The sequence below is a fragment of the Allobosea sp. FG18 genome, from assembly GCF_057809495.1.
Genome location: NZ_JBMDKB010000014.1, coordinates 1 through 56,506 on the forward strand (window position 1 = coordinate 1; position 56,506 = coordinate 56,506).

The 56,506-nt window shown below is 66.9% G+C and carries 50 protein-coding genes (1 of these 50 cut by a window edge); 21 read left to right on the forward strand and 29 right to left on the reverse strand.

The genetic code is table 11. The annotated features are described in order from the left end of the window. The first annotated feature begins 39 nt into the window (after positions 1–39). Complete coding sequence (locus ACODTJ_RS16030; protein ID WP_454657750.1) at positions 40–834, forward strand: DUF2076 domain-containing protein; 795 nt, start codon at positions 40–42, stop codon at positions 832–834. A 94-nt stretch (positions 835–928) separates the two neighbouring features. Here ACODTJ_RS16030 and ACODTJ_RS16035 read toward each other — a convergent pair whose 3' ends face one another. Together ACODTJ_RS16035 and ACODTJ_RS16040 are read right to left on the reverse strand one after the other, a co-directional pair. Beyond that, positions 929–1,747: a L,D-transpeptidase gene (locus tag ACODTJ_RS16035; protein WP_454657751.1), complete on the reverse strand. Its 819-nt coding sequence runs from the start codon at positions 1,745–1,747 to the stop codon at positions 929–931. A gap of 171 nt (positions 1,748–1,918) precedes the next feature. Beyond that, entirely contained in the window at positions 1,919–3,349 is a 1,431-nt protein-coding gene (locus ACODTJ_RS16040) for a lipopolysaccharide biosynthesis protein (protein ID WP_454657752.1), read from the reverse strand. Between the two features lie 223 nt (positions 3,350–3,572). On the opposite strand from ACODTJ_RS16040, the gene ACODTJ_RS16045 reads away from it, so the two are divergent. Together ACODTJ_RS16045 and ACODTJ_RS16050 are read left to right on the forward strand one after the other, a co-directional pair. Next, complete coding sequence (locus ACODTJ_RS16045; RefSeq protein WP_454657753.1) at positions 3,573–4,061, forward strand: GNAT family N-acetyltransferase; 489 nt, start codon at positions 3,573–3,575, stop codon at positions 4,059–4,061. After that, positions 4,058–4,900, forward strand: coding sequence for a DMT family transporter (locus ACODTJ_RS16050; RefSeq protein ID WP_488849411.1), 843 nt, complete (start codon positions 4,058–4,060; stop codon positions 4,898–4,900). Before ACODTJ_RS16045 ends, ACODTJ_RS16050 begins: the two co-directional genes overlap by 4 nt. Here ACODTJ_RS16050 and ACODTJ_RS16055 read toward each other — a convergent pair. From ACODTJ_RS16055 to ACODTJ_RS16065, 3 genes are all read right to left on the reverse strand, one after another. Next, positions 4,887–5,315, reverse strand: a complete 429-nt coding sequence (locus ACODTJ_RS16055) for a DUF1801 domain-containing protein (protein ID WP_454657755.1) — start codon at positions 5,313–5,315, stop codon at positions 4,887–4,889. The two genes, ACODTJ_RS16050 and ACODTJ_RS16055, sit on opposite strands and share 14 nt — an antisense overlap. A gap of 62 nt (positions 5,316–5,377) precedes the next feature. After that, entirely contained in the window at positions 5,378–5,860 is a 483-nt protein-coding gene (locus ACODTJ_RS16060) for a PaaI family thioesterase (protein WP_454657756.1), read from the reverse strand. Positions 5,861–5,929: 69 nt separating this feature from the next. Then, the gene (locus ACODTJ_RS16065; protein WP_454657757.1) at positions 5,930–6,385 is read right to left on the reverse strand and encodes a MarR family winged helix-turn-helix transcriptional regulator; all 456 of its coding nucleotides are present in this window, start codon (positions 6,383–6,385) and stop codon (positions 5,930–5,932) included. A gap of 229 nt (positions 6,386–6,614) precedes the next feature. On the opposite strand from ACODTJ_RS16065, the gene groES reads away from it, so the two are divergent. From groES to ACODTJ_RS16090, 5 genes are all read left to right on the forward strand, one after another. Then, entirely contained in the window at positions 6,615–6,902 is a 288-nt protein-coding gene (gene groES / locus ACODTJ_RS16070) for a co-chaperone GroES (protein ID WP_047576256.1), read from the forward strand. Between the two features lie 54 nt (positions 6,903–6,956). Next, positions 6,957–8,594 (forward strand): chaperonin GroEL, encoded by a 1,638-nt coding sequence (groL, locus tag ACODTJ_RS16075; protein ID WP_454657758.1) that lies wholly within the window; start codon positions 6,957–6,959, stop codon positions 8,592–8,594. A gap of 219 nt (positions 8,595–8,813) precedes the next feature. Next, complete coding sequence (gene phnD / locus ACODTJ_RS16080) at positions 8,814–9,728, forward strand: phosphate/phosphite/phosphonate ABC transporter substrate-binding protein (protein WP_454657759.1); 915 nt, start codon at positions 8,814–8,816, stop codon at positions 9,726–9,728. Positions 9,729–9,903: 175 nt separating this feature from the next. After that, positions 9,904–11,016 (forward strand): branched-chain amino acid ABC transporter substrate-binding protein, encoded by a 1,113-nt coding sequence (locus tag ACODTJ_RS16085; RefSeq protein WP_454657760.1) that lies wholly within the window; start codon positions 9,904–9,906, stop codon positions 11,014–11,016. 376 nt (positions 11,017–11,392) lie between these two features. Beyond that, entirely contained in the window at positions 11,393–13,486 is a 2,094-nt protein-coding gene (locus ACODTJ_RS16090) for an ABC transporter ATP-binding protein/permease (RefSeq protein ID WP_454657761.1), read from the forward strand. A gap of 98 nt (positions 13,487–13,584) precedes the next feature. On the opposite strand, the gene ACODTJ_RS16095 is transcribed toward ACODTJ_RS16090, so the two are convergent. The 9 genes from ACODTJ_RS16095 to ACODTJ_RS16135 form a co-directional block, all read right to left on the reverse strand. Then, positions 13,585–14,073 carry an META domain-containing protein gene (locus ACODTJ_RS16095; RefSeq protein WP_454657762.1) on the reverse strand — a complete coding sequence of 163 codons (489 nt, stop codon included), beginning with the start codon at positions 14,071–14,073 and terminating at the stop codon, positions 13,585–13,587. 134 nt (positions 14,074–14,207) lie between these two features. Then, entirely contained in the window at positions 14,208–15,185 is a 978-nt protein-coding gene (gene hisG / locus ACODTJ_RS16100) for an ATP phosphoribosyltransferase (RefSeq protein ID WP_454659023.1), read from the reverse strand. 5 nt (positions 15,186–15,190) lie between these two features. Next, complete coding sequence (locus ACODTJ_RS16105; protein ID WP_454657763.1) at positions 15,191–16,303, reverse strand: ATP phosphoribosyltransferase regulatory subunit; 1,113 nt, start codon at positions 16,301–16,303, stop codon at positions 15,191–15,193. A gap of 315 nt (positions 16,304–16,618) precedes the next feature. After that, entirely contained in the window at positions 16,619–18,193 is a 1,575-nt protein-coding gene (gene hisS / locus ACODTJ_RS16110) for a histidine--tRNA ligase (protein WP_454657764.1), read from the reverse strand. Positions 18,194–18,264: 71 nt separating this feature from the next. Then, positions 18,265–19,638, reverse strand: coding sequence for a glycolate oxidase subunit GlcF (glcF, locus tag ACODTJ_RS16115; RefSeq protein WP_454657765.1), 1,374 nt, complete (start codon positions 19,636–19,638; stop codon positions 18,265–18,267). Between the two features lie 4 nt (positions 19,639–19,642). Further along, complete coding sequence (locus ACODTJ_RS16120) at positions 19,643–20,278, reverse strand: DUF2585 domain-containing protein (protein ID WP_454657766.1); 636 nt, start codon at positions 20,276–20,278, stop codon at positions 19,643–19,645. Further along, complete coding sequence (locus ACODTJ_RS16125) at positions 20,278–21,465, reverse strand: FAD-binding protein (protein WP_454657767.1); 1,188 nt, start codon at positions 21,463–21,465, stop codon at positions 20,278–20,280. Before ACODTJ_RS16125 ends, ACODTJ_RS16120 begins: the two co-directional genes overlap by 1 nt. A gap of 69 nt (positions 21,466–21,534) precedes the next feature. After that, positions 21,535–21,819 (reverse strand): GIY-YIG nuclease family protein, encoded by a 285-nt coding sequence (locus ACODTJ_RS16130; RefSeq protein WP_454657768.1) that lies wholly within the window; start codon positions 21,817–21,819, stop codon positions 21,535–21,537. 58 nt (positions 21,820–21,877) lie between these two features. Beyond that, positions 21,878–23,314, reverse strand: coding sequence for an FAD-linked oxidase C-terminal domain-containing protein (locus ACODTJ_RS16135; protein ID WP_454657769.1), 1,437 nt, complete (start codon positions 23,312–23,314; stop codon positions 21,878–21,880). A 137-nt stretch (positions 23,315–23,451) separates the two neighbouring features. Between ACODTJ_RS16135 and ACODTJ_RS16140 the strand changes: the two genes are divergently transcribed. Next, a complete protein-coding gene (locus ACODTJ_RS16140) occupies positions 23,452–24,357 on the forward strand; it encodes a LysR family transcriptional regulator (protein WP_488849419.1) in 906 nt (301 codons plus the stop codon). A 60-nt stretch (positions 24,358–24,417) separates the two neighbouring features. Continuing rightward, a complete protein-coding gene (locus tag ACODTJ_RS16145; protein ID WP_454657771.1) occupies positions 24,418–25,353 on the forward strand; it encodes an SMP-30/gluconolactonase/LRE family protein in 936 nt (311 codons plus the stop codon). Here ACODTJ_RS16145 and ACODTJ_RS16150 read toward each other — a convergent pair. The 4 genes from ACODTJ_RS16150 to mscL form a co-directional block, all read right to left on the reverse strand. Beyond that, complete coding sequence (locus tag ACODTJ_RS16150; RefSeq protein WP_454657772.1) at positions 25,337–26,719, reverse strand: protoporphyrinogen/coproporphyrinogen oxidase; 1,383 nt, start codon at positions 26,717–26,719, stop codon at positions 25,337–25,339. The genes ACODTJ_RS16145 and ACODTJ_RS16150 overlap by 17 nt on opposite strands. Before the next feature lie 135 nt (positions 26,720–26,854). Beyond that, the gene (locus tag ACODTJ_RS16155) at positions 26,855–27,916 is read right to left on the reverse strand and encodes an AbrB family transcriptional regulator (protein ID WP_454657773.1); all 1,062 of its coding nucleotides are present in this window, start codon (positions 27,914–27,916) and stop codon (positions 26,855–26,857) included. A 119-nt stretch (positions 27,917–28,035) separates the two neighbouring features. Beyond that, positions 28,036–29,229 (reverse strand): pyridoxal phosphate-dependent aminotransferase, encoded by a 1,194-nt coding sequence (locus ACODTJ_RS16160; RefSeq protein WP_454657774.1) that lies wholly within the window; start codon positions 29,227–29,229, stop codon positions 28,036–28,038. Positions 29,230–29,353: 124 nt separating this feature from the next. Beyond that, positions 29,354–29,773 (reverse strand): large conductance mechanosensitive channel protein MscL, encoded by a 420-nt coding sequence (gene mscL, locus ACODTJ_RS16165; protein WP_454657775.1) that lies wholly within the window; start codon positions 29,771–29,773, stop codon positions 29,354–29,356. Positions 29,774–30,045: 272 nt separating this feature from the next. Between mscL and ACODTJ_RS16170 the strand changes: the two genes are divergently transcribed. Next, on the forward strand, positions 30,046–33,618 hold the full coding sequence (locus tag ACODTJ_RS16170; RefSeq protein ID WP_454657776.1) for a hybrid sensor histidine kinase/response regulator: 3,573 nt from the start codon (positions 30,046–30,048) through the stop codon (positions 33,616–33,618). 3 nt (positions 33,619–33,621) lie between these two features. Here ACODTJ_RS16170 and ACODTJ_RS16175 read toward each other — a convergent pair whose 3' ends face one another. Further along, positions 33,622–34,182 (reverse strand): thioesterase family protein, encoded by a 561-nt coding sequence (locus tag ACODTJ_RS16175; protein ID WP_454657777.1) that lies wholly within the window; start codon positions 34,180–34,182, stop codon positions 33,622–33,624. A 104-nt stretch (positions 34,183–34,286) separates the two neighbouring features. Between ACODTJ_RS16175 and ACODTJ_RS16180 the strand changes: the two genes are divergently transcribed. The 4 genes from ACODTJ_RS16180 (at position 34,287) to ACODTJ_RS16195 (ending at position 37,100) form a co-directional block, all read left to right on the forward strand. Beyond that, entirely contained in the window at positions 34,287–34,799 is a 513-nt protein-coding gene (locus tag ACODTJ_RS16180) for a tyrosine phosphatase family protein (RefSeq protein WP_454657778.1), read from the forward strand. Positions 34,800–35,213: 414 nt separating this feature from the next. Then, positions 35,214–35,678: an Lrp/AsnC family transcriptional regulator gene (locus ACODTJ_RS16185; RefSeq protein ID WP_488849485.1), complete on the forward strand. Its 465-nt coding sequence runs from the start codon at positions 35,214–35,216 to the stop codon at positions 35,676–35,678. 76 nt (positions 35,679–35,754) lie between these two features. Further along, complete coding sequence (locus ACODTJ_RS16190; protein WP_454657779.1) at positions 35,755–36,012, forward strand: exodeoxyribonuclease VII small subunit; 258 nt, start codon at positions 35,755–35,757, stop codon at positions 36,010–36,012. Positions 36,013–36,179: 167 nt separating this feature from the next. Beyond that, positions 36,180–37,100 (forward strand): pirin family protein, encoded by a 921-nt coding sequence (locus tag ACODTJ_RS16195; protein ID WP_488849424.1) that lies wholly within the window; start codon positions 36,180–36,182, stop codon positions 37,098–37,100. A 10-nt stretch (positions 37,101–37,110) separates the two neighbouring features. On the opposite strand, the gene ACODTJ_RS16200 is transcribed toward ACODTJ_RS16195, so the two are convergent. Beyond that, entirely contained in the window at positions 37,111–38,340 is a 1,230-nt protein-coding gene (locus tag ACODTJ_RS16200; protein WP_454657781.1) for an MFS transporter, read from the reverse strand. 181 nt (positions 38,341–38,521) lie between these two features. Here ACODTJ_RS16200 and dxs point away from each other — a divergent pair, with 181 nt between their 5' ends. Further along, entirely contained in the window at positions 38,522–40,432 is a 1,911-nt protein-coding gene (gene dxs / locus ACODTJ_RS16205) for a 1-deoxy-D-xylulose-5-phosphate synthase (RefSeq protein WP_454657782.1), read from the forward strand. A 10-nt stretch (positions 40,433–40,442) separates the two neighbouring features. Next, entirely contained in the window at positions 40,443–41,165 is a 723-nt protein-coding gene (locus ACODTJ_RS16210) for a TlyA family RNA methyltransferase (RefSeq protein ID WP_454657783.1), read from the forward strand. Positions 41,166–41,195: 30 nt separating this feature from the next. Here the strand turns inward: ACODTJ_RS16210 and ACODTJ_RS16215 are convergent, their stop codons facing one another. Then, positions 41,196–41,696, reverse strand: coding sequence for a hypothetical protein (locus ACODTJ_RS16215; RefSeq protein WP_454657784.1), 501 nt, complete (start codon positions 41,694–41,696; stop codon positions 41,196–41,198). Positions 41,697–41,783: 87 nt separating this feature from the next. On the opposite strand from ACODTJ_RS16215, the gene ACODTJ_RS16220 reads away from it, so the two are divergent. Both ACODTJ_RS16220 and ACODTJ_RS16225 read left to right on the forward strand, forming a co-directional pair. Next, positions 41,784–42,551 (forward strand): SOS response-associated peptidase, encoded by a 768-nt coding sequence (locus ACODTJ_RS16220; protein ID WP_454657785.1) that lies wholly within the window; start codon positions 41,784–41,786, stop codon positions 42,549–42,551. A gap of 52 nt (positions 42,552–42,603) precedes the next feature. Next, the gene (locus ACODTJ_RS16225; RefSeq protein WP_454657786.1) at positions 42,604–44,199 is read left to right on the forward strand and encodes a gamma-glutamyltransferase family protein; all 1,596 of its coding nucleotides are present in this window, start codon (positions 42,604–42,606) and stop codon (positions 44,197–44,199) included. 135 nt (positions 44,200–44,334) lie between these two features. Here the strand turns inward: ACODTJ_RS16225 and ACODTJ_RS16230 are convergent, their stop codons facing one another. The 5 genes from ACODTJ_RS16230 to ACODTJ_RS16250 form a co-directional block, all read right to left on the reverse strand. Next, positions 44,335–45,111: an ABC transporter permease gene (locus tag ACODTJ_RS16230; protein WP_257732576.1), complete on the reverse strand. Its 777-nt coding sequence runs from the start codon at positions 45,109–45,111 to the stop codon at positions 44,335–44,337. A 25-nt stretch (positions 45,112–45,136) separates the two neighbouring features. Then, positions 45,137–45,931, reverse strand: a complete 795-nt coding sequence (locus ACODTJ_RS16235) for an ABC transporter ATP-binding protein (RefSeq protein WP_454657787.1) — start codon at positions 45,929–45,931, stop codon at positions 45,137–45,139. 145 nt (positions 45,932–46,076) lie between these two features. Further along, complete coding sequence (locus tag ACODTJ_RS16240) at positions 46,077–47,150, reverse strand: ABC transporter substrate-binding protein (RefSeq protein ID WP_454657788.1); 1,074 nt, start codon at positions 47,148–47,150, stop codon at positions 46,077–46,079. A gap of 169 nt (positions 47,151–47,319) precedes the next feature. Next, positions 47,320–48,732, reverse strand: coding sequence for an FAD-binding oxidoreductase (locus tag ACODTJ_RS16245; RefSeq protein ID WP_454657789.1), 1,413 nt, complete (start codon positions 48,730–48,732; stop codon positions 47,320–47,322). Positions 48,733–48,746: 14 nt separating this feature from the next. Beyond that, entirely contained in the window at positions 48,747–49,985 is a 1,239-nt protein-coding gene (locus tag ACODTJ_RS16250; RefSeq protein WP_454657790.1) for a class I SAM-dependent RNA methyltransferase, read from the reverse strand. 142 nt (positions 49,986–50,127) lie between these two features. Here ACODTJ_RS16250 and ACODTJ_RS16255 point away from each other — a divergent pair, with 142 nt between their 5' ends. Continuing rightward, positions 50,128–51,192 carry a cysteine synthase A gene (locus ACODTJ_RS16255; protein ID WP_454657791.1) on the forward strand — a complete coding sequence of 355 codons (1,065 nt, stop codon included), beginning with the start codon at positions 50,128–50,130 and terminating at the stop codon, positions 51,190–51,192. Positions 51,193–51,438: 246 nt separating this feature from the next. Here ACODTJ_RS16255 and ACODTJ_RS16260 read toward each other — a convergent pair whose 3' ends face one another. Beyond that, complete coding sequence (locus ACODTJ_RS16260; protein ID WP_454657792.1) at positions 51,439–52,785, reverse strand: dicarboxylate/amino acid:cation symporter; 1,347 nt, start codon at positions 52,783–52,785, stop codon at positions 51,439–51,441. 289 nt (positions 52,786–53,074) lie between these two features. Here ACODTJ_RS16260 and ACODTJ_RS16265 point away from each other — a divergent pair, with 289 nt between their 5' ends. Further along, positions 53,075–54,118, forward strand: coding sequence for a magnesium and cobalt transport protein CorA (locus ACODTJ_RS16265; RefSeq protein ID WP_454657793.1), 1,044 nt, complete (start codon positions 53,075–53,077; stop codon positions 54,116–54,118). Here ACODTJ_RS16265 and ACODTJ_RS16270 read toward each other — a convergent pair whose 3' ends face one another. Further along, complete coding sequence (locus ACODTJ_RS16270) at positions 54,119–55,897, reverse strand: SLC13 family permease (RefSeq protein ID WP_488849431.1); 1,779 nt, start codon at positions 55,895–55,897, stop codon at positions 54,119–54,121. It abuts the gene before it with no gap. A 33-nt stretch (positions 55,898–55,930) separates the two neighbouring features. Next, positions 55,931–56,506 carry the 3' portion of a magnesium transporter CorA family protein gene (locus ACODTJ_RS16275; protein ID WP_454657795.1) on the reverse strand. It continues 414 nt past the right edge of the window, so the window shows 576 of its 990 coding nt (coding positions 415–990); its start codon lies off the right edge, out of view; its stop codon occupies positions 55,931–55,933.

Below are 56,506 nucleotides of genomic sequence, written 5' to 3' on the forward strand. Positions count from 1 at the left end.
CCCCCCCCCCCCCCCCCCCCCAAACGAGAGGAGATGACGATGACGCCGCAAGAACGCGACGTGATCGCCGGGATTTTCGACCGCCTTCGGCAGGCGGCCAACCAGCCCCGCGACCCCGAGGCTGAGAATTTCATCGCGGAACGCCTGCGCGAGCAGCCCTACGCACCCTATGCCATGGCCCAGGCGGTCTACGTGCAGGAGCAGGCGCTCGCCAACCTGAACCAGCAGGTCGAGAGCCTGCAGGCGCAGTTGCGCGCGGCACAGACGCGCGCCAGCGAGGCAGCCCAGCCGCAGGCTGGCGGTTTCCTGTCCGGCATCTTCGGCGGCGGATCGGTGCCGCGTACCGGCTCGGTTCCGCCCGTGCCGCCGCGCGCCGACGCTTCCGCACCGTCCGGTGCCTGGAACACCCAGCCGCAGTCGCAAGCTGCCGCTCAGGCCATGCCGATGCAGGCACAAGGCCAGCCCGGCCCGTGGAGCAACCAGCCGCAGCAGCCATCGCGCGGCGGCGGCTTCATGGCGAGCGCGCTGACCACCGCGGCCGGCGTCGCCGGCGGCATGATGCTCGGCAACGTGCTGACCAACGCCTTCGGCGGCGGCAGCAAGCCCGCAGCCCAGACCGCGAGCGACACCGGCGCGAGCTCCGGCTCGACACCGGCTGCGCCGCAGCAGGCGGCGGACCAGAGCGCCAGCGCCCAACCCGCGGCCGACCAGACTGCACAGGACAGCGGCTACGGCCAGGGCTATGACGGCGAGGCCAATTACCAGAACGCGAGCCATGACGACGCCGACCCCGGCTTCGACGATGGCGGCGGGGACGACGATAGCTGGGTCTGAGGACGCCCCCTCGCCCTTGACTGGCTGAGACATGAAAACGGCGGCCCGCGATGCGAGGCCGCCGTTTTTCATTCGCCGCGGATGAGGCTTGGCCTCAGATCACCAGCACCTTCGCACCGACGCGAACGCGCTCGTAGAGATCGGTGACGTCGTCATTGGTCATGCGGATGCAGCCCGAGGACACCGCCTGCCCGATCGTGTTCGGCTCATTGGTGCCGTGGATGCGGTAGAGCGTCGATCCCAGATACATGGCGCGCGCGCCCATCGGGTTGTCGGGGCCTCCGCTCATGAAGCGCGGCAGATCGGGCCGGCGCTTCAGCATCTCGGCCGGCGGCGTCCAGCTCGGCCATTCCGCCTTGCGGGTGATCGTCTTCATGCCAGCCCAGGAGAAGCCGGGCCGGCCGACGCCGATGCCGTAGCGCATCGCCCGGCCACCCGGCTGCACCAGGAAGAGGAAGCGCTGCGGCGTGTCGATGATGATCGTGCCCGGCTTGTGCGGACCGTCATAGGCGACTTCCTGCTTGCGGAAGCGCGGGTCGACGATGTGCTGGATGCCCTGCTGCGGCTCGACAGGCTCGCCGAGCGCGGCCATGCGGCGGCCGGCGCGCGGCTGGCGCGCCGCCTCGAACGGGTCGGTCTCGTAGCCGCCTTGCGGCTGCATGCGCTGGCCATAGGCATAGCCGCCGGGGCGGTTATAGACCGCGCCGCCACGGCCTGCCGGCGTCGGATCGCGACCGGTCATCAGCATCTCGATGAAACCACCGCCATAATTGCCGCGCCCGCCGCCGGACGCCATCGGGTCGTTCGGCGCGGCATAGCCGTAATTCTGGCGATAGCCCTGCGCGAGGGCCGGCCCGGCCAGGGCCAGAGCTCCGGCCGCGGCGAGGAGCGGAAGGAATATCTTGCGACGCATGACTCAGGCACTCTCGACATCGACTGCCGGAAAGCCTGCGGCGCGCCCTCAAAGGAATGGTGAATCGTTGACTCTCAGGCGCTGAAATCGGCCTTAAACTGCATAATTCGCGGAATTAACCTTAGCGAGCGGTCAAGCGACAGGGTGAAGGAAACCTTGTCGGCTCCAGCCTCACCGGCGCACGGAGCGCCGGGCGAGCCAGCGCAGCTTCAGGCCGGTACGCCAGCGGCCGACATCGCAGGCCAGGATCACCGCCGCATACACCAACCCGCCGAGCCCGATCTGGAGCGACAGCTCCAGCGCCGCCGGAAGCGTGCCGCGCAGCGGCCAGATCGCGAGCCCCATCACGGCACCGGCGACGAGGATGCAAGCGATTTCGCGCAGCGGCGGCAAGGCCGGAAGCGCGCGCAACGCCACCACCGCCGTGACCAGCAGCGCCGTCAGATAGGCCGCGCTCTGCGCGACCGCGACCGTCGCCGGCTCAAGTGCGCCCGGCAGCGCGAAGATGATGGCGAGATCGACGATGAGCCCCGCCAGGGCGGCGAGCGCGGCGATGAGCGTGCGTTTCGCCAGCAGAAAGACCGGCGCGAGCGCAGCCTGGAACAGTGCAATAGCGGCGAAACCCGGCAGGAGCAGTGCCATATGCCCTGCGAAATGGCCGCGGAAACCTTGCGGGACGAAGAGACGTTCAAAGGATGGCAGGATCAGCCAGAAGCCGAGTGCCACCGGCAGCACGCAGGCGACCACGACGACCATGTTGCGGGCGATGCGCTTCTGCGCCGCGACGCGTCCGCGCGTCTCGTCGAGGCGGATGACTTCGCGCAGCAGCACGATCTCCAGCATCGAGGCCAGCACGGGGAAGAGCCGCAGGCCGATATCCGAGGCCAGCGAGAAATAGCCAGCCTCGGCAAAGCCGTGGCTCTCGGCGAGAATCGCGCGGTTGAGGAGCGGGATCGTCGCATAGACCGCATTGCCCGCGACCAGCGGCAGGGCGTAGCGCGCGAAATTGCGCATCAAATCGCTCCGCAGCGCGCCCGATACCGGTCTCGCATCGGCCAGCCGGCCGCGATTGGCGAGAACAGCAGCAACCGCGCTGAGCACGCCGCCGAGCAGGACAATGGCCGGATCACGGGTCCACCAGGCGCCGCCGACCATCAAGATCAGAGCCGCAACGCTCCGGACGAGGACGAGCCGGGCATAGGCCGCATCGAGGAAGCGGGCGCGGGCGATGGCCGCGTGATAGTCGAACCAGCCGGCAGCGATGCCGCCCGCGACCGAGACCATCAGCAGCGCCGCCGGCAACCTGGCATCGACGCCTGCGAGCATCGCGGCGGCGAGAAGCGCGCAAAGCGACAGGCTGACGCCGGCAAAGAGCAGGTCGAGCGTCGCCCGGATGCCGGGATCACTCTCGCGACTCTGGAGCGAATAGAAGCGGACGACCGAGAGCTTCAGCCAGTCGAGCAGCGCCGTGTTGACGAGCACGACAGTGGCGGCGCCGATGGCGTAGAGCCCGAAAGCCTCCGGGCCGAGGAACAGGGCGACGAGCAGCCCGAGGACGAAGTTCAGCCCGGCATTGACGAGGAAGGGCAGAAGAACGGTCATCGTGCCTTCGCCAATCCGTCCGATCCACATGAGGCCAGGATGGAAGCGCCCGACTCAAGCCAAGCGCGCGCCCTCCGGGATCGGGGTAGCCGGACACGGCGGGTTTTCCAAGGGGGCGGTCGCGGCACCCGGTCCTCCGTCGCCTGTGCCCTGCCGCCACGGCATTACCCGATGCCGTTTCCGCATCTGTACGACGGCAGAATTTGACCCTAAGGCAAGTACCATGACCCCGCCCATCCGGCTTGCCCGCGACGACGATTCCGGCCCCCTCTCCGCCCTCATTGCGGCGAGTTTCGCCGAGTATCCGGGCTGCGTCTTCGTCGAGGACGAGTTGCCCGAATTGCGCCGGCCGGCTTCCTATTTCGCAGCCAAGGGCGGCGTGCTCTGGATCGTGGATGGGCCGGACGGGCGTATCGCCGGCTCGCTTGGTGTCACCCCGGTGCCCGAGCAGAACGCCGTCGAGCTCGCCAAGGTCTATGTCGACCCCGCCTTCCGCGGCGCTGGACTGGCGCAGGCACTGTTCGCCAAGGCGCTGGACTTCGCGGAACAGGGCGGCTTCGGCGAGATGGTGCTGTGGTCGGATACCCGTTTCGCGCGTGGCCATCGCTTCTACGAGAAGCTCGGCTTCGCGCGCTGGCCGGGCGAGCGCTATCTGGGCGATGTCTCGGAAAGCTGGGAGTATCATTTCCGCAAGTCGCTTCGCGGCTCATGACCCTCTCCGTAGCCCTCCGGGCCGCACTCGGCATCGCCCTGCTCACCGCCATGGACGGGGTGATCAAGGGCCAGATGCAGCAGCACCCCTTCATCGTGGCGCTGTTCATGCGCTTCCTGATGGGCGGCATCTGCGCGCTCATCGTGCTCGCCATCGCCCGGCCGCCGCGACCGACGCAGGCCAGCCTCGTCGGCAATCTCGCGCGGGTCCCGCTGGTCGTGGTCACCGCCGGCAGCTTCTTCTATTCGGTCTCGGTGCTGCCGCTGGCGGAGGCCTTGACCCTCTCCTTCCTCGCACCGGTCTTCGTCGCGCTGCTCGGCGGGCTGCTGCTCAAGGAGAAGATCGACAGGCGCATCCTGCAGGCCCTCGGCTTCGGGATCGCCGGCATGCTGGTGATGGTCTGGCCGCGGCTGCAGGGCCATGTCAGCGGCGCCGGGCTCGGCGTCGCGGCCGCGCTGTTCTCGGCGGTCAGCTATGCCTTCAACCTGATCCTACTCCGGCGCATCGCGGTCAGGGAGCATCCGACCGTCATCGTCGCCTTCCAGAATGTCGGGCCGGCGGTGTGTCTCGCCATCCCGGCAGCGCTTGCCTTCGTGCCGATGACACTGGCGGATCTCGCGGCCTATCTCTTCGCGGGAGCATTGGGCGTTGCAGGCCACCTCACGCTGACCTCGGCCTATGCGCGCGCCGCTGCCTCGCGCCTGGCCCCGATCGAGTACACGGCGCTGATCTGGGCGAGCCTGCTCGGCTTCTTCGTGTTCGGCGAGGTGCCGCTCTACACGACCTATCTCGGCGCATTGCTGATCGTCGCGGGCGCCATCGCCGTCAGCCGGCGCTGATTTCGCCCTTGAGGTGATAGGTCAGCGCGAGCGCGATGCAGTGGTCGAGGGCCTCGGCCGGCACAGGCTCGCCCAGACGGAAGACCAGTGCCCGCTCGCCGTCCACCTGCAAGAGGTCGGGATAGAGCTGCCGGAAGGTGTCCGCCAAGCTGGTCTGGCAATGAACGAAGAGCGCGTAGGCCTCAGGCTCGTTCCGCAGCGGACCGAGGCGGATCGTCGTGCCGATCCGCGGCCTGACGGGATGATAGGCCGGCTCGTTCCATTTCAGGGTTTCGGCGAGAGCGCCAATTGCGGGCGTCGCGGCTGCAACGCCGAAGATGCGCTGGCGCAGATCGAGCAGCGGACCGCGCAGTGGTGCCGGAAAGGACTGATACCGCGCCTCGACATCCGGGGCATGGAACGGAACGACGGGCATCGGGCAGCTCCTAGGAGACCATTCTCCAATAGCGCGACGGCAGGAGGCAGCCCAGTGGCCGCTCAGCCCTCTGCGCGCTTGCCCGGCAGCACCAGGCAGGTCTCGGTGCCATGCGCGAGCAGCTTGCCGCGCGCATCGACCAGCTTGCCCTCCGTCGTGACCACCGTATTGCCGCGATGGATGAGCTTGCCCTCGCAGCGCACCGGGCCGCTATCCGGCATGACCGGGCGGACATAGTTCAGCTTCATCTCCAGCGTGGTGTAGCCCTCGCCCGGCTTCAGCGTGGCATGGGCGGCGCAGGCCATGGCGGAATCGAGGATCGTCGCCGTCCAGCCGCCATGGATCGTGCCGAGCGGGTTGAAGAAGCGCGGCGATGGCGTCCCGACGAAGACCACTCTGCCCTCATCGGCCTCGACCAGCTCGAAATCCATGGCGTCGGCGAAGGGCGGCGCCGGATTGGTGCCGGCGATGATCCCGCGCAAGAAGCTCAAGCCATCACCCGCGACGAGTTCCTCGCGAGACACCACCCCAACCGCGCGCTTCATGCCGATCTCCATTCGTGTATCTGCACGATAGAGATATGAACGAGCGGTGGTCAACCAGCCTTCGTGACTTCAGCGCTCGCCGCGCGCGGCCCGGCGCAAGGCCTTGAGGCCGTCGCGGGTCTCACGCCAGCGCTCCTCGCCGAAGCCGCCCTCGATCTTGTCCTGCGCCATCCGCCAGTACGGGATCGCGGCCTCGATCGCAGCCCTGCCCTTCTCCGTCACCGCATAGACCGAGGCCCGGCCGCGACACTCCACCGGTTCGACCATGCCCTCGGCCGCGAGAAGCTGGAGGTTGCGCGTCAGCGAGGTTCGCTCCAGCGCGAAGCGTTCAGCCAACTCCGTGACCGATTTCCATTGCCCGGTTGAGAGCGCCGAGAGCAGCACGAACTGCGTGATCTTGAGACCGCTCGGGCGCATCGCCTCGTCATAGGCCCGCGTCACGGCGCGTGCGGTCATGCGGACGTGCAGCGCCACGCAGGAGCGGGCGATGGCGTCGAGGCGCGGGTCGGGCGAGGGCGTCGTCATTCCGCCATGTTAGCGTGTTCAAGCGCTGCTGCCAGCAGGCCTGAAGCGACCTGCAACACCGCATCCGCCGCCGTTCACTTTATCGCCGGGTGCTTCCTTGACTCTCCGTACCCCCGCGCCTATCTCCGCTGGCATCTGTTAGCACTCTCACTTGGTGACTGCTAACAGCCTCCCCCGGGAGCCCTTCAGCGGCCCCCGAAACGAATAAGACCGAGAGGAAGACAGAACCATGAAGTTCCGTCCTTTGCATGACCGCGTCGTGGTCCGCCGCCTCGACAGCGAGGAAAAGACCAAGGGTGGCATCATCATCCCCGAGACCGCCAAGGAAAAGCCCCAGGAGGGCGAGGTCATCGCCGTCGGTTCCGGCGCGCGTGACGAAGCCGGCAAGCTCGTCGCTCTCGACGTCAAGAAGGGCGACCGCGTCCTGTTCGGCAAGTGGTCGGGCACCGAGGTCAAGATCGATGGCCAGGATCTCCTGATCATGAAGGAATCCGACATCATGGGCGTCGTCGGCTGATAGCCGCCTGACCGCTTTCCTACCTTCCCAATTCCAGTCCAAGGAGTAGCTCTCATGGCTGCCAAAGACGTCAAATTCGGCACTGAAGCCCGCGACAAGATGCTGCGCGGCGTGGATGTCCTCGCCAATGCCGTGAAGGTCACGCTGGGTCCGAAGGGCCGCAACGTCGTGATCGAGAAGTCGTTCGGCGCTCCGCGCATCACCAAGGACGGCGTCACCGTCGCCAAGGAGATCGAGCTTTCCGACAAGTTCGAGAACATGGGCGCCCAGATGGTCCGCGAAGTCGCTTCGCGCCAGAACGACCATGCCGGCGACGGCACCACCACCGCCACCGTTCTCGCCCAGGCGATCGTCCGTGAAGGCGCCAAGTCGGTTGCGGCCGGCATGAACCCGATGGACCTGAAGCGCGGCATCGATCTGGCCGTCGAGGCCATCGTCGCCGACCTCAAGAAGAACTCGAAGAAGGTCACCTCGAACGCGGAAGTCGCGCAGGTCGGCACCATCTCGGCCAACGGCGACTCGTCGGTCGGCGAGATGATCTCGAAGGCCATGCAGAAGGTCGGCAACGAGGGTGTCATCACCGTCGAGGAAGCCAAGACCGCCGACACCGAGCTCGACGTCGTCGAGGGCATGCAGTTCGACCGCGGCTACCTCTCGCCGTACTTCATCACCAACTCCGAGAAGATGATCGCGGAGCTGGACGACCCCTACATCCTCGTCTTCGAGAAGAAGCTGTCCTCGCTGCAGGCGATGCTGCCGATCCTCGAGGCCGTCGTTCAGACCGGCAAGCCGCTCCTCATCATCGCCGAGGACGTCGAGGGCGAGGCTCTGGCCACGCTCGTCGTCAACAAGCTCCGTGGCGGCCTGAAGGTCGCGGCCGTCAAGGCTCCGGGCTTCGGTGATCGCCGCAAGGCCATGCTCGAGGACATCTCGATCCTGACCGCCGGCCAGATGATCTCGGAAGACCTCGGCATCAAGCTCGAGACCGTGACGCTCAACATGCTCGGCCGCGCCAAGCGCGTGCGCATCGAGAAGGAGAACACCACGATCATCGACGGCGCCGGCAAGAAGAAGGACATCGAGGCTCGCGTCGGTCAGATCAAGGCCCAGATCGAGGAGACCTCCTCGGACTACGACCGTGAGAAGCTCCAGGAGCGCCTGGCCAAGCTCGCCGGCGGCGTCGCGGTCATCCGCGTCGGCGGCGCGACCGAGGTCGAGGTCAAGGAGAAGAAGGACCGCGTCGACGACGCCCTGAACGCCACCCGCGCTGCGGTGGAAGAAGGCATCCTTCCGGGCGGTGGCGTTGCGCTCCTGCGCGCCCTGTCCTCGGTCAAGGGCATCAAGACCCAGAACGACGACCAGAAGACCGGCGTCGAGATCGTCCGCAAGGCGATCGCCGCTCCGGCCCGTCAGATCGTCGACAACGCCGGCGATGACGGCGCGGTCGTGGTCGGCAAGCTGCTCGAGTCGAAGGAATACACCTTCGGCTACAACGCCCAGACCGGCGAGTACGGCGATCTGGTCAAGGCCGGCATCATCGACCCGACCAAGGTCGTCCGCACGGCGATCCAGGACGCGGCTTCGATCGCTGGCCTGCTGATCACCACCGAGGCGATGGTCGCTGACCTGCCGAAGAAGGACGCCCCGATGCCCCCGATGGGCGGCGGCGGCATGGGCGGCATGGACTTCTGAGGAAGTCCAGACGCCCAAAGCGTCTGAATTCCGAAACAGGGCAAGCCCGGTTTCGGGGGCGGCATGGACTTCTGATCCAGCCTCCTACCAAGCCTACGAAAGGCCCGGCGCAAGCCGGGCCTTTTCTCGTTTCACGGCACTGTCATCCGCCCGCCATCCAGCCGTCGTCACCGCAGCTCATTGAGGCGCGATCTCGTTCCCCGTCGCGCGGAGACAGTCATGCCGACACGCCGTTCCGTTCTCGCCGGCCTCGCCGCCGGCAGCATCGCCCCCGCCTTCGCGCAGGCTTCGGACTGGCGGCGGAGCATCAAGGAGGTTCGCTTCGGCGTCTCCTCCGCCGAGAACGAGGCCGGCGCCATCGCCCGCACCCAGCCGATGGTCGATTACCTCACGCAGCGGCTCGGCGTGCCCGTGCGCTTCTTCCGGGTTTCGGACTATGCCGGCCTCGTCGAAGCAATGCGGGCCGACCAGGTCGATTTCGCCCGCTTCGGACCGGCGGTCTACGCGCTCGGGCGCCGCGTGCTCGGCGACAAGCTCCAGCCGCTGCTGCGCGACGTCGATAACCACGGGCAGGAAGGCTATTATTCCGTGTTGCTGGTGCGGTCGGAGAGCCCCTACCGGAGCCTTGCGGATCTCAAGGGCAAGGTGATGGCCTTCGCCGACCCGAACTCGACCTCCGGCTACGCCTTCCCCTCCTATTTCCTGCGCAAGCAGGGCATCGACCCGAAAACCCATTTCAGCGGCACGGTCTTCTCCGGCGGCCATGACAATTCGGTGCTGGCGCTGGTGCGCGGCCAGTTCGACATCGTCGCGACCCACCAGACAAATGCAGAGCACGGCGTCGCGCAAAGGCTCGCCGATCGCGGGATGATTTCGGCCGGCTCGACCCGCGTGATCTGGACATCGCCGCTGATCCCGGCCAGCCCATTCTCGACCCGCGCCAACCTGCCGCAGGGGCTGAAGGACGATTTCGTCGCCGCCATGAACGCGATGAAAGAGGCCGCTCCGGAGGCGTGGAAGAGTTTCACCGACGGCCATGTCTCGCGCTATGCGCCGGCCCGCCACGAGGATTATCTCGACGTGATCGCCGTCACCGAGGAGCTGGAGGCCCAGCGCAAGGCCCGCAGCGGCTGAGGTCAGACAGGACCATCTTCACAGCTTCCGACGCCCATTGCTGCATCGCCATGCATTTTCCGCCTTGGCTGATGAAAGCGCAGGCAGTGCCTCCGCCGACATCCTGGCCTATACAGGCGAGAAGCGACCCCCAACGGGATCGCGCGCTAAAGTTGCATGCCGTAAGGAGATGCAGATGAACAAGTCACAATTTCTGTCGGGCGCCGCGCTGGCCGCCGCGCTCTTCCTCTCCGCCCAGACCGCACAGGCCGACATCACCATCGGCCTCGTCGCGCCGCTGACCGGCCCGGTCGCCGCCTATGGCGACCAGGTCAAGAACGGCGCCCAGACCGCGGTCGACGTGATCAACAAGAATGGCGGCGTGCTCGGCGAGAAGCTCGTCCTGAAGCTCGCCGACGATGCCGGCGACCCGAAGCAGGGCGTCTCCTCCGCCAACCTGCTGGTCGGCGACAAGGTCAAGTTCGTGGTCGGGCCGGTGACTTCCGGCGTCGCCATGGCGGTCTCGGACGTGTTTTCGGAGAGCGGCGTGCTGATGGTGACGCCGACCGCGACCTCGCCGGCGCTGACGACGCGCGGCCTGACGAACGTCTTCCGCACCTGCGGCCGCGACGACCAGCAGGCCGACATCGCCGCGACTTACGTCCTGAAGAACCTGAAGGACAAGAAGATCGCGATCGTCCATGACAAGGGCACCTACGGCAAGGGTCTGGCCGACGCCTTCCAGAAGGGTATCAATGCCGGCGGGCTCAAGGAAGTGGCGGCGCTGACCGTCAATCCCGGCGACAAGGATCTCTCTGCCGTGGTGACGCGCCTGAAGGCGGCGAATGTCGAGGTGATCTATTTCGGCGGCTACCACCCCGAGGGCGGCCTGCTCGCGCGCCAGCTCGCCGATGCCGGCGTCAAGGCGGTGATCATCGGCGGCGAGGGCCTGTCCAACACCGAGTTCGCGGCGATCGGCGGAGACCACGCTACCGGCACGCTCTTCACCAACGCGACCGACGCGCTGAAGAACCCCGACTCGGCCCAGGCCGTCGCGGCGCTGAAGGAGAAGGGCATCCCGCCGGAGGCCTTCACGCTGAACGCCTATGCGGCGGTCGAGGTGCTCAAGGCCGCGATCGAGAAGGCCGGCAAGCCGGGCGACGCCAACGGCGCCGCCAAGGCCCTGCAGTCCGGCATGCCGGTCAAGACAGCGATCGGCACGCTGACCTATGGCAAGACCGGTGACCTGAGCTCGCCGAGCTTCTCGATGTACAAGTGGGACGCCGGCAAGATCATCGCCGCGCAGTGATCGGCTAAAGCCGACCCTTCCAGCTTCGCGCCCCGGACGAGCCCGCTCGCCCGGGGCGCTTCGTTTCGGCTCGACGCGCGGTCCATTGCAAGAGCGCGGGTCATCCCGGACAAGCCGCGAAGCGGCGCCGATCCGGGATCCATGCCGGAGCCTTTCCGATAAAGCTTCCGGCATGGATCCCGGGTCTCCCTTCGGTCGCCCGGGATGACCCCGCCCTTTTTCTGGAAACCGGTTCTCAGGGCCTTTGCGCTCCTCGCCGCCACCTCTCCGCGAGATGACAATTTGCTCATACTGTCGCGCCGCCATTGAAAGGCCACTCCCGCTGCGACATGGTCCGAATCGTGGCTTTCACCGTCTCCCGCCAGGATTCCCATCTATGCGCTTGTTGAGCATTCTCGTCGCCGCGCTGGCGGCCGCCACGCTGGTCGTCGGCCAGCAGGCCGGATCGGCCGGTGTGATCGGCATGGGCGTCGTCGGCCTGCTGCTGGCGGTCGTCACCTTCCGCTCGCCGGCCCTGCCCTTCTTCCTGCGGATCTTCTCCAGCGTCTTCGCGATCGAGTATCTTGTATTCGGCGCATCCGCGATCGCGGCCCATCTGGGCTGGTGGCCAGCAGCGCTCGGCATCCCGCCCGTCCCGACCAGCCTGCCCACGACGGTCGGCGTCTTCGCGGTCCTGATCTACGCGATCTCCTTCGTGCCGGTGATCGCGCGCATTGCGCGATTGGCCTCGCCCTATTTCGAATCCGATGAGATCACCACCGCCAACCTTTGGCCGATCGGGCCGTTCAGCATCCGGCTCGGCACGCTTGCGGTCTCGCTCTTCGTCTTCCTGATCGTGCTGAACCAGGCGCAGGTCGGCATCACGCTGCGCCTCTCCTTCTTTAACCGCGACATGTATGACGCGCTGCAGAACAAGGACGCCGCCGCGTTCTGGTACCAGCTCTTCTATGTGTTCTGTGTCTGGGCCCTGCTCTGGGTCATCTCGAACCTCGTCGAGCTGTTCGCCAACTATACGATCCTGATCCGCTGGCGGCAGTTCATGGCGAACGAGTATACGAAAGCGTGGCTCGACCATGCGACGCATTACCGGATCGCGCTCGCCGGTACCGTCGACAACCCCGACCAACGTATCGCCGAAGACACGCGCTCCTTCGTCAACCAGACCTACGGCTTCGCGCTGCCCCTGCTCTCGCAGGTTTCCACGCTGGTCTCGTTCTCGATCATCCTTTGGAACATCCCCGTCGCCTTCACCTTGCCGGGTACCTCCTTCGCCGTTCCGGGCTACATTTTCTGGGTGGCATTCTTCTATGCGGCTGCGGCGACATGGCTGACCCATATCATCGGCCGCCCCCTGATCCGCCTCGAATTCGAGCAGGAGAAGCGCGAGGCGAATTTCCGCTTCTCGCTGGCGCGCCTGCGCGAATATTCCGAGCAGATCGCGCTGATGGTCGGCGAACCGACAGAGCGCGGTCAGCTGGCCCAGCGCTTCCGCGACATCGTCGAGAACTTCTACCGGCTGGTCTGGCGCCGGCTGAAACTGACCAGCTTCACGCTGTCCTACAACCAGCTCAGCGTCGTCCTGCCCTACATCATTCTGGCGCCGTATTATTTCGCCGGCACGATCACGCTCGGCGTCATGATGCAGGTCGCCGGCGCCTTCGACAGGGTGCAGACGGCGCTGTCCTTCATCATCAACAGCTACTCCTCGATCGCCTCCTACCTCGCCTCGATCAACCGCCTCACCTCCTTCGAAGCGGCGATCACTGATGCGCAGCACGGTTCGATCAGCGAAGAGGCGCTCGGCCGCGAAACCTCGCGCGACGAGAGCCTGCATATCCGCGACGCCACCCTCCTCCTGCCGAACGGCAAGCCGATCGTGAAGCTCGGCGCGCTCGATCTCGGTACCGCGCGCTCGACGCTGCTGATCGGCCCTTCCGGCTCCGGCAAGTCGACGCTGTTCCGCGCCATCGCCGGCATCTGGCCCTTCGGCGACGGCAAGGTCGGCATTCCCGCCAACGCCGAGATCATGCTGCTGCCGCAGCGGCCCTATCTACCGCAGGGCTCGCTCCGGGCGGCGCTCGCCTACCCGGCCGAGGAAGGCGCCTATGACGACGCCGCGACCCGCGCCGCGATGGAGAAGGTCAAGCTCGGCCATCTCGCTGAGAAGCTCGACGAGGTCGATCTCTGGGGGCAGCGGCTCTCGGGCGGTGAGCAGCAACGGCTCGCCGTCGCGCGCGCACTCCTGAGCAAGCCGGACTGGCTCTTCCTCGACGAGGCAACGGCCTCGCTCGACGAGAAGCTGGAAGGCGAGATCTACGCGACGATCGACCGCGAATTGCCGCAGACCTGCATCGTCTCGATCGGCCATCGCGCGACGCTGCGCGCCATGCACGATGCCCTCGTCACCATGGAGCCGAATGCGGACGGCACCTTCACGCCGACCCCGACAGCAAAAGCCCCGGCGGCCTGAGGCCGACAGAAGGCTCCCCAAAACGAAAAAGGGTCGCTCACGCGACCCTTTTTCTTATTCACTGCCGTAACGATCTTTTCCCGGGAAGGGACAGTCCGTCAGAGCGAACGGCTGAGCGTCAATTCGCCGGCCCCGCCCTTCAGGATCAGGCGGCCGTTGACGACGTCCCATTTGCTTGTCGCACGCAAGGCCATCAGGAAGGCCTTCTCGAAATCGAGCATGCCCTTGTCGCAATTGCGCTTGGTGATCGCGATCGGCCCGACTGCGAAACCCTGCTGGCGCAAGGGATAGGCGGAGGCCGAGAAGGTGTTGCAGCCGCCGAAACCGGTGCCGCGCAGGTTCTGGTCGACGATCAAGGTCGCGCGCCGGTCCTGGACCGGCTTGCCGTTCAGCGCGACGACGCTCCAGCTCGCGCCGAGCGGGAACATCTTTTCCTGCTGCTGCGTCGGCAGCGGCGCGCTCGCCGCATTGTTGGTATCGCCAATCCCCGGCAGCCTCTGACGGTTCTGCGCCGCCGCTTCGCCCGGCATCAGCATCGGCACGGCCAGGGCCGCAAGAACGGCCGCGAGGCCAAGGCGTCGAATCATGATCGTCTTACCTGCATTCACTCGCACGGCAGCGAGGCGTGCCGCCAAACCGGTTAACACGCCTAGAGGCCAATTGGTTCGGGATCAAGGCTGAAGCGCGGGCGATCCCGTCATTCCGATGCTGCCGTGCAGCATCAGATGCGGGCGTTCAAACGCTCCAGCAACCGGTTCGCGCGGCGGAAGACATAGGCCGGCGCACTGACGGTGACATCGTCGGCGCCGAGGCCATCGAGATGCTCGACCAGCGCAAAGACCGCCTTGTCCGGGCAGTGCAGCGTCAGCGGCGTTCCAGAGGCCGGCGCCCCGAACGGCAGGCGCGCGCCGAAGCGTTCCTCCAGCGCGGCGAGCGCATCCGGAGCGAGATCGAGCCGTGCGCGGACCTCGCGGAGCGTGCGCCCCTCCTCCTCCGCCGCGATCCGCGACAGGATGGTCTTGGCCGCGGCCTTCGCGCGCGCCCCCCACGGGGCCTGCATCGAGGCGACGAGATTGGCCTCGGACGCCAGCATCACGCCGTCGTCGAGGACCTTCAGCGCATTGGCGGAAAGCGTCGCGCCGGTCGTGGTGATGTCGACCACGATCTCGGCCGTGCCGGCAGCCGGCGCGCCCTCGGTCGCGCCGAGGCTTTCGACGATGCGGTAATCGGCGAGACCGTGCTGCGCGAAGAAGCGGCGGGTCAGGTTCACGTATTTGGTCGCGACACGCAGCTTCTTGCCGTGGCGCGCCCGCATCGCGGAAGCGACATCGTCGAGATCGGCCATGTTGCGCACGTCGATCCAGGCTTGCGGAACAGCGACGACGACATTGGCGTGGCCGAAGCCGAGCGGGGTCAGCATCTCGACCGCCGCATCGGCATCCGAAAGCTGCTCGCGGACGAGATCCTCGCCGGTGATGCCGACATGGGCGGCGCCGGAGGAGAGCTGCGCGACGATCTCGGAGGCTGAGAGGAAGGCGACTTCGGCGCCATCGACGCCGGCAATCGCACCGCGATAGTCGCGCTCGCCGCGCGACTTGACAAATTTCAACCCGGCGCGGCCGAAGAAGGCGGTGGCGTTCTCCTGCAGGCGGCCCTTCGAGGGCACGGCGAGGACGAGCGGGGCGTCGTTGTCCGGCATCTGGCTCATGCGGCGTCTCCCGTCAGGCGGTCGAGCCAGAGCGAGGCGCCGACAGCGGGAAGTGGCTGGCGCGCGCCGAGGCGGCCGAGGACGTTGTCGTAGCGGCCGCCGCCGGCAACGGGCTTGCCGTCGCCGCGGGCCGTGTCGTGAAGCTCGAAGATGAAGCCGGTGTAGTAGTCGAGATTGCGGGCGAAGCCGGCCGAGAACCGGATGGCGCCGATATCGACTCCGCGCGCGGCGAGGAAGCCGGTGCGCTCGTCGAAGGCGTCGAGTTGCCGGCCAATATCGAGGGAAGCCTGATCGGCAAGGCCGCGCAGCGAGGCCGAGGCCGCGTCCGGATCGCCGGAGACCGCGAGCACCTGCGCCAGCAGCGCCTTGACGTCGCCATTGACCGGGTTCTCACGCTCGGCGGCGCGCGCCAGGAAGCGCTCGGCGATATCGGCGGCGGAGCGTCCGCCCACGGTCGAGATACCAGCGATCGAGAGCACATCCTCGACGAAAGCGCGAGCGGCCTTGGGGTCCTGCCCCTCGAGCGCCTTGAGCAGGCCGGCATGGGCGGCATCGCCATCGGCAGCCGGGGGATCGAGCGCATCGACCGCATCGGTGCCCTTGCCCTGCACCACGGCGCGGACCAGCCGACGACGGGCGCCTTGCGGTACAGCAAGGCCGTCGAGCAGCGCGCCAAGCACGGCGACATCGCCCATGACGATGCGCGGCTCGGCGAGGCCGAGCATCGCCGTCGCCTCGATGGTCAATGCCATGATCTCGGCGTCAGTGGCGGTGAAATCGTCGCGGCCGAAGGATTCAAGCCCCGCTTGCAGGAACTCGCCCGGCTCACCGGAGCGCATGCGGAAGACCGGGCCGGCATAGGCGTAGGCCGCCGGCTCCGCCCGGCCCGAGGCGATGTGATCGAGCGCGACGGGGATGGTGTATTCGGGGCGCAGGCACCAGTCGCGGCCGTCGGCATCCTGCGTCATGAAGATACGGCGGCGGATATCCTCGCCGGAGAGATCGAGGAAGACGTCGGCCGGCTGCAGGATCGCCGGCTCGGCATGCTCATAGCCCTCGCCGGCGAAGAGCGCGATCACGGTCTCGATGCTGGCGCGGCTTGCGGGCACGGCTCGTCCTGTCCTGTTGCGAGCGCCGCGCCGGAAATCAGCATCGGATGGCTCCGAAAAGGGAACGCCACTTTTCGGTCCGATGCTCTAGCAGCGACGCCGCGAATTTTCGAGGGATTTGAGGGAAATGGGTGAACGGAGTTTCGCGTCCCTTCCCTTCTCCCCTTGCGGGAGAAGGTGGCTCGGCGAAGCCGAGACGGATGAGGGGTCGCGCGACGCTTCGAGCATCGTGGCCGGAACAGGCGCCGACAATGGATCACAGCGCGACCCCTCATCCGCCTGCCGGCACCTTCTCCCGCAAGGGGAGAAGGGCGCTCACGAATGTCGCGCCAGCACCCGCTTCACGCCCTCGACCAATTCCGCGACCGGCACGGCGAACTGGGCCTCGGCCTGCTTCGCCTTGTGCTCGGCAGAATCCTTGACGTCGCGGCTGGCGGCGGCGAGCTCGGCGCCGAGGATCAGGTCCTTGATGACGACCGTGCCGGCCTCGCGCTCGGAAGAGCCCTGAATAACGGCGCAGATCGCGCCGCGACGGTCGGCATATTTCATCTGGGCATTGAAGCCGGAGCCCCCGAGATAGAGGTCGGCGCGCAGGAGCGGCTTGCCGTCCGCGTCCTTGGCCTGGCGCAGGGCCGAGACCATCGCCTGATAGCCCGGCATGAATTCCGGCGACTTGTTGTCCATCGCTGTGACGACGACGAGCGGTAGTTCGTTCTTGCTGTCGACGATCGGCGACTTCACCGCCTTCAGCGCCGAGAACAGCCGGGAGACGCCGATCGAGAAGCCGGTCGCCGGCACGGGCTCAGGCCGGAAGCGGCCGACGAGACCGTCATAGCGCCCGCCACCCGCGACCGAGCCGAAGCGCACGACCTGCCCGTCATCGTTGGTGACCGGGAAGGTGAGCTCCACCTCGTAGACCGGGCCGGTGTAATACTCAAGGCCGCGCACGACGGAGGGGTCGATGATGATCCGCCCGAGATAGCCGGCCGCCGTGATCAGCTCGCGAATCTGCTCCAGCTCTTGGATGCCCTCACCACCGATATCCGCCCCAACCACGAGCTGCTGCAACTCCTCGACAGCTGCCGCTGAGAGCTTGGCTGACTGAACGGCGTCCTGAGAGTAGGCTTTGCCCAGATCGGCGAGTTTTTTTCCAACAGCAAGATACCGGACAATCTTGTCGGCCTGCGCGTCGGTGAGCCCTGCGCCCTTGGTGAAGTCGCCGCTCTCGTCCTTGCGGCCTTCGCCGAGAAGCTTGCGGACCTCTTCGAGCGGGAACTTGTCGGCCTTGTCGATCGCGCGCAGCACGGTCAGGCGCGCGGCGGGGTCGATCCCGGCCGCATCCATCACGCCGTCGAGCACCTTGCGGTTGTTGACCTTCACGACATAGTCGCCGCGCTTGATGCCGAGCTTCTCCATCGTGTCGGCAGCGAGCATGCAGATCTCGGCATCGCCCGCGACGGTGCCGGAGCCGACGATATCGGCATCGAACTGCATGAACTGGCGGAAGCGGCCCGGCCCCGGCTTCTCGTTGCGGAAGACATAGCCGACGCGATAGCTGCGATAGGGCTTCGGCAGCGCGTCGAAATTCTCGGCGACATAACGGGCGAGCGGTGCCGTCAGGTCGTAGCGCAGCGAGAGCCACTGCTCGTCATCGTCCTGGAAGGAGAAGACGCCCTCGTTCGGCCGGTCCTGATCCGGGAGGAATTTGCCGAGCGCGTCGGTGTATTCGACGAAGGGCGTCTCGACCGGATCGAAGCCATAGACCGAGAAGCTCTCGCGGATGACGGAGAGCATGCGCTCGGTCGCGGCGACATCGGCCGGGCCGCGATCGACGAAGCCGCGCGGTTGGCGGGCCTTCAGCTTGGCAGGGGCGGTCTTGTCGGCGGACATGGGGCGAGCTCGGACAATCAACGGAAAGTTGACTGCGGGTTAGACCGTACGGGCGCGAGGGGCAAGCTCGACTACTCGGCAGCCGCCAGCCGCGCCGCCCTTAAAGGCCGGTCCTCGACCCCCGCCCGCGCCAGCTTCTCCGGCAATGGCCCGCCGGTCGCCCAATCCAGCAACTCGGCAGTGTGAACCACCGGCACGCCTGAGCCCTTGTCCGAAAAACCCTTTGCGAGCTGGGTCATGCAGCCGATGTTACCGGTCGCGACCAGCATCGGCTTCGTCCGCTCGATATTGCCGATCTTGCGCTCGCGCAGCTTCCCCGCGATCTCGGGCTGGAGGATGTTGTAGACGCCGGCCGAGCCGCAGCAGATATGGCCCTCCGGCACCTCCTTCACCTTGAAGCCGGCGCCCGACAACAAGCGCTTGGGCCCATCCTTGAGCTGCTGGCCATGCTGCATCGAGCAGGCGGAGTGATAGGCGATCGGTATCGCGACATCGCGGGTCGGAGCAAGCTCCAGCGTCTCCAGGAACTCGGTCACGTCCTTCGCCAAGCCTGAGACCTTCGCCGCCTTCTCGGCATAGGCCGGCTCGTTGCGGAACATGAAGCCGTAATCCTTGATCGTGGTGCCGCAGCCGGAAGCGGTGATCAGGATCGCGTCGAGCCCCTCACCATCGACCTCCGCCATCCAGGCGTCGATGTTCTTGCGTGCGAAGGACAGGGCATCGTGCTCCTGCCCCATATGATGGACGAGCGCGCCGCAGCAGCCCTCCCCCTTCGGCAGCACGACCTCGACGCCATGGCGGTTGAGCAGGCGGATCGTCGCCTCGTTGATGGCGGGATCGAGCACCGGCTGGGCGCAGCCGGAGAGCAGCGCGACGCGCTTCTTGCGCTCGGTCGGCGGCGGGAAGCTATGCGGGCCTTCCATGGCGGAGCGTGTCGGCAGGCGCGCGGGCGCCAGCGCCAGCATCGCCTTGAGACGCGAGCCGACGACCGGGATCACGCCCAGCACCGGCGCCAGCGGCTTGCCGACCAGCGCCATCAGCATCGCGGCGCGGAAACGGCCGGGATAGGGCAATATCGCCGCCAGCACCTTGCGCAACAACCTGTCATGCCAGGAGCGGGTATAGGTCTCCTCGATATGGGCGCGGGCGTGATCGACGAGGTGCATGTAATGCACGCCCGAGGGGCAGGTCGACATGCAGGAGAGGCAGGAGAGGCAGCGGTCGACATGCTTCACCACCTCTTCGGTGGCGGGCTTGCCGTTCTCCAGCATGTCCTTGATCAGGTAGATGCGCCCGCGCGGCGAATCGAGCTCGTCGCCGAGCAGCAGATAGGTCGGGCAGGTCGCGGTGCAGAAGCCGCAATGCACGCAGGTCCGCAGGATCTTCTCCGAAGCCGGCATGCGCGGGTCGGAGGCGAGGCGCTCGGGAGTGAAGTTCGTCTGCATCGATTCAGGCCCCGCCCTGCCAGGCTTTGATCCAGTCCATCGGCCAGAGCAGCATGATGACGTTGAGGGTGAGGTTGTCGCGGATCAGCCAGCCGACAATGAGTTCCATCGCCAGCGCGCTGGTCACCGTCAGCCAGACCGGTACGAGCCGGGCGATCAGGAAGCCCAGCACCATCGAGAGGGTATCGCTGACCGAGTTCAGGACGCTGTCGCCGTAATAGTCGAGCGAGATCGTCGCCGAGCGGTAGTGGTTGATCACGGCGTCGGTGTTCTCGGCGATTTCCCAGGCGCCTTCGAGCAGGATCGAGAGCAGGAGCGCGAGGCCGAAGGCGATCGGCAGGCCGGTGATGCGACGGATCAGCCAGAACAGGCCGTAGAACAGGAAGCCGTGGATGATATGCGAGAAGGTGTACCAGTCGGCGATGTGCTGGGAGTTCTCGGAAGAAACCACCGTGCCTTGCCAGAACTTGATCGCCCCGCATTTGCAGATCGGCTCGCGACCCATCCAGAGCAGGATCGCGGCGACGCCCGCGATCAGCAGCGCGGCCACGAACACGAGCGCGACGGGGCCGAGCCGGTTGGATGCCCAGCTCGCGCGGCCATCGCGGGTTTCGGCGGAAAGCGTGTCAGCGAGCGTCATCAGATCCCCGCATAGATCCGGCCGGGCTCGAAGATGCCGGCGGGATCGAAGCTTTTCTTGATGCCGGCGGTCACCCGCATCAGCGGCTCTGCCAGCGGCTGGAACACGTCGACGGCGGCGCGGATCGCATCGGACGCGCGGACCAGCGTGGCATGGCCGCCGAGCGGCTTCAGCGCGGCGCGGATCGCGGCGGCGCCGGCATCGCCATAGGCGGGAACTGCCAGCCAGACCAGTCCGCCGCCCCAGTCGTAGAAGCAGCGTGCGGCCGGGATCATCCGCCTGATCGCGGCGGCGGCCGTCGGGCCGTTGGTCGGAGCGAGCGAGAGCCGCCAGACCGCGTCATCGCTGCCGGCGAAGAAGGCCGCATCGCGGATATCGCTCCAGAGTGCGGTCGGGGCTTTTCCTTCCAGCCGATCGGGCGTGCCATAGTCGCCGAGCAGCAGCGCGAGTTCACCGGCACGGTAGTCGATCGAGTCCGAGAAATTCTCCAGACGCAACAGGGTCAGCGCCTCCTCGCCAGCGATCCGGGCCGGGAGATGCGCCGCCGCCATCGGTTCGAAGGGCGAGCCCAGCGCCTTCGCCAGCAGCGCAACACCCACTTCGTCGGAGAGGCCGCGCCATTGCAGCGTGACGATGCGTTCCGCCCGCGGCAGCACGCGGAAGGTGACTTCGGTGAGGAAGCCGAGCGTGCCGTGGCTGCCGCTGAGGAGCTTCACGAGGTCCAGGCCAGTGACGTTCTTCATCACGCGCCCGCCGGACTTGATCATCTCGCCGCGGCCATTGACCAGCCTGACCCCGATCAGAGAGTCACGGGCGGCGCCGGCATTGATCCGGCGCGGGCCAGAGATGTTGCAGGCGGCGATGGCGCCGATCGTCGGCTCGCCCTCGCTGCCATAGAGGGCGCGGTGGTCCATCGGCTCGAAGGGCAGCATCTGGCCGCGCTCAGCGAGGGTTTCCTGCACGAGTGCGAGCGGCGTGCCGGCGCGGGCCGCGATGACCATCTCGGCCGGCTCGTAGAGCGTAATGCCGGTCAAGCCGACGCTGGACAGCGTGCTCGCGGCCTGGGCCGGGCGTCCGAGGCCAGAGCGCGTGCCGCCGCCCCGCAGCGTGAGCGGCACGGCGCTGTCGATGACCGACTTCACGACGGCGCAGGCCTGCGCCTCGGTGGTGGGAGTGTGGACGATCATGCGCTGCCCTTTGTCATTCCGGGGCTTCGCGCAGCGAAGAACCCGGAACCCACGACAGGGTGCCCCCGTTCAAGCCAGCCCTTCATAGAGATCCGTCCATTCGGGATTGATGTCCTCGATCAATTTGATCTTCCAGGCGCGGCGCCATTTCTTCAGTGCCTTCTCCCGATCGATGGCTTCGTGGACCCATTCGAATTCTTCGTACCAGACAAGTCGATCAACGTCGTATCGCGAGGTAAAGCCAATATTCTGCTTCGCCTTGTGTTCTTGAACGCGCCTCGCAAGATCATTGGTGATACCCAGATAGAGCGTGCCGTCCTTCTTTCGGGCGAGGAGATAGACGAAGTACGGCATCCCTCTCACCCAGTCGTGGGTTCCGGGTTCTCGCTGCGCGAGCCCCGGAATGACAAAGCTACGCCGCCACCCTGCCTTCCAGCGGGAAGACCTTCGCCGGGTTGAGCAGCCAGCTTTCGTCGAACACCGCCCTCACCCGCATCTGCTGGGCGAGGTCTTCCGGATTGAACTGGAAGGTCATCAGGTCGCGCTTCTCGATGCCGACGCCGTGCTCGCCGGTCAGGCAGCCGCCGACCTCGACGCAGAGCTTGAGGATGTCCATGCCGGCATCCTCGGCCTTCTGCGCCTCTACGGGATCGTTGCAATTGTAGAGGATCAGCGGATGGAGATTGCCGTCGCCGGCATGGAAGACATTGGCGACGCGCAGGCCATAGCCCTTCACGATCTCGTCCATGCGCCGGAGCACATAGGGCAGTTGCCCGGTCGGGATCGTGCCGTCCATGCAGATATAGTCGGCGATGCGGCCGGTGGCGCCGAAGGCGGATTTGCGGCCCTTCCAGATCGCCGCCGCCTCCATCGCCGATTTCGATTCCTTGACGGTGCTCACACCGTGCTCCCGCGCTATCGCGACAATGCGGGCGAGCTGGGCGTTCATCTCCTCGTCGGAACCCTCGACCTCGATGATCAGCAGCGCCTCGACATCCATCGGGTAGCCGGCCTTGGCGAAGGCCTCGCAGATCTCGATCGCCGGCTTGTCCATGAACTCCATCGCGACCGGGATGATGCCAGCGCCGATGATCGCAGCCACGGCCGAGCCCGCCTGCTCGCTGGTCGGGAAGCCGAACAGCACGGGGCGCGCACCCTCGGCCGCCCGCAGGATGCGAACCGTCGCCTCGGTGATGATGCCGAGCTGGCCTTCCGAGCCGTTGATCAGGCCGAGCAGGTCGTAGCCGGGTGAATCGAGATGGGCGCCGCCGATCTCCACAATGCTGCCGTCGAGCAGGACCATGGTCACGCCGAGCACGTTGTTGGTGGTGACCCCGTATTTCAGGCAGTGCGCCCCGCCCGAATTCATGCCGATATTGCCGCCGATCGAGCAGGCGAGCTGCGACGACGGATCGGGCGCATAGAAGAAGCCTTCAGCCGACACCGCGCCGGTGACCGCGAGATTGGTGACGCCGGCCTCGACCCGCGCGACACGGTTGGCATAGTCGATCGCGAGGATGCGGTTCATCTTGGAGACGCCGACGACCACCGCGTCCTCCTGCGGGATCGCGCCGCCCGCGAGCGAGGTGCCAGAGCCGCGCGGCACCACCGGCACGCCCTGCTCCCGGCAATAGCGCAGGACAGCGGCGACCTCCTGCGTGGTCGAGGGCAGAACGACGGCGAGCGGCATGCGCCGATAGGCGGTCAGCGCATCGGTCTCGTAGGGGCGGCGCTCATCGTCGCTGGTGATCAGCGCCTGCGGCGAGACAAGGCGCGCGAGGCCGGCGATGATCGATTCGCGACGGGCGAGAATGCCGGCATCCGGCACCGGAAAGGCTATCGCGCTCATCTTTCCCCTCCACTCTCGACGACTCATCCACACCACTGACGGGCATTTGTCTGCGCGGCAGATTAGATCAATTCAATGGCACTTGCAGCGTGGCCAAAGCCAGCCATTATTTCCAGATTGGAAAAGGTGGCGTAGCGATGGACCGGTTTGGCGATCTCGACGTGTTCGCACATGTGGTGACGACCAAGAGCATGTCGGCGGCCGGCCGGCAGCTTAACCTGTCGCCGGCGGTGATCTCGAAGCGCATCCGCCGGCTGGAGGAGCGGCTCGGCGTGCGCCTGCTCCAGCGCACGACGCGGCAGCTTGCCCTCACCGAGGCCGGACAAGGCTTCTACGAGCGCGTCGTCTCGATCCTGTCCTCGATCGAGGAGGCCGAATCCTGGGTATCGAGCGGCGCCGGACAGGTGCGCGGGACGCTGCGCGTCTCGGCGCCGACTTCCTTCGGCCGGATGCATGTCGCGCCGCATCTCAAGCGCTTCCTCGACGCCAATCCGCTGGTGACGGTCGAGCTCGTGCTCAGCGACGCCTTCGTCGATGTCGTGGGCGAAGGCTTCGACCTGGCGATCCGGATCGCCGACCTGCAGGATTCCAGCCTCGTCGCCAAGCGCCTTGCCCGCAACCACCGGGTGCTCTGCGCGACGCCGGGCTATCTGGCGGAGCACGGCACGCCAAACGAGATCGCTGACCTGTCGCGCCATACCCTGATCGCCCATAACGCCGACCACTGGCGGCTCGACGGGCCGGAGGGACCGGTCTCGGTGCGGGTCAACGGCCCCTTGCGCACCAATTCGAGCGAGGTCGTGCGCGAGGCCTTGCTGGGCGGCGTCGGCATCGCCCCGCGCTCGACCTGGGATGTCGGGCCGGAGCTCAAATCCGGGGCGCTACAGCGGGTCCTGCCGGCCTATGCGGTCGGCTCGCGTGTCGCGATCTATGCGGTCTACCCGAGCCGCCGGCACATGGAGCAGAAGGTGCGCGCCTTCGTCGACTATCTCGGCGAACTCTATGGCGCCACGCCCTATTGGGATGCGGGGCTTGCGCTCTAGGGCATTGCCCTGCCCCGCGCGGGCAAGGATGCTCCAGCCAAAGCTTTAGGGAGGAATGACATGTTCGGCCTGCTCGAAGGCACGGGGGTTACGGTCCTCGATCCGCGGTTCCATCGCGTCATTCCGGGCTCGGCCCGCGTCGAGCGCCTCTGGACGGGCGCACGCTGGTCCGAGGGACCGGCCTGGTTCCCGGCCCATAACACGCTGGTCTGGTCGGACATCCCGAACGACCGCATGCTGCGCTACGACGCGCTGAGCGGACAGGTCGGCACCTTCCGCCAGCCGGCGCGCAACTCCAACGGCAACACGATCGACCGCGAGGGGCGGCTCGTCACCTGCGAGCATGGCGGGCGGCAGGTGACGCGCACCGAGCATGACGGCTCGGTCACCGTGCTCGCCAGCCATTTCGGCGGCAGGCGCCTGAATTCGCCCAACGATGCCGTGGTAAAGTCGGATGGCTCGATCTGGTTCACCGATCCCGATTACGGCATTCTCAGTGACTACGAGGGCGACAAGTCCCACGGCGAGATCGGCGCCTGCAATGTCTACAGGATCGACGGCCAGACGGGCGAGATCGCCATCGTCGCCGATGATTTCGTCAAGCCCAACGGCCTCGCCTTCTCGCCGGACGAGAGCATCCTCTACATCGCCGATACCGGCGGGAGCCACGATCCCGAGAACGGGCCGCGGCATATCCGCAGCTTCAGCATGGGCGCGGATGGCGTCACGCTCGGAGAGTCGGAGGTGTTCGCCACCTGCACCGCCGGGCTGTTCGATGGCTTCCGCCTCGATATCGAGGGGCGGATCTGGACCAGCGCCGCCGACGGCGTCCATATCTACCACCCGGACGGCACGCTCATCGGCAAGGTCCATATTCCGGAGATCACCGCCAATGTCTGCTGGGGCGGCCCGAAACTCAACCGCCTGTTCATCTGCGGCACGACCTCGCTCTACGCGGTCATGACGCATACGAATGGAGCTACGCGGCCGACCTAGCGACGCCTGCTCCAACGTCCCGCCCGACGTAATCAGCGACATCGCGCATGCGCTTCAGCGTGCGCCAGTAGATGTCCTCCATCAGGAGATGGGCGAACTCGCCGTTGCGGCCGATGCTGTAGAGGCCGTCGACACCCGTGCTTTCAGCGAAACCCTGGCGGCGCTCCTCGTAGCGCGAGAGATAGACGGGATAGGCGAAGGGCGTCTTCAGCATGCCGCCCGCGCCGATATAGCGCTCGCGCAGATGCGGATAGATGCGGCACAGGCCGTCGAGGCAGGCCTGCGCCAGTTTCTCGTCCGACATCGTCCACCAGGAATCTCCGACCTCGCAGCCGATATCGAAGGTCAGTTGCGTGCGCCCCTCCGGCGCGAGCCAAGGCATGGAGAACGGTGCTTCGGTGACCCGGAAGAAGGGCTGCGTGCGATCCGGCACCCAGAGCATCGTGTCGGGCAGGAGGTTGCGGCCCTCGAACCGCAGGTTGACGAAGATCATCGGGCGGTAGCGGAAGCCGGCGAGTTCATCGAGCGCGTCGGTGCCCTCGACGAGCCTGGGCAGGACATGGACCGGGGCCGTGCTGACCACGGCGGAGACGCCGATCTCGCGGCCATTGACCTTCACCGCCACGACCTTGCCGTTCTCGACGTAGACACGCTCGACCTTCGATTCGAGCGCGATGCTGTCGCTGAGGCGCGCAACCGTCGGCTCCAGCAGCTTGGCGACGCCGCCCTCGGGATAGACATGATAGACGCGTGGGCTTTCCGGCATCTCGTGCGAATAGCCGTTGCAGACCGCCCTGCCCGAAAGCCGCGAGGCCGCCTTCAGCATGAAGGTCTTCATCACACCAGCCGCGAGCTTATGGCCGACGGCGGGCGAGAGTTCGTGAGCCCGCGCGCCCGACCAGGCTTCGGCAAGCGGTATCGCGACATCCTCGGCGAGCGCCTCGCCATAGGCATTGCGGAACCAGTCGGCCGCGCTTTCGACCGGCCGGGGATGAAGACGGGCGGAAACGGCGCTCGCCACGTAGCGGGGCGAGAGCGCGAGCCCGAAAGGGTAGCTGTAGCTCCTGCCGCCCAGCGCGACCGCCTCGCCGTAATGACAGACGGTTCTCGAGATGCCGCTCGCCCCCATTGCATCGGCCAGGCGGTTGCTGACGAAATGCGCGCCGAAATCGTAAGTATAACCTTCGGCATCCTTGAAGGATGAGGCCATGCCCCCGACAGCGCTGCCGCTTTCGAAGACCGTGGCGCGGATACCGCGGCGTTCCAGCTCATAGGCTGCGGTAAGACCGGCAATGCCGGCGCCGATGACCGCGACGGGCTTGGCGGGACGGCGCCAGACGGTCGGCGCCTGCACGGCGATGTTCATGGCGGTCGCTCCGCTGCCATCGACCTCCGTCGACGGCTAAGTACCTAGCAGGAGCGAATGAATTCGGATTTGCGGGGAAGCCGCAATCACGGACCCGAAGTATAATGGATCGTTAAGCTTAACCGGCCCAGACGGTCAGCGCGGCGGCGCGTTCCTCATGCGGCTGAGCACGAGCGGCATCGCCAGGCCGATGACGACGAAGCGTACGAGATGATGCGCGCCGACATAGAGCGTATCGAGCCCCATCGCGAAGGCTAGCATCGCCATCGCCTCCAGGCCACCTGGCGCGAAGGCCGCCATGCCGCTGGCAAAGGAGACGCCGGCGAGCCAGGCAGCCGGCCAGGCGAACAGGAAGGCGACGCCAATCGAGACGGCGAAGCCGCCGATGGCGAGCGGAAACAGCCCCTTCAGCTCATTGCGCGGGATATGGGCGATGCGCCCGCCCATGGTGGTACCAAGCAATATCTGCACGGCGATCTGGATCGGCATGGGCAACGCACCCTCGACAAGGCCGCTACCGTGCAGGGCTGCGCTGGCGAAGGTCGCGCCGAACATCAATGGCGCGGAGAGCCCGAGCCGCTCGAAGAGGAGGCCCAGCGCCAGTCCGGACATGGTCACGCCGAACATGGTGCCGGCATCGACCTCTTGAAGGGCGGCTGCCGGCATGCTGGCAGCGGCGCCACTCAATTGCATCACGCTGGGCAGGAGCGCGACCAGCACCAACAGGCGAAACAGCTGGACGACCGAGATCCGCCCGATATTGGCGCCTTTCGCCTGCGCCACCGCGAGCACAGTCGAGAGAGCGCCGGGCGCGGCGGCCAGCAGGGCATCGATCCAGGGCCAGCGCGCGACATGGCGCAGATAAGCCCCGGTCGCGAGCATGATAGCGGTAACGCCGACGAGGAGGATGATCAGCGAAGCGGGATAGCGCGCCGCCGCCGCCAGCGCCTCGGGCGTCGCGGCCGAGCCGATGATCACGCCGGAGAGAACCATGGTGGAATCGAACCAGGGCCGGCGCAGGTTCGGCAGCGGGCGCATCAACGCGACGACCGCGCTGATCAGCATCGATCCGGACAGCCAGGCTGCGGGCATGCCGAGCAGCGCAAAGGCCCCGCCCCCGATGGCCGCGAGCGCGATGACCAGGATTTCCCGCCAGAGAATGACCAGCCGGTTCGTGGGGTAGCCGAACGGTTTCATCGCGTTCCCGCCGCGCCGGGAACAGGCGGCGCCGGGCGTTCATGGCGATGGCGCGGCAGCGGGTCAACCGACCTGCTGCCCGCCGGATGCAAGGCGGCGTTGCGCCGCCTGCCTTGGACTCAGCCGGCGGCCAAAGCCTTCTGCAGGCGCGCGACGGCCTCGACCAGATCGCTGGACTTGCGGGCGAAGCAGAGGCGCAGGCCCGTCTCGCCGCCGGGACCGAAGGCGGTGCCGGGCGCGAGACCGACATTGGCGCTGTCGACCAGATCGAGCGCGAGCTTGCGGGAATCCTCGCGGCCATCAACCGAGAAGAACTGGTAGAACGCCCCGACCGGCGCCGAAAGCGTGACGCGGTTCGTCGCCTTCAGCCCCTCGAACACGATCCGGCGGCCTTCGGCGGCGCGCGCGATCTGCTCGGCGACGAAGCCCTCGCCCTCGTCGAGGGCAGCGATGGCGCCGCGCTGGACGAAGACCGGCGAGCCGGAGGTCGAATACTGGATCAGGTTCTCGACGACCTGCCCGAAGGCGACGGGCACCTCGATCCAGCCGATGCGCCAGCCGGTCATGGCCCAGTTCTTCGAGAAGGTCTGGACGAAGATGACGCGGTCCTCCGCCTCCATGATGTCGTGGAAGGAGGGCGCGCGCTCAGAGCCGTCATAGATGAAGCGGCCATAGATCTCGTCGGCGACGATCCAGATGCCGTGCTTGCGCGAGAGCGCCAGCAGCGCCTCCTGCTCGGCCCGGGTCGCGGTCCAACCGGTCGGGTTGGACGGAGAGTTCACCAGGATGCCGCGGGTGCGCGGCGTGATCGCCGCCGCGAGCCGGTCGAGATCGAGGGTGAACTGGCCTTGCTTGTAATCCATCGGCACGCAGACGGTGCTGGCGCCGCTGACGCCGACCGCTGCGCCGAAATTCGGCCAGGCCGGGGTCGGGATGAGGATTTCGTCGCCGGGGCCGGCGATCATCCGTACCGCGATCTGGACCGACTGCATGCCCGAGCCCGTGACGTAGAAGCTCTCGGGCGAGAACGCGCGGCCATAGAGGCGCTGGTGGTAGCGGGCGAGAGCCTCGCGGAGTTCCGGAATGCCACGCTGCCAAGTGTAGAAGGTCTCGCCCGCCGCAAGCGAGCGGGCCGCCGCATCCGAGATGAAGGCGGGGGTCGAGAGATCGCCCTCGCCGACCCAGAGCGGGATCAGGCCCGGCTTGAGGCGGCCGTGATTGACCACCTCGACGATGCCGCTTTCCGGCGCATTCCGGGCCTCGGGGCGAAGCTCGGCAAGCAGGGTGCTGCCCGGCAGGATGGCGCTGTTCATCGGGATCGGCCTCGCGACAATACGATGGCCCACCTTTAGCCGATCGCGGCGCGGCGAGGCATGAAATCGCGAGATCGGGTCGATCGGCGGCCGTGATGAATCACGGCCGCGCGGGGGTAAGGGATCAGGCCTGTTTCTGCTTGAGCAGGTCGCGGATCTCACCGAGCAGGACGACGTCGTCGGGCTTGGCCGGGGGAGCCTCTTCCTTCGCCGGCTGCTGCTTCTGCAGCTTGTTGATACCCTTGACGACCATGAAGAGGACCATGGCGATGATCAGGAAGTTGATGCCGACCGTGACGAAGTTGCCATAGGCGAGGACCGCACCCTGCTTCTTGGCTTCCGAAAGGATCGGCGACGTGACGGCGCTGTTGAGGCCGATGAAATAGTTCGAGAAATCGACGCCGCCGAGCGCGCCGATGAAGGGCATGATGATGTCGGCGACGAGGGAGTCGACGATCTTGCTGAAGGCCGCGCCGATGATGACACCGATGGCGAGGTCGACGACATTGCCCTTCAGGGCGAATTTCTTGAATTCTTCCAACATGCTGCACCCCTTGAGAATCGGCAAGGCTACCCCAACAGCCTGCCCCGGACGCTAGACCAGCCGGACAGAACAGGGAAAGCCCGAAAACACGCCGAAGCCGGCCCTGGGGCACCTGAAACCCAAAGAGCTGGGGATGAATCCGGCTTGAAGGCTTGCGCCAATGGCCTATGGCGAGCTGGCAGGCCCTCCGATACTCTACGGAAAACCAAGAAGCGGAATTCCATGACGCCTGCACCCCGACCTCGTTCGCATACGGCATCCGCGAGGACGGCATGATCCCCGCCTGGTCCGTGGTGCTGGTCGCGCTCGCCTATCTGTGCGGGCTCTTCGCCGTCGCGCACATGGCCGACACCTCCGGACGCAAGCTGATGACCGGCCGGGCGCGGACGACGATCTATGCGCTGGCGCTCGGCGTCTACTGCACCTCCTGGACCTTCTACGGCTCGGTCGGCTTCGCCAGCCGCGCGGGGTTCGATTTCCTCGGCATCTATGTCGGGCCGATCCTCGTGATCGGGCTGGGCCACCGCTTCGTCGGCCGCATCGTCGGCATCGCCAAGTCGCAGAACATCACCTCGATCGCCGATTTCGTCGGCGCCCGCTACGGCAAGAGCGAACGCGTCGCAGCGCTGGTCTGCATCGTCGCGGTGATCGGCGCGCTGCCCTATATCTCGCTGCAGTTGAAGGCCGTCGCGAACTCGCTCTCGGTCTTCCTCGCGGCGACCGGCGGCCATCCGCCGACGCCGGACGTGCCGGTGCTGAGCGACCTGCCCTTCCTCGTCGCGATCGTGCTCGCCGGCTTCGCCTGCGCCTTCGGCACCCGCCATATCGATGCGACCGAACACCAGGACGGGCTCGTGCTGGCGATCGCGGTGGAATCGCTGATCAAGCTCGTCGCCTTCCTCGTGCTCGGCTTTTTCATCGTCTACGGGCTGTTCGGCGGCGCCGGCGACCTGCTGGCGCAGGCAGCCCATCCCGCGAGCGGCGCCTTGCCGATCTGGGAGCGCACCTCGAGCTGGCCGAACTTCCTGACGCTGACGTTGCTGTCGAGCTGCGCCGCGCTCCTGCTGGCGCGGCAGTTCCACATGACGATCGTCGAGAACCGCGACGTGCGCGACGTGCGCCGCGCCGCGTGGATGTTCCCGCTCTATCTCGTGCTGATCAACCTGTTCGTGCTGCCGTTGGCGGCGGCGGGCGAGATCCTGATCCCCGGCAGCGGCGTCGACCGCGACATGACCGTGCTGCTGCTGCCGTTGCAGCGAGAGGCCGGGGTGATCGCGCTCCTGGTCTTCGTCGGCGGCCTTTCGGCGGCGACGGCGATGGTGATCGTCGCCTCGGTCGCGCTCGCGATCATGATCTCCAACCATCTCGTGATGCCGCTCCTGCTGCGCGGCCGGCGGGGCCTGAGCGATCCGGGCCGGGCGGTCCGGTTCTTTGGCAGGCGGGGCGCCAGCAACAGCAATCTTGGCGGCGATCTCGGCTCGCAGGTGGTGATCATCCGCCGGCTGAGCATCTTCGTCGTGATCCTGCTCGGCTATCTCTATTACCGCGCCTCGGGCGAGGCGGCGCTGGTCTCGATCGGCCTGCTCTCCTTCGCGGCGACGGCGCAGATTGCGCCGGCCTTCTTCGGCGGCCTGTTCTGGCGGCGCGGCACGGCGCTGGGCGCCGTGGCCGGTCTGACGGTCGGGACGCTGGTCTGGGCCTATACGCTGCTGATGCCGAGTCTGGCCCTGCCCGGCGGCTGGTGGAGCGAGATCGTCGCGCATGGCCCGTTCGGCGCCGGCATCTTCCGACCGGAGGCGCTGTTCGGGCTGGAGTGGCCGGCGTTGCCGCATGGCGTGTTCTGGAGCCTGAGCTTCAACATCCTCGCCTATATCGGCTTCTCGCTGCTCCGGCCCGCCAATGCGATGGAGCGGCTGCAGGCCAATGCCTTCGTCGAGTCCCAGCCGACGACGATGGCCCAGTCCTTCTCGCTCTGGCGCACCACCATCACCGAGGGCGAGCTGCAATCGACGATCGCGCGCTATCTCGGGGCGGAGCGCACCCAGCGCGCCTTCGAGGGTTTCAACAGCGGCCGCGGCGAGGCCTCGGAAAGCGGGCGCCAGGCCGATATTCACCTGCTGCGCTTCGGCGAGCACCTGCTCTCCTCGGCGATCGGCGCGGCCTCCTCGCGGCTCGTGCTGTCGCTGCTGCTGAAGCGGCGCAACCTCTCGACCGAGGCCGCCTTCAAGCTGCTCGACGACGCCTCGGCCGCGCTCCAGTACAACCGCGACATCCTCCAGCACGGTCTCGACCATGCCGGACAGGGCATCACCGTGCTCGACCGGGACCTCAGGCTGCTCGCCTGGAACCAGGCCTTCATCCAGCTCTACGACCTGCCGGCCTCGCTGGTCCGCTTCGGCACGGGGCTCGACGAGATCGTGCGCTACAATGCGGCCCGCGGCGCCTATGGCACCGGCGCACGCGACGAATTGATGGCGGCGCGGCTGGAGAGCTTCATCAACGACCGCGAGCCCGTGCGTCTGAAGCTCTACCCGTCGAAGAAGGTCATCGAGGTCCGTACCAACGCCCTGCCTGATGGCGGCTTCGTCACGACCTATACCGACATCACCGACACCGTCGCCGGCGAGGAGGAGCTCGAACGCGCGAACGAGGGCCTCGAACGGCGCGTCGCCGAGCGCACCGAGGAGCTGCTGCACGTCAATGCCGAACTCCAGCGCGCCAAGGCCGAGGCCGAAGCGGCGAATGCCTCGAAGACGCGCTTCCTCGCCGCCGCCAGCCACGACATCCTGCAGCCGCTCAACGCCGCGCGCCTCTACGCGACCTCGCTGGTCGAGCGTGATCGCAGCGGCGGCCAGCCGGAACTCGCCGAGAATATCGACGCCTCGCTCGACGCTGTCGAGGAGATCCTGACCGCGCTTCTGGAGATATCGCGGCTCGATGGCGGCGCTCTCAAGCCGGAGCTGTCATCCTTCCGGCTGGACGAGCTGATGCGCCAGCTCCAGCGCGAATTCGAACCGAGCGCCCAGGAAAAGGGCCTGAAGCTGGTGTTCATGCCGACCAGCCTGACGTTGCGCTCGGACCGCCGCCTGTTGCGCCGGCTGCTGCAGAACCTGATCTCGAACGCGATCAAATACACGCCGAACGGCAAGGTGCTGATCGGCTGCCGGCGCCGTGGCAATCAGGTCGCCGTCGAGGTGATCGATACCGGGCTCGGCATCCCCCAAAGCAAGCAGAAGACTGTCTTCCGTGAGTTCCAACGGCTCGACCAGGGCGCGAAGGTGGCGCGCGGCCTCGGCCTCGGGCTCTCGATCGTGCAGCGCATCGCGCGTGCGCTCGACCATGGCCTGACGCTCGATTCGGCGCCCGGACGCGGCACGCGCTTCTCGGTCTCGGTGCCGCGCGCCGCGCCGCTGCCGGCGATGACCACGGCAACCGTGCCGCGCAACGCTCCGGCCGGGCAGCTCGCAGGCATGCGGCTTCTGGTCGTCGACAACGAGCCCGCCATCCTCGACGGCATGAAGCGCCTGCTCGAAGGCTGGGGCTGCCGCGTCACGATCGCCGCCAGCCTGGACGAGGCGCTGCCGCATGTCGGCAGCAAGGGCGAGCCGGATGTGCTGATCGCCGACTACCATCTTGACCACGGCAACGGCCTGACCGCGATCAGCGCGCTGCGTTCCCGTGCCCGCACACCAATGCCGGCGATCCTGCTCACCGCCGACCGGACGCCGCATGTGCGCGAGGCGGCGAACGCGCTCGACGTGCATCTGCTCAACAAGCCGCTGAAGCCGGCTGCGCTCCGCGCGCTGCTGGCGCAATGGCGGGCGACGCGGCTGGCGGCGGAGTAGGGCTCAGGTGGTAGCCGAGGCGGCGCTGCGCATGGCGTCCTCGGAGGCGAGGAAGGCCGCGACCTCCGGGCTCGGCTGCGGGCTCTCCGCGGTGACGCCGATCTCGCCGAGCAGCCGCGCGACCGGGACATAGGCGCGCGCCTTCTTGTCATAGAGCGCGGCCCTGACGAGCGCGACGGCCGCGACGATCTCGGTGCCGTCCCGGCCCTGCATCAGCATGCGATGCTGCATGACCAGCCAGCCCTCGCTCCAGCACAGGATCGTCGTCTCGACCCGGAACGGGCGGAATAGCCGCATCTCACGGCGGAAGCGGGTCGTGCCGGCATTGACCATCGGTAACCAGCGATGACGCAGCACCGCCCGCCACAGGCCGCTGCGCAGCATCAGGTCGAGCCGGCCGAGATCCATCAGCGTCCAGTAGCGGCCGTTGTTCATATGCAGGCTGGTGTCGAGATCGTGGAACCAGACCCGGAAAGGCAGCACCGAGGCCTCGCCAGGCAGGTCGAGCCGCGGGCGGAAACGCGTCGTCAGCAGGAGCCAGATCAGGCGAAACCAGAGATTCATGGGGAGTTTTTCGGCGCGAGATCGATCGGAACTGTGCCTCCATGTCATGGAGATGCCGGCGATGTCGATCATGCTATCGTCGCCTGTCGTTGCGGAGCTGGCCCTTGCCCACCCTTCACGTTTCCCCGCTGTCGCGGCTGGATGAGACCGTTGCTGCCGTCCGTGCCCGGCATCTGGTGACGCTGATCAATGTCGGCACGGAGGTCGCGCGGCCGGCCGGGATTGCGCCCGAGCGACATCTCTTCCTGGGGATGTCCGACATTAGTCAGGCGCTCGATGGCCATGTGCTCGCAGGTCAGGAGCATATGGCGCGCCTGCTCGCCTTCCTGCGCGACTGGGATCGCGCAGAGCCGATGGTGATCCATTGCTGGGCCGGGATCAGCCGCTCGACGGCAGCGGCCTATATCGCAGCCTGCACACTTGGGCCGGAGCGTGATGAAGACGAGGTGGCCGACGCCTTGCGCAGCGCGGCCCCTTCCGCCACGCCGAATGCCCGGCTCGTCGCGCTGGCCGATGCGACGCTCGGGCGGCGCGGCCGGATGACCCGCGCAATCCAGCGAATCGGGCGCGGCGCCGATGCCTTCGAAGGCACGCCCTTCGTCATGCCGCTCGCCTGAACTCCAGCTTCGGGCCACGCAGCTTCCTGCGCGCATTTCCCGCCCCGGCTGTGATTGCTACGGCACCCTCGCCGCTTCGCTGCAGAAGATTGCTTGCATCGGGTGAATTTTGCGACGATGCATCGCGCGGGAGGCCAAAGAGCCTCTAACAGAATCCGGAGGGGTCTCGATGGGCTTTGGAGGAACCGCATGCCAGGAGGAGCGCGCAGCCGATATCTGCCGATATCGGCAAGTCGGTCCGACGCCGCAGGCGGCCCTCCAAAGCCCACCTTCGGCGCCGGGAATTCGACCGCCCGCGGCGTCGCGGCGCTTGCCGATACCAACGGTATCGGCTTCACCCCGCTCCTGGCGGAGCGGACGAATTGCCGGCGTCGAGACCCCTCCGGATTCTGTTAGAGGCTCTTGCCCGTGACCATGACGATCGAGCTCGACTCGCGCGACCGCTCCATCCTGCGGATTCTCCAGCAGGACGGGCGCATCACCAATTCGGACCTTGCCGAGAAGGTGCATCTATCGCCCTCGGCTTGCCTGCGCCGCGTGCGTCAGCTCGAGGAAAGCGGCCTGATCCGCGGTTATGCGATGATGCTCGACGACAAGATCGCGGGCTTTCCCGGCACGGCCTTCGTCTTCGTCACGCTCGACCAGCAGGGCCGCGCCTCGCTGGAGAGCTTCGAGCAGGCGGTGCAGAGCCTGCCGGAGATTCTCGAATGCCATCGGCTGGCCGGCGCGCATGACTATCTGATGCGGGTGATCTACCGCGACAGCGCCGATTTCGAGCGCATCCATACCGATATCATCACGCAATTGCCGGGCGTCACCCGCGTGCAGTCGACGCTGACGCTGCGCACGATCAAGAAGACCTCCGCCCTGCCGGTCTGAGTCAGCAGCGGCGCGAAGCGGGTTGCAGCCGGACGCGCGCCAGCCGATAAGCTCACCGGCAAAGAGGAATCAGGCCGTGAGCGAAGAGAAGACCAACGCCGATGTCGCCGCCCTGCCCTTCGAGGCGGCGATGAAGGAGCTCGAAGGCATCGTGGCGCGGCTGGAGCGCGGTGACGTTCCGCTCGAGGAATCGATCGCGATCTATACGCGCGGCGAAGCGCTGAAGGCGCGCTGCGACGCGCTGCTGAAGCAGGCGGAAGCCCGGATCGAGCGCATCACGCTCGGCGCCGATGGCAAGCCGACGGGCGCTGCCCCGCTCGACGTCGAGAACTGAGCCGCCGGGGCGCCTTCGGCGCCGGAACGACAGCGACAAGTTCATCACGCAATGCCGCGGCGCTCCAAGTGCCGCGGCATTGCATTTTTGCCAACCTCCGGTTGCGACCGGGCGCTTGCCTGTGGGCCTCGTCCGGCTCAGGTTCAGCCTCAACCACGGAGGCCCTCATGTCGCAACTCCCCGCCGACGATCCGATCCTGGGCGATGCCCGCTCCTGCGAGGCGATCGAGAAGGTGATCGTCCCCCGCTCCCATGACCTCGGCGGCTTTCAGGTCCGCCGGGCGCTGCCGGCGATTGGCCAGCGTATGGTCGGCCCCTTCATCTTCTTCGACCAGATGGGCCCGGCCGAGTTCCATCTCGGCGAAGGTCTCGACGTGCGCCCTCACCCGCATATCGGGCTCTCGACCGTGACCTATCTGTTCGACGGCGAGATCATGCATCGCGACTCGCTGGGCACGGCACTGGCGATCAAGCCGGGCGCGGTGAACCTGATGACGGCCGGGCGCGGCATCGTCCATTCCGAGCGCACCGGCATGGAAGCCCGCGCCACCGGCCCGAAGCTCTACGGCATCCAGGCCTGGCTTGCCCTGCCGAAGACCCATGAGGAGGTCGCGCCCGAGTTCAAGCACCATGGCGCAGGCGAGCTGCCGCGCATCGTCGAGGGCGGCAAGCGCATCAGCCTGATCATGGGCTCGGCCTATGGCCAGACCTCACCGGTGAAGTTCCCGTGGGACGCGCTCTATGCCGAGGCCGTGCTCTCGCCCGGCGCGATCCTGCCGCTCGATCCCGACTATGACGAGCGCGCGATCTATATCGTCTCCGGCAAGATCGACATCGCCGGCGACGAGTTCGGCGCCGGCCAGCTCCTCGTCTTCAAGCCGGGCGACCGCATCTCGATCCTCGCCATCGACCAGGCCCGCGTCATGATCGTCGGCGGCGAGCCGATGGACGGCCCGCGCAATATCTGGTGGAACTTCGTCTCCTCCTCGAAGGAGCGTATCGAGCAGGCCAAGCACGAATGGAAGACCGGCCGCTTCGACACCGTGCCCGGCGACGAGAGCGAGTTCATCCCGCTGCCCGAGGGCTGAGCCGGCCCATTCAGACCGCCTCGGAAATGTCCCTGAGCTTCGGCACCCGCGAGAAGCCGATCACCAGCAATTGGATCAGGAAGCCTGTGGCCGCGAGGCCCAGGCACGCGGCGATGCCGAGGTTTGCCGCCACGGAGGCACCGATCGCGGCGCCGATCGGCCGCGCGCCGAAAGTCGCCGTCATGATCAGCGCCGAGACGCGGCCGAGCATGGCGTTCGGCGTCACCGCCTGGCGCAATGTCATGGTCGAGATCGTCCAGATGATCGGCCCGACGCCGAACAGGAAGAAGCTCGCCGCGACGAGATAGACCGAGGGCAGCCAGAGCGTCGCGAACATCACGCCCGCCGCGCAAAGCCCGGCGAAGGGGCCTAGCAGGATCAGCGTCCCGAACGTGACCTGCTTCGCGATGGCCGGCGCGAGGATGGCACCGACGATCATGCCCGCGCCGTAGATGCCGAGCGAGATGCCGACTTGCGTGGCGCTCAGCCCCAGATTCTGGACGGCATAGGCGACATAGACCGCCTGGAAGATGAACCAGGAGACGTTGAAGAACACCGCCGTCATCAGGATCGGCCGGAGCAGGTCATGGCCGGCGACGAAGCGAGCGCCTTCCTTCAGATCGTGCAACAGGTCGCGCCGGGGGCCTGACGGCGCCTCGTCCTTCGGCAGGCCGGCCAGCAGCATCGCGGCGAGGATCGAGAGCCCGGCCGCCAGCCCATAAGCGGTGGAGACGCCGATCCAGCCGACGAGCGCCCCGCCCAGCGCCGGTCCACCGGCATAGGCGGCGCTGCGGGCCAGCTCCAGCCAGCGATTGGCATCGGCCAGCCGCTCACGCGGCACCACCGAGGGAACGAAGGCCGGAGCCGCCACGCTGTAGCAGACCGTGCCGATAGCCCCGAGCGCCCCGATCAGGGCCAGCCAGGTCAGGTTGAGGCTCCCGGCCGCCAGCAGCAGCGGGATCGCCAGCAGGGACACCGCGCGCAACATTTCGGTACCGACCATGAGCCGGCGCCGGGAGGCGCGGTCGACCATCAAACCGGCGGGAATGGACAACAGGAGGAAGGGCAAGGTCTGCGCCGTCTGCAGCCAGCCGGTCTCGGCCGGCCCCGCCGCCAGCAGCAGCACCGCGGCCAAGGGCGCCGCCGCCAGCGCGATCTGCTCGGAAAACTGGGCGAAGAGATTGGACCAGCCGATGCGGCGGAATGCCGTAGGCAAGGGCGTGGCAGCGGTCGGTTGCATGGTCTGATATCCCCGGAAGCGGTCGTGAACGCACTGAAATCCGTTGCCGGCGTCGGAACCACCCGTTTCGTGGCAAGACGGCGCCCGTGCCGTCGATTTGGTCGAAACCGCAACTGCGGTTTGCAAGCGCGCCGCGCAGGCTCTATTTCGAGGGCATCCCAGCGAAGGATCAGACAGCCTCGTGCCCCGTCCCGCCACGCCGCTCCTCGACACGATCCATGACCCCGCCGATCTGCGGGCCCTCGACGACGCCGAGCTGCGGCAGGTCGCCGATGAGCTCCGGCTCGAGACGATCGACGCCGTCTCCGTCACCGGCGGGCATCTCGGCGCCGGGCTCGGCGTGGTCGAGCTGACCGTGGCGCTGCACCATGTCTTCGACACGCCGCGCGACCGATTGATCTGGGATGTCGGGCACCAGGCCTATCCACACAAGATCCTGACCGGGCGGCGCGAGCGCATCCGCACCTTGCGCCAGCCGGGCGGCCTCTCCGGCTTCACCAAGCGCAGCGAGAGCGATTACGACCCGTTCGGCGCGGCGCATTCCTCGACCTCGATCTCGGCCGGGCTCGGCATGGCCCTCGGGCGCGACCTCAAGGGCGATCAGAACAACGTCATCGCCGTGATCGGCGATGGCGCCATGTCGGCCGGCATGGCCTATGAGGCGATGAACAATGCCGGCGCGCTCGGCTCGCGCCTCATCGTCATCCTCAACGACAACGACATGTCGATCGCCCCGCCGGTCGGCGCGATGTCGGCCTATCTGGCGCGGCTCGTTTCGGGACGGACCTATCGCTCGATCCGCGAGGTCGCCAAGCAGCTCGCCGAGAAGCTGCCGCGCTTCTTCCACGACAAGGCCAGGCGCACCGAGGAATATGCCCGCGGCTTCTGGACCGGCGGGACGATGTTCGAGGAACTCGGCTTCTACTATGTCGGGCCGATCGACGGGCATAATCTCGACCATCTGCTGCCGGTGCTGCGCAATGTCCGCGACGCCGGGAACGGGCCGATCCTCGTCCATGTCGTGACGCAGAAGGGCAAGGGCTACGCCCCGGCCGAGGCCAGCGCCGACAAGTACCATGGCGTGGTCAAGTTCGACCCCGTCACCGGCCAGCAGGCCAAGGCGCCGGCGAACGCGCCGAGCTACACCAATGTCTTCGCCCAGGCCCTGATCAAGCAGGCGCGTGAGGACGACAAGGTCGTCGCCGTCACCGCCGCGATGCCGTCCGGCACCGGGCTCGACGCCTTCGGCAAGGAATTCCCGGGCCGCACCTTCGATGTCGGCATCGCCGAGCAGCACGCCGTGACCTTCGCCGCCGGCCTCGCGACCGAGGGCTACAAGCCTTTCGTCGCGATCTATTCGACCTTCATGCAGCGCGCCTATGACCAGATCGTCCATGACGTGGCGATCCAGAAGCTGCCCGTGCGCTTCGCACTCGACCGCGCCGGGCTCGTCGGCGCCGACGGCGCGACCCATGCCGGCTCCTTCGATGTCGCCTATCTCGCCTGCCTGCCGGACATGGTGGTGATGGCAGCGGCCGACGAAGCCGAATTGACCCATATGGTCGCGACCGCAGCCGCCTATGACGAAGGGCCGATCGCCTTCCGCTATCCGCGCGGCGAAGGGGTCGGCGTCGAGATCCCCGATGTCAGCGTACCCCTCGAGATCGGCAAGGGCCGCATCGTCCGCGAGGGTACGCGGATCGCACTGCTCTCGCTCGGAACGCGTCTGGCCGAATGCCTCAAGGCCGCCGAGCTATTGGCGCAGCGCGGCCTGTCTACGACGGTCGCCGATGCCCGCTTTGCCAAGCCACTCGACGAGGCCCTGATCCTGAAGCTCGCCCGCGAGCATGAGGTTCTCGTCACGGTCGAGGAAGGCTCGGTCGGCGGCTTCGGCAGCCATGTCCTGCACCTGCTCGCACAGAACGGCGCGCTCGATGCCGGGCTGAAGGTCAGGAGCCTGACGCTGCCCGATACGTTCCAGGACCATGACAAGCCGGACGCGATGTATGCCGCCGCCGGGCTCGATGCCGCCGGCATCGTCAAGGCCGTCGAGACTGCACTGGGTCGGCCCAGCGCGGTGAAGCTGGCCTGACGGCTAGGGCATGAAGAGCCGGGCCGACCAGTTGCTCGTCGAGCGCGGCTTCTTCGAGAGTCGGGCACGGGCGCAAGCCGCGATCGCAGCCGGGCTCGTCACCGTCAATGGCACTCCGGTGCGCAAGGCCTCGGAAATGGTGGCCGACGACGCGGAACTGACCGCGCAGGCACCGCACCCTTACGTCTCGCGTGGTGGGCTGAAACTGGCGGGCGCGCTCGATGCCTTCGGCTTCGATCCAGAGGGGCTCGCCTGCCTCGATGTCGGCTCCTCGACCGGCGGCTTCACCGACCTGCTCCTGAAGCGCGGCGCGCGCCATGTCGTCGCCGTCGATGTCGGACGCGACCAGCTGCATCATTCGCTGCGGACCGATCCGCGCGTCACCAGCTTCGAGGGACAGGATATCCGCACGCTGGCCGTCGAAGCCCTGCCGGAACGGCCGAGCCTTGCTGCGATCGATGTCAGCTTCATCTCGCTCAAGCTCGTGCTGCCCGCGGTCGCCAACCTGCTCGCGCCGCAGGCCGGTATCGCGGCGCTGATCAAGCCGCAGTTCGAAGCCGGCCGCGCCGCGCTCAAGAAAGGCATCGTCCGCGACGAGGCGATCCAGCTTCAGGTTTGCGATGAGATCGTCGCGACGCTGAAGGCGCTCGGTTTTGCAGTTGAAGGGCCGATCCCCTCTCCGATCGAGGGCGGCGACGGCAACCGCGAATTTCTGGTGGGAGCGCGGCGCTAGCATCATTCCGATGCTGCGACGAATGCCCGATCAGCGTGCGAGCAAGGCGTCGATCTGCGCCTGCAACACGGCATCCTCGAATGCCGCGATGTCGATCGTGCCATTCGCGTTGATGAATTGCGTCGCACGGGCGATCTGCCGACGCAGAGCCTCGCTGGCGACCTCGACGATAATTGGCAGCTCGGGCTGAGGCGGCGTTTCCGCGAGCAGCGCCGTCACCGTGCGCACCAACCGCGTCATCGCATGGCAGGCCTCGTCGAAAGACCGGGCCCTGTTCGGGTTCAGGTCGTCATAGGCGGCGAGAGCCGAAGCGGCACAGCGCAGGGCCGATGCGGCGAAATGCTCACGATAGCCGACAGCCTGCCAAGCCTGGAGATCTGCGAGGATGCTATCATCCATCGCGACCATCTCGATCAGCATCAGGGCTTCGCTGTAGCGATTGAGGAAATCGGTCGACAGGCGCGGGAGGACACCGGCGTCGAGCCGTTCGGCCGCCGTTCCAGCCAGCATCTCCGTCGCGATGACGCTCATCCGCTACCCCAAACCGGCGCGACTATGTTGGTGCAACCGCAAATAAAGTGTTGCTTCCAAGCGCTCGTCTTGACGTAAACAGCCTGCATGTGCGGACGCTATGCGATCACCCTGCCTCCCGAGGCGATGCGCGATGCCTTCGGCTACCGCGAGCAGCCGAACTTCCCGCCACGCTACAATATCGCGCCGACGCAGCCCGTGCCGGTGATCCGACCTCATGACGGAGCGCCGCAGTTCCTGCTGATGCGCTGGGGTTTCATTCCCGGCTGGGTCAAGGACCTCAAGGATTTCCCGCTCGTCATCAATATCCGCATGGAGAGCGCCGCCGAGAAGCCCTCCTTCCGCAATGCCCTGACGCGGCGGCGCTGCCTGCTGCCGGCCGATGCCTTCTACGAATGGCGGCGCAGCGGAACCGGCAAGCAGGCCCAGAGTGAGGCTTTCCTGTTCCGCAAGACGGATCGCGGCCTCTTCGCCTTCGCCGCGCTGTGGGAGACATGGCATTCGCCTGATGGCTCCGAGATCGACACCGTCGCGATGATGACGGGACCAGCCAACGGCACGATGGCGCCGATCCATCACCGCAGCCCGATCATCCTCGATCCCAGCGACTACCAGGCCTGGCTCGACCCGCAGGCTACGTCGGAGCAGACCGGGCGCCTGCTGAAGCCGCCGCCGGACGATCTGCTGGAGGCCATCGCCATCGGCAATGCCGTCAACAAGGTCGCCAATGACGCGGCCGAGATCCAATTGCCGCTGGCCGAGCTTCCGCAAGAGGAGGCGCCCGAGGAACCGAAGCGTCATGCGCGCAAAGCGACCCGGCCTCCCGAAGATAACGGGCAAGGCAGCCTGTTCTAGCGCCGGATTCGTGCTCTGATCGCGTCAGAAGATGACGAGGAGGAGACTGAAGATGCATGGCCGCCGCCCTACGATGACCTCTCGCCACGGCATGGTTGCCGCGGCCCATCCTTTGGCGGCACAGGCCGGCGCAAGATTGCTGGCGCAGGGCGGCAACGCCTTCGACGCCGCCGCCGCGACAGCCGCCGCTTTGAATGTGGTCGAGCCCTTCATGTCCGGCCTTGCCGGCATGGGCCTCTCGACGATGTGGGTCGCAGCCGAGAAGCGGGTGCGCGTGCTCGATTTCGTACCGCCGATCCCGGCGAGTTTCCCGGCCGACCGCTTCAGCAAGCGCATCGATCTGGAGCGCGGCGCGCTCGCCGTCGCCTCGCCCGGCAATCTCGCCGGCTGGTGCGAGCTGGTGAAGACCTATGGCCGCAAGTCTCTGGCCGAGGTCTTCGCGCCGGCGATCGCCCTGGCGCGGGACGGTTTCGCGCTGGCCGAGTTCGGCGCGGCGGAGTTCGAGGAGAACGACCCGCTGCTGGAGAAGATTCCGGCGCTCTATGCGGCCTGGTCCAGAAATTACCAGCCCAACGGCCCGATGCATCTCGGTTCGGTGCTCGTCCAGTCGGACCTTGCGAACACGCTGAGCGAGATCGCCGAGAAGGGGCCGGACCATTTCTATCGCGGTGCACTCGGCGAGAAGATCATCGCGCATCTGCAGGCGCTCGGCGGCTCGCTGACCATGGCCGATCTCGCGGCGGTGAAGACGGTCTGGCGCGAGCCGATGGCGGCAAACTTCAAAGGCCTGTCGGTGCATGTGCCGCCGCCGCCCTGCGAGGGCTTCCAGTTCCTGCTGACACTCAAGCTGCTCGACGGCGTCGATCTGGCGTCGAAGCCGCGGGACGGGGCAGATCATCTCGACCTCGTCTATCGCGCGATCCGCCTCGCGGCCGGCGAGCGCATTGCCCATAACAACCCCTCGCCGGAGAAGCTGGCCGAGATCATGTCGGACGCGTCCGTCGCGCGGCTGCGCCAGCGCCTGACCGACGGCAAGCCGGTGACCGGCCCGACCGAGCAATGGGTACCGCAAGACAAGGAAGACCCGGCGCACACGACATCGCTCTCGGTCGCCGACAGTGAAGGCAACCTGATCTGCATCACGCAGAGCCTCGGCAGCCCCTTCGGCAGCGGTGTCGTCGTGCCCGGCACGGGGCTCTGCTTCAACAACTTCCTGTACTGGGCCGATGTCCAGCCCGGCAGCCCGAACCGCTCCAAGCCCGGCGACGACCTGCCGATGTGCATGTCGCCCACGCTCTCGACCCGCGACGGCAAGCCGGTGCTCGCGCTCGGCACGCCCGGCAGCTACGGCATCATGCAGACGCAGGCTCAGGCCATGGTCCAGCACCTCGTTTACGGCCTGCCACTCCAGGAGGCGATCGAGGCACCGCGAGCGCGGCTCTGGGACGGTCGCCTCGTCGAGATCGAGAACCGCATCACGCCGGAAACGATCGCCGAGCTGGTCAGGCGCGGACACGAGGCGCGCGCCTTCGATGTCGGCTGGACGATGCGCTGCGGCGGCATGCAGGCGGTGGCGGTCGATCCCGCGACGGGCGTATTCACCGGCGCCGCCGACCCGCGCCGCGATGGGTACGTCGCGACGCCGTAGCGCCCTTCTGAAGCCCTCATCCTGAGGAGCGCTTCGCAGAAGCGCATCTCGAAGGATGTTCCAGCAGGCTCGGGAGACATCTGGAGCATCCTTCGAGACGCCGCTTCGCGGCTCCTCAGGATGAGGGCTGAAGGGTCAGGCGACGATCTCGCCGCGGAAGGCCCAGCGGGTCATCCGCCGCTCGACCAGGGCACAGAGCGCGTAGAGCGCGATGCCCATGATGGCGATGGAGAACAGCCCGGCGAAGGTCGTCGGCGCGTCGTTGCGCGCGCCGGCCGACAGCATCAGGAAGCCGATGCCGCGATTGCCGCCGACCGTCTCCGACAACACCGAGCCGACGAAGGCGAGCGTGACCGCGACCTTCAGGCTGGCGAAGAGATAGGGCATCGCGCGGGGCACGCCGACCTTGGTCAGGATTTCCCATTGGCTGGCGCCGAGCGAGCGCATCACGTCGCGCATCTCGGGCTCGATCGTGGCGAGGCCCGTCGCGACGTTCACGACGATCGGGAAGAACGAAATGACGAAGGCGGTGATCACTGCCGGCAGCGCGCCGACACCGACCCAGATCATCAGGATCGGCACGATCGCGACCTTCGGGATCGCGTTGAAGGCGATCAGCAGCGGGTACAGGCCCGAATAGACGAAGGGCGATGCGCCAACGGCGAGGCCGAGCAGCAGGCCGAAGCCGATCGCCAGCGCGAAGCCGATCAGCGTCGTCCAGAGCGTCTCCAGGCAGAAGCGCAGCAGGATGTCCCAGCGCAGGATCATCGTCTCGATGATGCGGCTCGGGCGTGGTGCCAGGATTTCCGGCACGTCGAAGACGATGCAGGCGATCTCCCAGGCCAGCAGCAGCCCGCCCATGGCGAGCCAGGGCATCGCAAGAAGCAGGATGCGCTTCTGGGGTTCCGTCATGATCCTTGTCCTGCCGGGGGCCGCATCAGGCATGCTCCATATGGATGCGCTCGCGCAGTTCATGGACGATGTCGACGAACTCGACCGTGAAGGTCGTCTCCAGCGTGCGCGGGCGCGGCAATTCGATCTTGCGGATCTTGACGATCCTTCCAGGCCGCCGGCTCATCACATAGACGGTGTCGGCGAGATAGACTGCCTCGCGCAGGTCGTGCGTGACCAGAACCGCCGTGAAGCGGCGCTCCATCCAGAGCTTCTGCATCACGCCCCAGAGCTCCTCGCGCGTGAAGGCGTCGAGCGCGCCGAAGGGCTCGTCGAGCATCAGGATATCGGGCTCGTGGGCGAGCGCTCGGCACAGGCTGGAGCGCTGCTGCATGCCACCCGAGAGCTGCCAGGGGTATTTGTCGCCGAAGCCCCCGAGCCCGACCGAAGCCAGCAGCGCCTCGCCGCGCGCGACGTATTCGGCTTTATTGGCGCGGAAGCGGCGCTTGTGCGGCTCAACCACCTCCAGCGGCAACAGGATGTTGTCGAGCGTCGTACGCCAGGGCATCAGCGTCGGCGCCTGGAAGGCCATGCCGACGCCGCGGATCGGCCCCTTCACCGCCTGCCCGTGCACGCGGACCTCGCCGCCGGTCGGCGGCAGGAGCCCGGTGACGAGCTTCATCAGGGTCGACTTGCCGCAGCCGGACGGGCCGACCACGGCGATGAATTCGCCCTTGGCGATGGAAAGCGTCGCATCCTCCAGCGCCTGCATGCGGTTGGGCCCGCTGCCATAGGCGAGACTGACCTGCCGCAGTTCGACGAGGGGCGTTTCGGCGGTCATGCGACGTTCCACACCGTCATGCTCGCCCTTGTGGCGAGCATCCACGTCTTGAACACCGCCCTCGCCAGAACAAGACGTGGATGGTCGGCACAAGGCCGACCATGACGAAAATGGAACCGAGGCCCTGCAGCCAGAAACATGGGTCTCAAGGCGCGAGCATCCGATCCGCCTTCGGCGGCAGGAATTTGCCGGTGAAGACCTTGTCAGGCTCGGGCGCGGATGGCAGGCCGAAGGCCTCGGCGACATCCTTGACCGAACGGGCAAAGCGCGCCGGATCGACATCGCCCATGCCATTCGCCTTCACGAAGGGGGTGAGCACATTGAGCCTGAGCGACATGTCGAGGCGCTCGGCCTCCAGCTTCTCGTCGATCAGCGGATCGCGTTTCTTGGCGGCGGCGATGCCGATGGCCGGGTTGGCGGCGACCTCACGCCAGGCCTTCGCGGTGGCGCGCAGGAAGCCGGTTACCGCTTCCGGCTTGGCGGCCAGCGCCGGCGAGACGATGATACCGTTGCCGTAAACGTCCATCTTGTAGTCGGAGTAGTTGAAGGAGACGACATCCTCCGGCTTCACGCCGCGCGCCTTCAGGTCGAGGATCGACGAGAAATAGTGGCCGGAGATGAAATCGACCGTGCCCTGCACCAGCGACTGCTCGCGCAATTGCGGGGTCAGGTTGACGTGCTGGACGGATGCCGCGTCGATGCCGTTCTTCTTGGCGAAGGCCGGGAAGAGACGGAACGAGGCGTCGAAGACCGGCGCACCGAGCTTCTTGCCGGCGAGGTCGGTGGGCTTGGTGATGCCGCTCTTCTTCAGGGCGTGGACGCCGAAGGGCGGGAAGTCATAGGCCATGAAGACGCAGAGGATTTCCTTGCCGGCGTTCTTCGCGTTGTACTCGATCAGCGAGTTCACGTCGGCGAAGCCGATATCGTAGGCGCCGGTAGCGACGCGCTGGACCGCGCCGGCCGAGCCCTGGCCGGGGTCCATGGTGACGTCGAGCCCCTCGGCCTTGTAGTAGCCCTTGTCGAGCGCGACGAGGAAGGGCGAGGTCGGGCCCTGGAAGACCCAGTCGAGCGTGAACTTGAGCGGCGTCTGGGCGGCGGCGGGCAGCGCACCGGCCATCGCACCCGCTCCGGCCAGAGCCAGCACGGCGAGCGCACGCCGCGTCGGCCCCCTGCCCTGCTTGCGCGCACAATTCGACAGCATCCGCGTCACGCCGATCATGGCAGCCAACCCCTCATGTTATCTTTATGAGGGCGAAGGCTAGAGATGCCGCCAAAAGCGGTCAATCGAGCGGAAAGGCCATTCCGCCAAATTATTGAGCACAGACCTCCGGCGGCAGCCTTCCGCGGTGCAGGCTGCCGATTGGACGGTCAAGCTTCCGACCTGCGGATCAATCCTGCGCCAGCACCGCGCCCGGATTGAGAATCCGCTTCGGGTCGAGCGTGCGCTTCAGCGTGCGCATCAGGTCGAGTTCGACGGGGTCCTTCACGCCGGGCAGCAGGTCGCGCTTCAGGCGGCCGATGCCGTGCTCGGCCGAAATCGAGCCGTGGAGCTCGGCAACGATGGCGTGGACCGCCTCGTTCATCTCGCTCCAGCGCGCGAGGAAGCCGGCCTTGTCGGCGCCGACCGGCTGGCTGACGTTGAAATGGATGTTGCCGTCGCCGAGGTGGCCGAAGGGCACAGGTCGGCAGCCCGGCACCATCGCCTCCACCGCCGCGATGGCGCGGGCCAGGAACTCCGGCGTCGCATGGATCGGCACGGAGACGTCGTGCTTGATCGAGCCGCCCTCATAGGTCTGCACTTCCGAGAGCATCTCGCGCAGCTTCCAGAAATCGGCGCGCTGGGCCAGAGAACCCGCCAAGGCCGCATCCGTCACGATGCCTTTCTCCAGCGCTTCGCCGAGGAAGGCCTCGACATGCTCGTCGAGCCCCGAGGCCTGCTGGGCGGAGACTTCCATCAGCACATACCAGGGCGACGGCTCGGAGAGCGGATCGCGCGTGCCGGAAGCGTGGCGCAGGACGAAATCCATGCCGATGCGCGGCATCAATTCGAAAGTGGTAAGCGTGCCGCCGGCGCCGGCCTTGGCGGCGTTCAGCAGTTCGAGCGCCGCCGCCGGATCGGGCACGGCGAGGAAGGCGGTGGCGCGCGCCGCCGGCGCGGGGAAGAGCTTCAGCACCGCCGCCGTGATGATGCCGAGCGTGCCTTCGGCGCCGATGAAGAGGTTCTTCAGGTCGTAGCCGGTATTGTCCTTGCGGAGCTGGCGGAGCCCATTCCAGATGCGCCCGTCCGGCAGCACGACCTCCAGCCCCATGCAGAGCTCGCGGGCATTGCCATAGGCCAGCACGGCGGTGCCGCCGGCATTGGTCGAGAGATTGCCGCCGATGGTGCAGGAGCCTTCCGAAGCCAGCGAGAGCGGGAAGAGCCGGCCGGCCGCTTCCGCCGCGTCCTGCGCCCGCTTAAGCGTGACGCCGGCCTCGACGATCATCGTGTCGCCATCGGTGTCGACGGCGCGGATCTTGTCGAGGCGCTGCAGCGACAGGATGACCTCCTTGCCCTCGGAGATCGGGATCTGGCCGCCGACGAGGCCGGTATTGCCGCCTTGCGGCACCAGCACCGTGCCGGTCTCGGCCGCGAGCTTCACCAGCTCGGCGACCTCGGCGGTCGAGCCGGGGCGCACGATGCCTTGCGCCTTGCCGCGGAAGAGATCGCGCCATTCCTTGAGATAGGGCACCATCGCGTCGGCATCGGTGATGACGTTCTTCGCGCCGACGATAGCGGCCATGCGATCGAGAATTGCGCTCATCCTGAAGCCCTGCCCTAGCCCTTCCTGCCCCGCCGGAACACGCCGACGAGCTCGACATGAGCGGAATAGCGGAACTGGTCGACCGGCGTCACGGCCTCCAGCGCATAGCCGCCCGCAACGAGGGTCGCGGCGTCGCGCGCGAAGCTCGCCGGATCGCAGGAGACGTAGATCACGTCCTTGACCTTGGACGCCGCCAGTCGCTTGACCTGCGCCTCCGCCCCGGCACGCGGCGGATCGAGCACGACGACGTCGAAACCGTTGAGCTCATGCTCAAGCAGCGGGCGTCGGAACAGGTCGCGCGTCTCGGTCGCGATCGGCTTCAACCCTTGCGTCGCACCGGCGCCCTTGGCGAGCGCCAGCATCGCCGCCTTGTCGCTCTCGATGGCCAGCACCTGCATCTTCTCCGCAATGCGGAAGCTGAACGGGCCACAGCCGGCGAAGAGATCGGCGGCACGCTTGCCTTTAGGCAGCGCCGCCATGACGAGCCCAGCCAGCACGTCCTCGCCCGCGCCCGTCGCCTGCAGGAAGCCACCGGCGGCCGGCGCGACCAGCGCCTTGCCCATGCGCTGCAAGGGCGGCCGGCGCTCGACGACGATCTCGCCATGGTTGGAGAGCCGGGCGAGATCGAGCCGCTCGGCGAGCTGCGTCAGGGCGAGCCTGAGCTTGTCGCCAAGCGGGCCATGGCCGCGGATATCGACATCGAGCCCGGCTTCAGAGGCGGTGACCTGGATATCGAGCGGCTTGTTCGCGCTGCCCATGCGGTTCGCCAGCATCAGGGCGACGGCCGGCGCGCGATCGAGCCCCGGCGCCAGCACCGGACAGGCTTCGACCGAAATCAGATCGTGGCTGCGTGCCGCCATGAAGCCGACGACCATCGCCTCGCCCTGCCGGCGGGCATGGAAAGTGACGCGGCGTCGGCCTGCGCCATGGGCATCGACGAGATCGGCGACCGGCGCCTCGATGCCGGCACGGCTGAGCGCGGTCAAGACCTGCTGGCGCTTCCACTCGCGATAGAGGCCGGGCGCCATGTGCTGGGCCGCGCAGCCGCCGCAGCGGGTGAAGAGCGGGCAGATCGCGGCGATGCGCGAATCCGACGGGGTGATGATCTCGACGAGCTGGCCGCGCTCGCCATCGACGACGGCACGCACGGTCTCGCCCGGCAGCGTGTAGGGGATGAAGACGCTGCCGGAGGCGGCCTGCACGATGCCGTCGCCCTTCTGGCCGAGGCGATCGACGGTGAGAACTTCATTCATGGCGAGCTTCGGAGAAGAAATTTCTCCCGCTTGCGACTTGGCGACTGACATTGTTCCGAACTCGAGGGCGAAAGGCCCGCTCACTGATGACCGCTGAGAGGCTTTCGCCTATCAGGTTGGAGAGACATTGGGAAATCCTGCCATGACCATCCACGCGAAGATCGACATGAAGGATGGCGTCATCGAAGCCATCGGCAACACCCCGCTCATCAAGCTCGAACGCGCCTCGGCGGAAACCGGCTGCACCATCCTCGGCAAGGCCGAGTTCATGAATCCCGGCCAGTCGGTGAAGGACCGGGCCGCGCTCGCCATCATCCGCGACGCCGAGGCGAAGGGGCAATTGAAGCCCGGCGGCGTCATCGTCGAGGGCACGGCCGGCAATACCGGCATCGGCATCGCGCTCGTCGGCAATGCGCTGGGCTACCGCTCGGTCATCGTCATCCCGGAGACGCAGTCGCAGGAAAAGAAGGACATGCTGCGGCTGGCCGGCGCGACGCTGGTCGAGGTTCCGGCCGCGCCCTACGCCAACCCAAGCAATTACGTGAAGGTCTCCGGTCGCCTCGCCGAGGAGCTGGCGAAGACCGAGCCCAACGGCGCGGTCTGGGCCAACCAGTTCGACAATGTCGCCAACCGGCAGGGCCATCTCGACACGACCGGCCCGGAAATCTGGGACCAGACGGCGGGCCAGGTCGACGGCTTCATCTGCGCGGTCGGCTCGGGCGGGACGCTGGCCGGCGTCGGCATGGCCCTGAAGGCGCGCAACCCCAAGGTGACGATCGGGCTGGCCGATCCGATGGGGGCGGCGCTCTATTCCTACTACACGGCGGGCGTGCTCAAGGCCGAGGGCTCCTCGATCACCGAGGGTATCGGCCAGGGTCGCATCACCGCCAATCTGGTGGATGCGCCGGTCGATGTCGCCTTCCAGATCCCGGATGCGGAAGCGGTGCAGATCGTCTTCGATCTGCTGGAGCAGGAGGGCCTCTGCCTCGGCGGCTCGTCCGGCATCAATGTCGCCGGCGCGATCCGGCTCGCCAGGCAGATGGGGCCGGGCCACACCATCGTGACGGTGCTCTGCGACTACGGCACGCGCTACCAGTCGAAGCTGTTCAACCCGGACTTCCTGCGCTCGAAGAACCTGCCGGTTCCTGGTTGGCTGGAGCGGGACAGTTCCGCGCTGAAGCAGGTCGTCAGCAAGGTGATGGCCTGAGAATATCTCCACTGTCATTCCGGGGCAGGCCGAAGGCCTGAGCCCGGACCCCATGAACACGACATTCGATTGTCGTTGCCGTCATGCTCGCCCTGTGGCGAGCATCCACGTCTTGAACACCGTCCGACATCGACAAAGACGTGGATGGTCGGGACAAGCCCGACCATGACGGCAGCGTCGTGTTCATGGGTTCCGGGCTCGCCGCTTCGCGGCGCCCCGGAATGACAGTGCGTTTTTCCTCGTCGGCTAGGCCGCGCGCGGCGTCGCGTCGATCGCCTCGATATCGCCGGCGCGGTCGTACTGCGCCTGATCGAGCATGCCCTGCCGCTTGGCGACGAGAGTGGGCACCAGCGCCTGACCGGCAACGTTCACCGCCGTGCGGCCCATGTCGAGGATCGGGTCGATGGCGAGCAGCAGGCCGAGCGTCGAGAGCGTCAGCGTCAGCATCACCGTTGCGCCGGTGAGGCCGGCGGTCGCAGCCGAGCCGATCACCGAAACGAACGCGATCAGCACGTATTCCTGGATGCCGAGCGGCACGCCGTAGAACTGCGCGACGAAGATCGCGGAGATCGCCGGGTAGATCGCGGCGCAGCCATCCATCTTCGTGGTGGCGCCGAGCGGTACGGCGAAGGCAGCGTATTCGCGGGGCACGCCGAGGCTCTTCTCGGTCACGGCCTCGGTCACCGGCAAGGTGCCGATCGAGGAGCGCGAGACGAAGGCGAGCTGGATCGCCGGCCAAGCACCCGCGAAGAAGCGCGCCGGCGACAGGCCGTGCAACACGAGCAGCGCGGGATAGACGAGGAGCAGCACGATCGCGAGGCCGAGATAGACGGCGAAGGCGTACCAGGAGAGCTGCTCCAGCGTCTGCCAGCCGTACTGCGCCACGGCATTGCCGAGCAGGCCGATGGTGCCGATCGGCGTCAGCCGGATCACCCACCACAGGATCTTGCGCACGATCGCGAGGAAGGACTCGTTCAGCGCGAGGAAGCTGTTGGCGCGTTCGCCGACCTTCAGCGCCGCGACGCCGACGACGATCGAGATCACCAGCAATTGCAGCACGTTGAAGCCGAGGCGCGTGGTCGCGCCGCCGCCCTCGACCCGCGTCGTCGCCTGCAGGCCGAACATGTTGGCGGGCACGAGGCCCTTCAGGAAATCGAGCCAGGAACCGACAGAGCCCGGCGCCTTGGCGCTGGCGGCGGCCACGCCGGCATTGATGCCGGGCTGGATGATAAGGCCGAGCGCGATGCCGATGAGCACGGCGATGAAGGCGGTGATCGCGAACCAGAGCAGCGTCTGCCAGACCAGCGCGGCGGCATTCGAGAGCTGGCGGAGATTGCTGATCGAGGCGACGATCGCGGTGAAGATCAGGGGCGGCACTAGCGCCTGCAGCAGCTGCACGAAGATCGAGCCGGTGGTCGAGAGCGTGACGGTCAGCCAGTTCGGCTGGCCGGGCGCGACCGGTCCCATATTGCGCGCGACCCAGCCGAGGATGAGGCCGATCACCATGGCCGCCAGGACCTGGAATCCGAAGCTGGCATAGAACGGTTTTGAACCGGCTCCGGCGGCGCCGGTCCGGGGAATTGCGGTGGTCATGACAGGATCTCTTCTGGGGCGGCTTCACGGCCGTAGATGAATGTTCCTATACACCCTCGGGGTCGACCTCCGCAAAAGCAGATATTTTTGCAATTCACGCAAATTGCGATAAAAATATTCTCTTTTTGAGCACATCGCGTGGATGAAGCCGACGACGCCGAGAACGGTGTTCTCATCAGGCCCCAATCGCCTCGCGGCAACGCTCTCATTTGCCGGAAAAGTGATTTCCACGGAGATCGAACAGTTCTAGCCTGCACGTCGATGATCCAGCGATCGACGAGGTGGTCGCATGTCAGTCTCGGAAGTCCGGCTCAGCCCCTCCGCCGCGCGGGAAGCACTACCCGAGCAGGACCATCCACCTCTGGACGGAGTCATCGCCTCAGGCGTCTATGTCCATGGGGTGCGCGTCGCCGATATCCCGGTGACGGAAGCCGGCGAATGGGCGCGCAAGGACGACCATGTCGTCTGGATCGGCCTGTTCGAGCCGGAGCCCGCGCTGCTGCGCTGCGTGCAGCAGCAGTTCAACCTGCACCCGCTCGCGGTCGAGGACGCCACCAACGCGCATCAGCGGCCCAAGCTCGAGCAATATGGCGACGCGCTCTTCGTCGTCGCCCGCACCGCGCAATTGATCGAGGGGCGCATCGCCTTCGGCGAGACCCATATCTTCGTCGGTCGCGGCTATATCGTCAGCGTCCGGCACGGCGCCTCGACCTCGTACAAGTCGGTGCGGCAGCACTGGGAGACCTGCCCGACCTCACTGGCAAAGGGCGAGGATTTCATCCTCTACGCGATCCTCGATTTCATCGTCGACAACTACATGCCGGTGCTGGAAGCGATCCATGACGAGGTCGAGGAGATCGAGGACAAGATCCTGGCCAAGCCGATGGGGCGCTCCGATATCGAGCGGCTCTACATGCTCAGGCGCGACCTGCTGCGCCTGCGCAATGCGGTGGCGCCCTTGGTCGATGTCTGCCAGCGCCTGATGAACGGCACGGTGCCGCAGGTCCGGCCGACGCTCGCCCCGATGTTCCGCGACGTGACCGACCATGTCCGCACCGTGCAGGAGAAGATCGACAGCCTGCGCGAGGTGCTGGCCTTCGCCTTCGAGGCGAGCCTTCTGGTCGGACAAAGCCAGGAGAGCCTGATCACCAAGCGCCTGGCATCCTGGGCCGCCATCCTGGCGGTGCCGACGGCGGTGGCAGGCATCTACGGCATGAATTTCGAGAACATGCCGGAACTCAAGATGTATTACGGCTATTATTCCGTGCTGGCGCTGATCGTCTGCACCTGCTCGATCCTGTATTGGCGTTTCAAGCAGAACGGCTGGCTGTAGCTATCTCAGCGGCCAGACCAGCAGGATCATCGGCACCGCGAGCAGGATGACCAGCAGCGACAACGGCGCGCCGAGTCTTGCATAGTCGCTGAAGCGATAGCCGCCCGGCCCCATCACCAGCGTGTTGCACTGGTGGCCGATCGGCGTGAGGAAGTCGCAGGCCGCGCCGATCGCCACCGCCATCAGGAAGGCGTCGGGATTGTAGCCGAGGTTTTTCGCGAAACCCGCGCCGATCGGCGCCATCACCAGCACGGTCGCGGCGTTGTTGAGGAACGGCGTCACCGCCATCGCTGCGACAAGAATGAGGGCGACCGAGGCCCAGCCCGGCAAGCCGCCGCCGATCATCGCGAGCCAGGAGGCGAAGAGATCGGTCGCGCCGGTCGTCCGCAGGGAATCGGAGACCGGGATCAGCGCTGCCAGCATCAGCAGGATCGGCGCATCGATGCTCTGATAGGCCTCGCGCAGCGGCACGCAGCGGAACGCGATCAGCAGCACGGCGGCGGCGAAGAAGACGAGCGGCACCGGCGCGAGCCCGGCCGCGAGCGCTATGATCGCCGCCAGTACGATCGTCACGGTCAGGACGACGCGGCGTGTCGAGCCCAACGGCACCAGCCGGTCGGCCAGCGGCAGGAGGCCAAGTTCGGAGAGCTTTTCCGGCAGCAGCTTCTCGTCGCCCTGGATGACGACGATGTCGCCCGCCCGCAGACGGATGTCGCGCAGCCGCTGGCTGAAGCGCTCGCCGGAGCGGCTGATCGCGATCATGTTGACGCCGAAACGGCTGTGCAGCGCGATATCGCCTGCCGACTGGCCGATCAGGGTCGAGTCCGGGCCGATGATCGCCTCGGCGATGCGGTCGGGGTCGAGCGCGTCCTGCTTCTGCGTCGGGCGGTCCTTGCCGGCGAGATCGAGCCCGCCTTCTGCGACGACCCGCTCCAGCACGGCGGCATCGCCGCGCAGCAGAATGATGTCGCCGGCCTGCAGGGAGGCGTCGGGGAGCGGCGCCTGCACACGGCGCTCGTTGCGCAGGATCGAGACGATCTCGATCCCGCCGCCGCCGATGACCTTGAGATCGGCGACCGTCTTGCCGGCGAGCGGTGATTTCTTTCGGAGCCTGGCCTCGGTCAGGTAGTCCTTGATGTCGATCGCCTGATCGAGCGAGACGGCGCCGCGGCGGTTGCGCGGCAGCAGGCGATAGCCGACGCTGAGGAAAAGGCAGCCGGCAACGGCCACAACGATCCCGACCGGGGCGAAATCGAACATCCGGAAGGGCTCGTCGCCGAGCTCTTGCCGGACGCGGGAGACGATGACGTTCGGCGAGGTGCCGACCAGCGTGACGATGCCGCCGAGCAGCGAGGCGAAGGCCATCGGCATCAGGAAGACCGAGGGCGATTTCCCGCTCTTGCGGGCGAGCTGGTAGGCGATCGGCAGCATCATCGCGAGCGCGCCGATATTCTTGATGATCGCCGACATCACGGCGACGACGAAGACGAGGAGCGGCACCTGCAGCTGCGTCGAGGTCAGGCCCGTGCCCAGCTTCGAGAACAATCGCTCGATGATGCGCGAGCGTGCGACCGCAGCGCTCAGCACCAGCGCGCTGCCGACAATGATGACGATGTCGTCCGAGAAGCCCTTGAAGGCATCCGCCGCCGGCACCAGCCCGAGCGCGACAGCGGTGAGCAGCGCGAGCATCGCGACGATATCGTAGCGCAGCCGCCCCCACAGGAAGGCGGCCATCATGCCGGCGACGAGAAGGACGGAGAGAATCTGCGGCTGGGTCATCCGACCTTCAACGTATCGCGCGCGGTCAGCGCCTCACAGCCACTTCTTCCAGCGGAAGAACAGGTAGGGCAGGATCGCGAACAGGATCATCAGGCCGACCGCGAGCGGATAGCCCCACTGCCACTCCAACTCCGGCATCGTCTTGAAGTTCATGCCGTAGATCGAGGCGATCAACGTCGGCGGCATCAGCGCGACGGAGACGACCGAGAACAGCTTGATGATCTTGTTCTGCTCGATCGAGACGAGGCCGAGCGTGGCGTCCATCATGAACTGCAGCTTGTTCGACAGGAAGGCTGCGTGCTCCTCGATGGCCTGCACGTCACGCACCGCGGAGCGCCATTCGGCCGAGAAGCCGGTCTGCGCCTTCTTCGGCCGGGTATAGTTGGCCGAGAGGAAGAGCAGTACGCGCTCAACCGAAACCATGCTCTCGCGGACGTTGGAGATGATGTGCTCGTACTGGCCGATCTTCTGGATCACGACCTGATAGACGCCGCCGCGCTCGACATCCTGGCCACGCCCGGCGAAGACGCGGCGCGAGGCGATGTCGATCTTGTCGCCGACGCCGCGCAGCACCTCGGCGGCGCGGTCGACGATCGCCTCGATCAGCCC

Bases quoted from the DNA above. Each gene is read 5' to 3' on its own strand.
- ACODTJ_RS16255 (WP_454657791.1), top strand. From the start codon at position 50,128: ATGACCATCCACGCGAAGATCGACATGAAGGATGGCGTCATCGAAGCC.
- ACODTJ_RS16175 (WP_454657777.1), bottom strand. From the start codon at position 34,182: ATGAATCTCTGGTTTCGCCTGATCTGGCTCCTGCTGACGACGCGTTTC.
- ACODTJ_RS16155 (WP_454657773.1), bottom strand. From the start codon at position 27,916: ATGAAACCGTTCGGCTACCCCACGAACCGGCTGGTCATTCTCTGGCGG.
- ACODTJ_RS16050 (WP_488849411.1), top strand. From the start codon at position 4,058: ATGACCCTCTCCGTAGCCCTCCGGGCCGCACTCGGCATCGCCCTGCTC.
- ACODTJ_RS16200 (WP_454657781.1), bottom strand. From the start codon at position 38,340: ATGCAACCGACCGCTGCCACGCCCTTGCCTACGGCATTCCGCCGCATC.
- ACODTJ_RS16170 (WP_454657776.1), top strand. From the start codon at position 30,046: ATGATCCCCGCCTGGTCCGTGGTGCTGGTCGCGCTCGCCTATCTGTGC.
- ACODTJ_RS16235 (WP_454657787.1), bottom strand. From the start codon at position 45,931: ATGACCGCCGAAACGCCCCTCGTCGAACTGCGGCAGGTCAGTCTCGCC.
- hisS (WP_454657764.1), bottom strand. From the start codon at position 18,193: ATGTCCGCCGACAAGACCGCCCCTGCCAAGCTGAAGGCCCGCCAACCG.
- ACODTJ_RS16125 (WP_454657767.1), bottom strand. From the start codon at position 21,465: ATGATCGTCCACACTCCCACCACCGAGGCGCAGGCCTGCGCCGTCGTG.
- ACODTJ_RS16260 (WP_454657792.1), bottom strand. From the start codon at position 52,785: ATGACCACCGCAATTCCCCGGACCGGCGCCGCCGGAGCCGGTTCAAAA.
- ACODTJ_RS16045 (WP_454657753.1), top strand. From the start codon at position 3,573: ATGACCCCGCCCATCCGGCTTGCCCGCGACGACGATTCCGGCCCCCTC.
- ACODTJ_RS16245 (WP_454657789.1), bottom strand. From the start codon at position 48,732: ATGAGCGCAATTCTCGATCGCATGGCCGCTATCGTCGGCGCGAAGAAC.
- hisG (WP_454659023.1), bottom strand. From the start codon at position 15,185: ATGCCGGACAACGACGCCCCGCTCGTCCTCGCCGTGCCCTCGAAGGGC.
- ACODTJ_RS16160 (WP_454657774.1), bottom strand. From the start codon at position 29,229: ATGAACAGCGCCATCCTGCCGGGCAGCACCCTGCTTGCCGAGCTTCGC.
- ACODTJ_RS16095 (WP_454657762.1), bottom strand. From the start codon at position 14,073: ATGATTCGACGCCTTGGCCTCGCGGCCGTTCTTGCGGCCCTGGCCGTG.
- mscL (WP_454657775.1), bottom strand. From the start codon at position 29,773: ATGTTGGAAGAATTCAAGAAATTCGCCCTGAAGGGCAATGTCGTCGAC.
- ACODTJ_RS16040 (WP_454657752.1), bottom strand. From the start codon at position 3,349: ATGACCGTTCTTCTGCCCTTCCTCGTCAATGCCGGGCTGAACTTCGTC.
- ACODTJ_RS16195 (WP_488849424.1), top strand. From the start codon at position 36,180: ATGTCGCAACTCCCCGCCGACGATCCGATCCTGGGCGATGCCCGCTCC.
- ACODTJ_RS16130 (WP_454657768.1), bottom strand. From the start codon at position 21,819: ATGCCGTACTTCGTCTATCTCCTCGCCCGAAAGAAGGACGGCACGCTC.
- ACODTJ_RS16065 (WP_454657757.1), bottom strand. From the start codon at position 6,385: ATGACGACGCCCTCGCCCGACCCGCGCCTCGACGCCATCGCCCGCTCC.
- ACODTJ_RS16150 (WP_454657772.1), bottom strand. From the start codon at position 26,719: ATGAACATCGCCGTGCAGGCGCCGACCGTCTGGCGCCGTCCCGCCAAG.
- groL (WP_454657758.1), top strand. From the start codon at position 6,957: ATGGCTGCCAAAGACGTCAAATTCGGCACTGAAGCCCGCGACAAGATG.
- ACODTJ_RS16250 (WP_454657790.1), bottom strand. From the start codon at position 49,985: ATGAATGAAGTTCTCACCGTCGATCGCCTCGGCCAGAAGGGCGACGGC.
- ACODTJ_RS16085 (WP_454657760.1), top strand. From the start codon at position 9,904: ATGAACAAGTCACAATTTCTGTCGGGCGCCGCGCTGGCCGCCGCGCTC.
- ACODTJ_RS16185 (WP_488849485.1), top strand. From the start codon at position 35,214: ATGACGATCGAGCTCGACTCGCGCGACCGCTCCATCCTGCGGATTCTC.
- ACODTJ_RS16060 (WP_454657756.1), bottom strand. From the start codon at position 5,860: ATGAAGCGCGCGGTTGGGGTGGTGTCTCGCGAGGAACTCGTCGCGGGT.
- phnD (WP_454657759.1), top strand. From the start codon at position 8,814: ATGCCGACACGCCGTTCCGTTCTCGCCGGCCTCGCCGCCGGCAGCATC.
- groES (WP_047576256.1), top strand. From the start codon at position 6,615: ATGAAGTTCCGTCCTTTGCATGACCGCGTCGTGGTCCGCCGCCTCGAC.
- ACODTJ_RS16145 (WP_454657771.1), top strand. From the start codon at position 24,418: ATGTTCGGCCTGCTCGAAGGCACGGGGGTTACGGTCCTCGATCCGCGG.
- ACODTJ_RS16055 (WP_454657755.1), bottom strand. From the start codon at position 5,315: ATGCCCGTCGTTCCGTTCCATGCCCCGGATGTCGAGGCGCGGTATCAG.
- ACODTJ_RS16090 (WP_454657761.1), top strand. From the start codon at position 11,393: ATGCGCTTGTTGAGCATTCTCGTCGCCGCGCTGGCGGCCGCCACGCTG.
- ACODTJ_RS16225 (WP_454657786.1), top strand. From the start codon at position 42,604: ATGCATGGCCGCCGCCCTACGATGACCTCTCGCCACGGCATGGTTGCC.
- glcF (WP_454657765.1), bottom strand. From the start codon at position 19,638: ATGCAGACGAACTTCACTCCCGAGCGCCTCGCCTCCGACCCGCGCATG.
- ACODTJ_RS16270 (WP_488849431.1), bottom strand. From the start codon at position 55,897: ATGACCCAGCCGCAGATTCTCTCCGTCCTTCTCGTCGCCGGCATGATG.
- ACODTJ_RS16265 (WP_454657793.1), top strand. From the start codon at position 53,075: ATGTCAGTCTCGGAAGTCCGGCTCAGCCCCTCCGCCGCGCGGGAAGCA.
- ACODTJ_RS16220 (WP_454657785.1), top strand. From the start codon at position 41,784: ATGTGCGGACGCTATGCGATCACCCTGCCTCCCGAGGCGATGCGCGAT.
- ACODTJ_RS16240 (WP_454657788.1), bottom strand. From the start codon at position 47,150: ATGATCGGCGTGACGCGGATGCTGTCGAATTGTGCGCGCAAGCAGGGC.
- ACODTJ_RS16035 (WP_454657751.1), bottom strand. From the start codon at position 1,747: ATGCGTCGCAAGATATTCCTTCCGCTCCTCGCCGCGGCCGGAGCTCTG.
- ACODTJ_RS16030 (WP_454657750.1), top strand. From the start codon at position 40: ATGACGCCGCAAGAACGCGACGTGATCGCCGGGATTTTCGACCGCCTT.
- ACODTJ_RS16215 (WP_454657784.1), bottom strand. From the start codon at position 41,696: ATGAGCGTCATCGCGACGGAGATGCTGGCTGGAACGGCGGCCGAACGG.
- ACODTJ_RS16140 (WP_488849419.1), top strand. From the start codon at position 23,452: ATGGACCGGTTTGGCGATCTCGACGTGTTCGCACATGTGGTGACGACC.
- ACODTJ_RS16135 (WP_454657769.1), bottom strand. From the start codon at position 23,314: ATGAGCGCGATAGCCTTTCCGGTGCCGGATGCCGGCATTCTCGCCCGT.
- ACODTJ_RS16210 (WP_454657783.1), top strand. From the start codon at position 40,443: ATGAAGAGCCGGGCCGACCAGTTGCTCGTCGAGCGCGGCTTCTTCGAG.
- ACODTJ_RS16120 (WP_454657766.1), bottom strand. From the start codon at position 20,278: ATGACGCTCGCTGACACGCTTTCCGCCGAAACCCGCGATGGCCGCGCG.
- ACODTJ_RS16230 (WP_257732576.1), bottom strand. From the start codon at position 45,111: ATGACGGAACCCCAGAAGCGCATCCTGCTTCTTGCGATGCCCTGGCTC.